At 61.3% G+C, this 57,671-nt stretch carries 52 protein-coding genes (1 of these 52 running past the window's edge); 24 read left to right on the top strand and 28 right to left on the bottom strand.

The window, feature by feature from the left end; all coding sequences use genetic code 11:
• On the bottom strand, positions 1-431 hold the 5' portion of the coding sequence (gene rloA / locus QRN48_RS18480) for a retropepsin-like aspartic peptidase RloA (protein ID WP_037011058.1). It extends 118 nt beyond the left edge of the window; only the first 431 of its 549 coding nucleotides appear in the window; it begins with the start codon at positions 429-431; its stop codon lies off the left edge, out of view.
• A gap of 290 nt (positions 432-721) precedes the next feature.
• On the opposite strand from rloA, the gene QRN48_RS18475 reads away from it, so the two are divergent.
• The 5 genes from QRN48_RS18475 (at position 722) to prpF (ending at position 7,519) form a co-directional block, all read left to right on the top strand.
• Entirely contained in the window at positions 722-1,429 is a 708-nt protein-coding gene (locus QRN48_RS18475; RefSeq protein WP_037011056.1) for a GntR family transcriptional regulator, read from the top strand.
• A complete protein-coding gene (gene prpB / locus QRN48_RS18470) occupies positions 1,426-2,316 on the top strand; it encodes a methylisocitrate lyase (protein ID WP_191943610.1) in 891 nt (296 codons plus the stop codon). Before QRN48_RS18475 ends, prpB begins: the two co-directional genes overlap by 4 nt.
• Positions 2,317-2,501: 185 nt before the next feature.
• Positions 2,502-3,629: a bifunctional 2-methylcitrate synthase/citrate synthase gene (gene prpC, locus QRN48_RS18465; protein WP_285352209.1), complete on the top strand. Its 1,128-nt coding sequence runs from the start codon at positions 2,502-2,504 to the stop codon at positions 3,627-3,629.
• A 62-nt stretch (positions 3,630-3,691) separates the two neighbouring features.
• Positions 3,692-6,286 (top strand): Fe/S-dependent 2-methylisocitrate dehydratase AcnD, encoded by a 2,595-nt coding sequence (acnD, locus tag QRN48_RS18460; protein ID WP_285352207.1) that lies wholly within the window; start codon positions 3,692-3,694, stop codon positions 6,284-6,286.
• Between the two features lie 51 nt (positions 6,287-6,337).
• Positions 6,338-7,519 carry a 2-methylaconitate cis-trans isomerase PrpF gene (gene prpF / locus QRN48_RS18455; RefSeq protein ID WP_285352205.1) on the top strand — a complete coding sequence of 394 codons (1,182 nt, stop codon included), beginning with the start codon at positions 6,338-6,340 and terminating at the stop codon, positions 7,517-7,519.
• A 183-nt stretch (positions 7,520-7,702) separates the two neighbouring features.
• Here the strand turns inward: prpF and ppsR are convergent, their stop codons facing one another.
• Entirely contained in the window at positions 7,703-8,521 is an 819-nt protein-coding gene (gene ppsR, locus QRN48_RS18450; RefSeq protein ID WP_037011048.1) for a posphoenolpyruvate synthetase regulatory kinase/phosphorylase PpsR, read from the bottom strand.
• 221 nt (positions 8,522-8,742) lie between these two features.
• On the opposite strand from ppsR, the gene ppsA reads away from it, so the two are divergent.
• The 8 genes from ppsA (at position 8,743) to QRN48_RS18410 (ending at position 17,145) form a co-directional block, all read left to right on the top strand.
• A complete protein-coding gene (gene ppsA / locus QRN48_RS18445) occupies positions 8,743-11,118 on the top strand; it encodes a phosphoenolpyruvate synthase (protein WP_285352202.1) in 2,376 nt (791 codons plus the stop codon).
• Between the two features lie 276 nt (positions 11,119-11,394).
• A complete protein-coding gene (locus QRN48_RS18440; RefSeq protein ID WP_285352201.1) occupies positions 11,395-12,393 on the top strand; it encodes an alpha/beta fold hydrolase in 999 nt (332 codons plus the stop codon).
• Between the two features lie 205 nt (positions 12,394-12,598).
• A complete protein-coding gene (gene rraA / locus QRN48_RS18435; protein WP_037011044.1) occupies positions 12,599-13,087 on the top strand; it encodes a ribonuclease E activity regulator RraA in 489 nt (162 codons plus the stop codon).
• Between the two features lie 61 nt (positions 13,088-13,148).
• Complete coding sequence (gene cmaX / locus QRN48_RS18430) at positions 13,149-14,144, top strand: divalent cation transporter CmaX (protein WP_037011043.1); 996 nt, start codon at positions 13,149-13,151, stop codon at positions 14,142-14,144.
• Positions 14,145-14,231: 87 nt separating this feature from the next.
• A complete protein-coding gene (locus QRN48_RS18425) occupies positions 14,232-14,495 on the top strand; it encodes a hypothetical protein (protein WP_037011042.1) in 264 nt (87 codons plus the stop codon).
• Positions 14,496-14,497: 2 nt separating this feature from the next.
• Positions 14,498-15,322 (top strand): mechanosensitive ion channel family protein, encoded by an 825-nt coding sequence (locus tag QRN48_RS18420; RefSeq protein ID WP_037011040.1) that lies wholly within the window; start codon positions 14,498-14,500, stop codon positions 15,320-15,322.
• A 90-nt stretch (positions 15,323-15,412) separates the two neighbouring features.
• Positions 15,413-16,003 (top strand): RNA polymerase sigma factor SigX, encoded by a 591-nt coding sequence (gene sigX / locus QRN48_RS18415; protein WP_037011038.1) that lies wholly within the window; start codon positions 15,413-15,415, stop codon positions 16,001-16,003.
• A 107-nt stretch (positions 16,004-16,110) separates the two neighbouring features.
• Positions 16,111-17,145: an OmpA family protein gene (locus tag QRN48_RS18410; RefSeq protein WP_037011036.1), complete on the top strand. Its 1,035-nt coding sequence runs from the start codon at positions 16,111-16,113 to the stop codon at positions 17,143-17,145.
• 97 nt (positions 17,146-17,242) lie between these two features.
• Here QRN48_RS18410 and QRN48_RS18405 read toward each other — a convergent pair whose 3' ends face one another.
• The 4 genes from QRN48_RS18405 to QRN48_RS18390 all read right to left on the bottom strand — a co-directional run bounded on the left by QRN48_RS18405 (position 17,243) and on the right by QRN48_RS18390 (position 22,420).
• On the bottom strand, positions 17,243-18,904 hold the full coding sequence (locus QRN48_RS18405) for a bifunctional protein-serine/threonine kinase/phosphatase (RefSeq protein ID WP_285352252.1): 1,662 nt from the start codon (positions 18,902-18,904) through the stop codon (positions 17,243-17,245).
• 42 nt (positions 18,905-18,946) lie between these two features.
• Complete coding sequence (locus tag QRN48_RS18400; RefSeq protein WP_191943603.1) at positions 18,947-20,158, bottom strand: nitrate/nitrite transporter; 1,212 nt, start codon at positions 20,156-20,158, stop codon at positions 18,947-18,949.
• A gap of 465 nt (positions 20,159-20,623) precedes the next feature.
• The gene (locus QRN48_RS18395; protein WP_191943602.1) at positions 20,624-21,199 is read right to left on the bottom strand and encodes an ANTAR domain-containing response regulator; all 576 of its coding nucleotides are present in this window, start codon (positions 21,197-21,199) and stop codon (positions 20,624-20,626) included.
• 12 nt (positions 21,200-21,211) lie between these two features.
• Complete coding sequence (locus QRN48_RS18390) at positions 21,212-22,420, bottom strand: CmpA/NrtA family ABC transporter substrate-binding protein (RefSeq protein ID WP_191943601.1); 1,209 nt, start codon at positions 22,418-22,420, stop codon at positions 21,212-21,214.
• A 276-nt stretch (positions 22,421-22,696) separates the two neighbouring features.
• On the opposite strand from QRN48_RS18390, the gene QRN48_RS18385 reads away from it, so the two are divergent.
• A complete protein-coding gene (locus QRN48_RS18385) occupies positions 22,697-23,728 on the top strand; it encodes a quinone-dependent dihydroorotate dehydrogenase (RefSeq protein WP_191943600.1) in 1,032 nt (343 codons plus the stop codon).
• A gap of 131 nt (positions 23,729-23,859) precedes the next feature.
• Here the strand turns inward: QRN48_RS18385 and rmf are convergent, their stop codons facing one another.
• Entirely contained in the window at positions 23,860-24,075 is a 216-nt protein-coding gene (gene rmf / locus QRN48_RS18380; RefSeq protein ID WP_081955331.1) for a ribosome modulation factor, read from the bottom strand.
• 568 nt (positions 24,076-24,643) lie between these two features.
• Here rmf and rlmKL point away from each other — a divergent pair.
• A complete protein-coding gene (gene rlmKL / locus QRN48_RS18375) occupies positions 24,644-26,908 on the top strand; it encodes a bifunctional 23S rRNA (guanine(2069)-N(7))-methyltransferase RlmK/23S rRNA (guanine(2445)-N(2))-methyltransferase RlmL (RefSeq protein WP_285352192.1) in 2,265 nt (754 codons plus the stop codon).
• 97 nt (positions 26,909-27,005) lie between these two features.
• Here rlmKL and QRN48_RS18370 read toward each other — a convergent pair whose 3' ends face one another.
• From QRN48_RS18370 to QRN48_RS18310, 13 genes are all read right to left on the bottom strand, one after another.
• Positions 27,006-27,398, bottom strand: coding sequence for a RidA family protein (locus QRN48_RS18370; protein WP_191943599.1), 393 nt, complete (start codon positions 27,396-27,398; stop codon positions 27,006-27,008).
• A 56-nt stretch (positions 27,399-27,454) separates the two neighbouring features.
• On the bottom strand, positions 27,455-27,865 hold the full coding sequence (locus tag QRN48_RS18365) for a RidA family protein (protein ID WP_191943598.1): 411 nt from the start codon (positions 27,863-27,865) through the stop codon (positions 27,455-27,457).
• Positions 27,866-27,964: 99 nt separating this feature from the next.
• Entirely contained in the window at positions 27,965-28,945 is a 981-nt protein-coding gene (locus QRN48_RS18360) for an agmatinase (RefSeq protein ID WP_285352189.1), read from the bottom strand.
• Positions 28,946-28,985: 40 nt separating this feature from the next.
• The gene (locus QRN48_RS18355; RefSeq protein WP_198425279.1) at positions 28,986-29,753 is read right to left on the bottom strand and encodes an amino acid ABC transporter ATP-binding protein; all 768 of its coding nucleotides are present in this window, start codon (positions 29,751-29,753) and stop codon (positions 28,986-28,988) included.
• A 12-nt stretch (positions 29,754-29,765) separates the two neighbouring features.
• A complete protein-coding gene (locus QRN48_RS18350) occupies positions 29,766-30,410 on the bottom strand; it encodes an amino acid ABC transporter permease (RefSeq protein WP_285352186.1) in 645 nt (214 codons plus the stop codon).
• Between the two features lie 9 nt (positions 30,411-30,419).
• Positions 30,420-31,076: an amino acid ABC transporter permease gene (locus QRN48_RS18345; RefSeq protein WP_191943595.1), complete on the bottom strand. Its 657-nt coding sequence runs from the start codon at positions 31,074-31,076 to the stop codon at positions 30,420-30,422.
• Entirely contained in the window at positions 31,073-32,458 is a 1,386-nt protein-coding gene (locus QRN48_RS18340; protein ID WP_191943594.1) for an MmgE/PrpD family protein, read from the bottom strand. Before QRN48_RS18340 ends, QRN48_RS18345 begins: the two co-directional genes overlap by 4 nt.
• A gap of 2 nt (positions 32,459-32,460) precedes the next feature.
• A complete protein-coding gene (locus QRN48_RS18335; protein ID WP_191943593.1) occupies positions 32,461-33,276 on the bottom strand; it encodes a transporter substrate-binding domain-containing protein in 816 nt (271 codons plus the stop codon).
• 56 nt (positions 33,277-33,332) lie between these two features.
• Positions 33,333-34,208 (bottom strand): MurR/RpiR family transcriptional regulator, encoded by an 876-nt coding sequence (locus tag QRN48_RS18330; RefSeq protein ID WP_285352182.1) that lies wholly within the window; start codon positions 34,206-34,208, stop codon positions 33,333-33,335.
• Between the two features lie 305 nt (positions 34,209-34,513).
• Entirely contained in the window at positions 34,514-34,780 is a 267-nt protein-coding gene (locus QRN48_RS18325; RefSeq protein WP_037011013.1) for a hypothetical protein, read from the bottom strand.
• Positions 34,781-34,896: 116 nt separating this feature from the next.
• Positions 34,897-35,319, bottom strand: a complete 423-nt coding sequence (locus tag QRN48_RS18320) for a cupin domain-containing protein (protein WP_285352178.1) — start codon at positions 35,317-35,319, stop codon at positions 34,897-34,899.
• 294 nt (positions 35,320-35,613) lie between these two features.
• Positions 35,614-35,928, bottom strand: coding sequence for a hypothetical protein (locus QRN48_RS18315; protein WP_285352176.1), 315 nt, complete (start codon positions 35,926-35,928; stop codon positions 35,614-35,616).
• 78 nt (positions 35,929-36,006) lie between these two features.
• The gene (locus QRN48_RS18310; protein ID WP_285352174.1) at positions 36,007-36,924 is read right to left on the bottom strand and encodes a LysR substrate-binding domain-containing protein; all 918 of its coding nucleotides are present in this window, start codon (positions 36,922-36,924) and stop codon (positions 36,007-36,009) included.
• Between the two features lie 115 nt (positions 36,925-37,039).
• Between QRN48_RS18310 and QRN48_RS18305 the strand changes: the two genes are divergently transcribed.
• The 5 genes from QRN48_RS18305 (at position 37,040) to aotJ (ending at position 41,261) form a co-directional block, all read left to right on the top strand.
• A complete protein-coding gene (locus QRN48_RS18305; RefSeq protein WP_285352172.1) occupies positions 37,040-38,182 on the top strand; it encodes an NAD(P)/FAD-dependent oxidoreductase in 1,143 nt (380 codons plus the stop codon).
• Positions 38,172-38,510 (top strand): (2Fe-2S)-binding protein, encoded by a 339-nt coding sequence (locus tag QRN48_RS18300; protein WP_285352169.1) that lies wholly within the window; start codon positions 38,172-38,174, stop codon positions 38,508-38,510. Before QRN48_RS18305 ends, QRN48_RS18300 begins: the two co-directional genes overlap by 11 nt.
• Positions 38,503-39,927, top strand: a complete 1,425-nt coding sequence (locus tag QRN48_RS18295) for an FAD-dependent oxidoreductase (RefSeq protein ID WP_285352167.1) — start codon at positions 38,503-38,505, stop codon at positions 39,925-39,927. Before QRN48_RS18300 ends, QRN48_RS18295 begins: the two co-directional genes overlap by 8 nt.
• On the top strand, positions 39,924-40,280 hold the full coding sequence (locus QRN48_RS18290; protein WP_191943585.1) for a RidA family protein: 357 nt from the start codon (positions 39,924-39,926) through the stop codon (positions 40,278-40,280). The genes QRN48_RS18295 and QRN48_RS18290 overlap by 4 nt, the downstream gene beginning before the upstream one ends.
• Before the next feature lie 198 nt (positions 40,281-40,478).
• Positions 40,479-41,261: an L-arginine-binding protein AotJ gene (gene aotJ / locus QRN48_RS18285; protein WP_285352163.1), complete on the top strand. Its 783-nt coding sequence runs from the start codon at positions 40,479-40,481 to the stop codon at positions 41,259-41,261.
• 368 nt (positions 41,262-41,629) lie between these two features.
• On the opposite strand, the gene QRN48_RS18280 is transcribed toward aotJ, so the two are convergent.
• Genes QRN48_RS18280 through QRN48_RS18260 form a run of 5 tightly spaced genes read right to left on the bottom strand, consistent with a single transcriptional unit; the run spans position 41,630 to position 47,593 of the window.
• A complete protein-coding gene (locus QRN48_RS18280; RefSeq protein ID WP_285352161.1) occupies positions 41,630-43,060 on the bottom strand; it encodes a DUF2723 domain-containing protein in 1,431 nt (476 codons plus the stop codon).
• 36 nt (positions 43,061-43,096) lie between these two features.
• Entirely contained in the window at positions 43,097-44,083 is a 987-nt protein-coding gene (locus tag QRN48_RS18275; RefSeq protein WP_285352159.1) for a lysylphosphatidylglycerol synthase transmembrane domain-containing protein, read from the bottom strand.
• The gene (locus tag QRN48_RS18270; RefSeq protein ID WP_037013068.1) at positions 44,080-44,820 is read right to left on the bottom strand and encodes an SDR family oxidoreductase; all 741 of its coding nucleotides are present in this window, start codon (positions 44,818-44,820) and stop codon (positions 44,080-44,082) included. Before QRN48_RS18270 ends, QRN48_RS18275 begins: the two co-directional genes overlap by 4 nt.
• An 8-nt stretch (positions 44,821-44,828) precedes the next feature.
• Positions 44,829-46,145, bottom strand: coding sequence for an FAD-binding oxidoreductase (locus QRN48_RS18265; RefSeq protein WP_191943581.1), 1,317 nt, complete (start codon positions 46,143-46,145; stop codon positions 44,829-44,831).
• Positions 46,142-47,593, bottom strand: coding sequence for a UbiA family prenyltransferase (locus tag QRN48_RS18260; RefSeq protein ID WP_285352157.1), 1,452 nt, complete (start codon positions 47,591-47,593; stop codon positions 46,142-46,144). Before QRN48_RS18260 ends, QRN48_RS18265 begins: the two co-directional genes overlap by 4 nt.
• 316 nt (positions 47,594-47,909) lie before the next feature.
• Between QRN48_RS18260 and norR the strand changes: the two genes are divergently transcribed.
• A complete protein-coding gene (gene norR, locus QRN48_RS18255; protein ID WP_285352156.1) occupies positions 47,910-49,475 on the top strand; it encodes a nitric oxide reductase transcriptional regulator NorR in 1,566 nt (521 codons plus the stop codon).
• A gap of 348 nt (positions 49,476-49,823) precedes the next feature.
• Here the strand turns inward: norR and QRN48_RS18250 are convergent, their stop codons facing one another.
• The gene (locus tag QRN48_RS18250; protein ID WP_285352154.1) at positions 49,824-50,003 is read right to left on the bottom strand and encodes a hypothetical protein; all 180 of its coding nucleotides are present in this window, start codon (positions 50,001-50,003) and stop codon (positions 49,824-49,826) included.
• Between the two features lie 139 nt (positions 50,004-50,142).
• Positions 50,143-51,579 carry an MFS transporter gene (locus QRN48_RS18245; protein WP_191943577.1) on the bottom strand — a complete coding sequence of 479 codons (1,437 nt, stop codon included), beginning with the start codon at positions 51,577-51,579 and terminating at the stop codon, positions 50,143-50,145.
• 115 nt (positions 51,580-51,694) lie between these two features.
• Here QRN48_RS18245 and QRN48_RS18240 point away from each other — a divergent pair, with 115 nt between their 5' ends.
• The gene (locus QRN48_RS18240) at positions 51,695-53,014 is read left to right on the top strand and encodes an Nramp family divalent metal transporter (RefSeq protein ID WP_191943576.1); all 1,320 of its coding nucleotides are present in this window, start codon (positions 51,695-51,697) and stop codon (positions 53,012-53,014) included.
• A gap of 231 nt (positions 53,015-53,245) precedes the next feature.
• Here the strand turns inward: QRN48_RS18240 and QRN48_RS18235 are convergent, their stop codons facing one another.
• Positions 53,246-54,364, bottom strand: coding sequence for a peptidase C39 family protein (locus tag QRN48_RS18235; RefSeq protein WP_285352151.1), 1,119 nt, complete (start codon positions 54,362-54,364; stop codon positions 53,246-53,248).
• 89 nt (positions 54,365-54,453) lie between these two features.
• Here QRN48_RS18235 and QRN48_RS18230 point away from each other — a divergent pair, with 89 nt between their 5' ends.
• Both QRN48_RS18230 and QRN48_RS18225 read left to right on the top strand, forming a co-directional pair.
• Positions 54,454-56,037 (top strand): RimK family ATP-grasp domain-containing protein, encoded by a 1,584-nt coding sequence (locus QRN48_RS18230; protein ID WP_285352148.1) that lies wholly within the window; start codon positions 54,454-54,456, stop codon positions 56,035-56,037.
• Positions 56,038-56,041: 4 nt separating this feature from the next.
• Complete coding sequence (locus tag QRN48_RS18225; protein WP_191943573.1) at positions 56,042-56,980, top strand: magnesium transporter CorA family protein; 939 nt, start codon at positions 56,042-56,044, stop codon at positions 56,978-56,980.
• The last annotated feature ends 691 nt before the right edge of the window (positions 56,981-57,671 follow it).

Raw genomic sequence — 57,671 nt, 5'->3', positions numbered from 1 at the left:
TGGAATGCGCTGCGATCGGTCAAGTTCACTTCTATGTTGCGCAGCGCACTGCCCATGCACACATCAAGGCTGATGACCGGGCGGGCGGTGTATTTCTTGTCGTCGTCGGCATCGATGTCCCCGGCGCGGCGCTTGATCTTGCTGACGCGCGCCAGAGGACGTTCGATGGGGTGTTCGTGGGCATCGTCGATCGCCAGATAAAAGCGCACCCACGATTCACCGTTGCGCTTGAAGCGTTTGATGTCACGGGCACTGAGGGAGGCGGTTTTGGCACCAGTGTCCAGCTTGGCCGCGACCTGCAGATCGATGTCCGCAAGCTCTGCGTACTCGTTCAAGCCATAGACGGTCTTTTCAGCGGCCTGACACAGTCCGGGCAGAAAAAGACCCGGCAAATAGAGGGAGAGCAGGAAGAGAAGAGGGTGGCGGCTCATAAGTCCAGGCGCGATGAAAGTGAGGGAGCTGCTTTGACGTCAGGGTGCGGTGCTGTGTTGCAGCGCGACCTTGCGGCAAAGCGCCTGCTGGACGGACGGGCAGTCTGAGGCGGGCCGCATTCTAGCATGAAGGTTTTATGGCGCCAGTGAAGGGGAACGCGGATACGTGTTGTCGGAGACTGCCCTGATCGGCTGAGGTATTAGACGATTGTCGACAATCAGCGGTTTAGCTTTGACGCGAGCCTCATCTTTGGCTAGATTCAGGGCTATTCACAGATGAGGTGTCAACAATGTTGGATGCAGCGGAAGTCCTGCCCGCTAATGCTGTCGATGCCGAAACACTGTCCGAGAACGTTTTTCGCCGCATCCAGGCTGCCATTGTCAAGGGCGATATTGCGCCCGGCAGCAAGATTTCCGAACCCGAGCTGGCGCGGACCTACGGCATCAGCCGGGGACCGTTGCGCGAGGCCATACACCGGCTGGAAGGCCAGCGTTTGCTGGTTCGCATCCCCCACGTTGGCGCACGCGTCGTCTCGTTGAGCCACGCCGAGCTGGTCGAGCTGTACGAAATCCGTGAGTCCCTTGAAGGCATGGCGTGCCGCCTGGCGGCCGAGCGCATGAGCGTTGAGGAAGTCGCCGAGCTGCGTCGGGTGCTGGAAACCCATGAGCGGGACACTGCTTTTCAGGCCGGGGTTGGCTACTACCAGCAGGAAGGCGACTTCGATTTTCATTACCGGATCATTCAGGGCGCGCGCAACAGCACGCTGACGCAGATGCTGTGCGATGACCTTTACCAACTGGTGCGCATGTACCGCATCCAGTTTTCCACTACGCCCAACCGTCCGCGCCAGGCGTTCAGCGAGCATCACCGAATTCTCGACGCCATTGCCGACCGCGACGGCGAGCTTGCCGAGCTGTTGATGCGCCGCCACATCGCCGCGTCCAAACGCAACATTGAGCAGCATTTTCAAGCTGCAACTGCCCGAGGTGAACAATGACAACACGCACCACTCCTGGCCAACGCTTCCGTGATGCCGTGGCCAGCGAACACCCGCTGCAGGTGGTCGGCACGATCAACGCCAACCACGCGCTGCTCGCGCAACGGGCCGGCTTCAAGGCTATTTACCTGTCCGGTGGCGGTGTCGCTGCGGGTTCTCTGGGCGTGCCGGACCTGGGCATTACCGGGCTGGATGACGTGCTCACCGACGTGCGCCGCATCACCGATGTCTGCGAGCTCCCGCTGCTGGTGGACGTCGACACCGGTTTCGGCGCTTCGGCATTCAATGTCGCGCGCACCGTCAAATCGATGATCAAGTTCGGCGCGGCCGCGATGCACATCGAAGACCAGGTTGGTGCCAAGCGCTGCGGTCATCGGCCGGGTAAAGAGATCGTCTCGCAGCAGGAGATGGTTGACCGGATCAAGGCGGCCGTCGACGCGCGCACCGATGACAGCTTCGTGATCATGGCGCGAACGGACGCGCTGGCGGTGGAAGGTCTGGAGTCGGCACTTGACCGGGCTGCGGCGTGCATCGAAGCAGGCGCCGACATGGTCTTCCCTGAAGCGATCACCGAACTGGAGATGTACAAGCTGTTCGCTTCGCGCGTGAAGGCGCCCATTCTCGCCAATATCACTGAATTTGGCTCGACCCCACTGTTCACCACCGAACAGCTGAAGTCGGCCGAAGTCGCGCTGGTGTTGTATCCGCTGTCTGCGTTCCGGGCGATGAACAAGGCAGCCGAGAACGTCTATAACGCCATCCGTCGCGACGGGACGCAGCAGAACGTCGTCGACACCATGCAGACCCGAATGGAGTTGTACGAGCGCATCGACTACCACGCGTTCGAGCAGAAGCTCGATGCGCTGTTTGCACAGAAGAAAGGCTGACCACGCCCAGGTGCAGGAGCGCGCTTGCCGGCGAATGCATTCTTCCAGCTGACGATGAAATTTGCTGACACGACGCTTTCGCGGGCAAGCGCGCTCCTACAAAGGGGGCGCGTATACCCAGCGATATTTGGCTGACTTACAAAACTGAATTGCCGATTCCCACAACTACAAGACTGGAGACAGCAATGGCTGAAGCAAAAGTACTGAGCGGTGCAGGCCTGCGGGGCCAGGTGGCCGGACAGACCGCGTTGTCCACCGTTGGCCAGGCCGGCGCCGGATTGACCTACCGTGGCTATGATGTGAAGGACCTGGCCGCCGACGCCCGGTTTGAAGAAGTCGCCTACCTGCTGCTGTACGGGGCACTGCCGAGTCAATCGCAACTCGACGGTTACCTGCAAAAGCTCCAGGGCCTGCGCGACCTGCCCCAGGCGCTGAAAGAGGTGCTTGAGCGCATTCCCGCTGACGCGCACCCGATGGACGTCATGCGCACCGGCTGCTCAATGCTCGGCAACCTGGAGCCTGAAGCCAGCTTCGCTCAACAACTCGATTCCACCGACCGGCTGCTCGCCGCCTTCCCGGCGATCATGTGCTACTGGTACCGCTTCAGCCATGAGGGCAAGCGCATCGATTGCGTCACCGACGAGGTGTCGATCGCCGGGCATTTCCTGAAACTGCTGCTGGACAAGGCGCCCAGCGAGTTGCATCGCAAGGTCATGGACGTCTCGTTGATCCTTTACGCCGAGCACGAGTTCAACGCATCGACCTTCACCGCGCGCGTCTGCGCTTCGACCTTGTCCGACCTGTTCTCCTGCATCACGGCGGCCATTGGCACCTTGCGCGGCCCGTTGCATGGCGGCGCCAACGAGGCGGCGATGGAGATGATCGAGAAGTTCTCGTCTGCTGAAGAGGCCGCCAAGGGCACGCTGGCGATGCTGGAGCGCAAGGACAAGATCATGGGCTTCGGTCATGCGATCTATAAAGACAGCGATCCGCGTAACGAGGTGATCAAGGGCTGGTCGAAAAAGCTCGCGGAGGAGGTGGGCGACACGGTGCTGTTCCCGGTGTCCGAAGCCATCGACAAGACCATGTGGGATCAGAAGAAGCTCTTTCCCAATGCCGACTTCTACCACGCCTCGGCGTACCACTTCATGGGTATCCCGACGAAGCTTTTTACGCCGATATTCGTCTGCTCGCGCCTGACCGGCTGGGCCGCTCACGTCTTCGAACAGCGTGCCAACAACCGCATCATCCGACCGAGCGCCGAATACATCGGCGTCGAGCAGCGCACATTCGTGCCAATCGAACAGCGCTGATGGGCAAAGGAGAGTTCCACGGGGCTCTCCACCCGTAACTTTTCCGTGATCGAGTCCTGACGATGAACACTGAATACCGCACACCACTGCCCGGCACTTCGCTGGATTACTACGACGCCCGCGCGGCGGTCGATGCCATTCGGCCTGGTGCTTACGACACGCTGCCGTACACCTCCCGCGTGCTCGCTGAAAACCTGGTCCGCCGTTGCCACCCGACAACCCTGACGGCCTCGCTCACGCAATTGATCGAGCGCAAGCGCGACCTCGACTTTCCGTGGTTTCCGGCGCGGGTGGTCTGCCATGACATCCTCGGTCAAACCGCGTTGGTGGACCTCGCCGGCTTGCGGGACGCCATCGCCGACATGGGCGGCGACCCGGCGCAGGTCAACCCGGTGGTGCCGGTGCAACTCATCGTCGACCACTCGCTGGCCGTCGAATGTGGCGGTTACGACCCGGATGCGTTTACCAAGAACCGCGCGATCGAAGACCGTCGCAACGAAGACCGCTTTCACTTCATCAACTGGACCAAGCAGGCGTTCAAGAACGTTGAAGTCATCCCGCCAGGGAACGGCATCATGCACCAGATCAATCTGGAGCGGATGTCGCCGGTCATCCAGACGCTCAACGGGGTGGCCTTCCCCGATACGCTGGTCGGCACCGACAGTCACACCCCGCATGTGGACGCCCTGGGCGTCATCGCTATAGGCGTAGGCGGCCTTGAGGCCGAGAACGTCATGCTCGGCCGCGCCTCGTGGATGCGCCTGCCGGACATCATTGGCGTGGAGCTTGCCGGCCGTCCGCAGCCAGGCATCACCGCCACCGATGTGGTGCTGGCGCTCACCGAATACCTGCGTCAGCAGAAGGTTGTCGGTGCCTACCTGGAGTTCTACGGAGAGGGCGCCCGCGCGCTGACCCTTGGCGACCGCGCGACCATTTCCAACATGGCCCCTGAATACGGGGCGACGGCGGCGATGTTCGCCATCGATCAACAGACCATCGACTACCTCAGGCTGACCGGCCGCGAAGACGCGCAAGTGCAGCTGGTGGAAACCTATGCCCGGCAGGCGGGGCTGTGGGCGGATAGCCTGGCGAGCGCGGAATACGAGCGGGTGCTGCATTTCGACCTGTCCAGCGTGGTGCGCAACATGGCCGGCCCGTCCAACCCCCATGCTCGGGTAGCAACCAGCGATCTCGCCGCCAAAGGCATCGCGGCGCCGTGGTTGGAGACACCGGGCGAAATGCCGGACGGCGCGGTGATCATCGCCGCGATCACGAGTTGCACCAACACCAGCAACCCGCGCAACGTCATCGCCGCCGGCCTGCTGGCACGCAACGCCAATCGCCTGGGGCTGGTGCGCAAGCCGTGGGTGAAGTCGTCTCTTGCGCCGGGCTCAAAGACCGTCGCGCTGTACCTGGACGAAGCGGGTTTGACCTCGGAACTGGAACAGTTGGGTTTCGGCGTCGTGGCCTTCGCCTGCACCACCTGCAACGGGATGTCCGGAGCCCTGGACCCCGCGATCCAGCAGGAAATCATCGACCGTGATCTGTATGCCACGGCGGTGTTGTCGGGCAACCGCAACTTCGACGGACGCATTCATCCTTACGCCAAGCAGGCCTTTCTCGCCTCGCCGCCGCTGGTGGTGGCCTACGCCATCGCTGGAACGATCCGTTTCGATATCGAGAAAGATGTGCTGGGCCTTGGGCCCAATGGCGAAGAAATCCGCCTGAAGGACCTCTGGCCGAGCGACGCCGAGATCGATGTGGTGGTTAAGGCCTCGGTCAAGCCCGAGCAGTTCCGTCAGGTGTACATCCCGATGTTCGCCATCCACGAAGATACCGGGCCGAAAGTAGCGCCGCTGTACGACTGGCGCCCCATGAGTACGTACATTCGCCGCCCGCCGTATTGGGAAGGCGCGCTGGCCGGCGAGCGAACCCTGCGCGGCATGCGCCCGCTGGCGGTGTTGCCGGACAACATCACTACCGATCACCTGTCGCCCTCCAACGCGATCATGCTCGACAGCGCGGCGGGGGAATACCTGGAAAAGATGGGCCTGCCGGAAGAAGACTTCAACTCGTACGCGACCCATCGCGGTGACCACCTGACCGCTCAGCGCGCCACGTTCGCCAACCCTAAACTGTTCAACGAGATGGTGCGCGAGAACGGCAAGGTCAAGCAGGGCTCGTACGCGCGGATCGAGCCGGAAGGCACAGTGGCGCGGATGTGGGAGGCCATCGAAACCTACATGGCGCGCAAGCAGCCGTTGATCATCATCGCGGGTGCCGACTACGGCCAGGGCTCTTCCCGTGACTGGGCGGCCAAAGGGGTGCGGCTGGCAGGCGTGGAGGTCATCGTCGCGGAAGGGTTCGAGCGTATCCACCGCACCAATCTGGTGGGCATGGGCGTGCTGCCACTGGAGTTCAAACCGGGGACCAACCGACTGACTCTGGGGATCGACGGCAGTGAAACCTATGACGTGGTGGGTGCGCGCACTCCGGGTGCCACGCTGACGCTGATTATCCAGCGCAAGACCGGCAAGCGTGTGGAGGTGCCGGTGACCTGCCGTCTGGACACTGGTGAAGAAGTGTTGATCTACGAGGCCGGTGGCGTGTTGCAACGCTTTGCCCAGGACTTCCTCGAATCGTCGGCCGTTGCCTGAGCCGTCGCACACTCGGCTCTCTGGATTAGAAAGAACAAGAAGGACCCATTCATGGCTAACGCAGCACAGATCAGAATCCCCGCCACGTATATGCGCGGGGGCACCAGCAAGGGCGTGTTTTTCCTGCTCGGCGACTTGCCTGAGGCGGCGCAAACTGCCGGGCCGGCACGTGATGCGTTGTTGCTGCGGGTGATCGGCAGCCCCGACCCTTACGCCAAGCAGATCGATGGCATGGGCGGCGCGACGTCGAGCACCAGCAAGACGGTGATCCTGTCAAAGAGCAGCCGCGCCGACCACGACGTCGATTACCTGTTTGGTCAGGTCTCTATCGACAAGCCTTTCGTCGACTGGAGCGGCAACTGCGGCAATCTTTCGGCGGCGGTCGGGCCGTTTGCGATCAGCAACGGCCTGGTTGATCCGGCGCGAATTCCCCGCAACGGTGTGGCGGTGGTGCGTATCTGGCAGGTCAATATCGGCAAAACCATCATTGCCCACGTGCCGATCACAGACGGCGTGGTGCAGGAAACCGGCGACTTCGAGCTCGATGGCGTGACCTTTCCTGCGGCCGAAGTGCAATTGGAGTTCATGGACCCTGCCGCAGAAGAGGAAGGTGCTGGCGGCTCGATGTTCCCGACCGGCAATCTGGTTGATGACCTTGAGGTGCCGGGGTTGGGTACGTTAAAGGTGACGATGATCAACGCCGGCATCCCGACCATCTTCGTGGACGCCGCGGCCATCGGCTACACCGGCAGCGAGCTGCAGGACGCGATCAACAGCGATCCGAACGCCTTGAGCATGTTCGAAACGATCCGGGCCTATGGCGCGGTGCGCATGGGCCTGATCGGCAATGTGGATGAGGCTGTCACCCGTCAGCACACGCCAAAAGTTGCGTTCGTGGCGCCGCCGGCAGAATACCTGTCTTCCAGCGGCAAAAGGGTCACAACCCAGGACACCGACTTGCTGGTGCGCGCCATGTCCATGGGCAAACTCCATCACGCGATGATGGGCACGGCGGCGGTGGCCATCGGCACCGCGGCGGCTATTCCGGGCACGCTGGTCAACCTGGCAGCGGGCGGCGGCGAGCGCAGTGCGGTGCGTTTCGGTCATCCCTCCGGAACGTTGCGTGTCGGCGCCGAAGCGGCGCAAGTCAACGGCGAATGGCAAGTCAAAAAAGCCATCATGAGCCGCAGCGCACGGGTATTGATGGAAGGGTGGGTGCGGGTGCCGGGCTGAAAAGCCGGTTTCATCGGCCACCTCGGTCTGTAGGAGCCGGCTTGCTGGCGAACCGGCTATTCATGCACATCCATGGTACTGACCCACCGCTTTCGTACGATCGCGGTGAGTCAGGCACTGAAAATGGGGTCTGAAGCCTCGGTTCGCCAGCAAGCCGGCTCCTACAGGTCTGGAGCCAAGCGCTTATTTAAACCGCCGTTCCACGCCTTTCTCCACCAGCACCTTCGCCGAGATTTCCTCGACGGAAAAGTGCGTCGAGTTGATGTTCGGAATGTTTTCGCGGCGGAACAGGCTTTCGACTTCGCGCACTTCAAACTCGCATTGCGCGTAGCTCGAGTAGCGGCTGTTGGGTTTGCGCTCGTGTCGGATGGCGGTAAGGCGGTCGGGGTCGATGGTCAGGCCGAACAGCTTGTCGCGATGCAGCTTGAGCGCCGGCGGCAGCTGCAAGCGTTCCATGTCGTCCTCGGTCAGCGGGTAGTTGGCCGCCCGAATCCCGAACTGCATGGCCATGTACAGGCAGGTCGGCGTTTTGCCGCAGCGCGACACACCCACCAGGATGATGTCGGCCTTGTCGTAGTAGTGCGTCCTGGCCCCGTCGTCGTTGTCCAGCGCGAAGTTCACCGCCTCGATTCGCTCCATGTAGTTGGAGTTGTGCCCGATGGAATGGGATTTGCCCACCGAATAGGAAGAGTGTGAACTAAGCTCCAGCTCCAGCGGGGCGAGGAAGGTCGAGAAGATGTCGATCATGAAGCCGTTGGAGGTGGCGAGGATTTCGCGGATGTCCTGATTCACGATGGTGTCGAAAATAATCGGACGGGCCTCATCCTTTTCGGCAGCGTTGTTGATTTGCTGGACCATCGCACGAGCCTTCTCGACGCTATCGATATAGGGCCTCGTGAACTTGTTGAAAGTAATGTTTTCAAATTGCGCTAACAGACTTTGCCCCAGGGTTTCGGCGGTTATGCCGGTGCCATCGGAGATGAAGAAAGCGGATCGTTTCATTTGCGCCCCGGGGCCTTAAGCTGATGGTCATTTATGGATATGATAGGCCGGCTTGCAGGCCCTGACTCGCTGCATTCTACCTGTATTCGGCAATCGGATTGCCCGGTCGACACAGCCAACACCCGGCTGTTCACGATCCAAAGCTGTGGGCTTGTCCTGATTACCTGCGATTCCAGCACCAAAGCGTTTCCCAACAATAATCGGTTAGTGGAGAGATCACCTTGGTAGAGTACGTAGTTTCCCTCGATAAGCTCGGCAAACATGATGTTGAGCATGTGGGGGGCAAGAACGCATCCCTCGGCGAGATGATCAGCAACCTGGCGGGCGCAGGCGTGTCCGTTCCCGGTGGCTTTGCCACTACAGCTCAGGCCTATCGTGATTTTCTTGAGCAAAGTGGTCTGAACGATCAGATCCATCAGGCCCTCGACGCTCTGGATGTCGACGACGTCAACGCGCTGGCCCGCACCGGCGCGCAGATTCGTCAGTGGATCATGGAGGCCGAATTCCCCGAGAAGCTCAACGCCGAAATTCGCACCGCCTTCGCCGAACTGTCGGCAGGCAACCCGGATGTCGCTGTTGCCGTGCGTTCTTCCGCCACCGCAGAAGACTTGCCGGACGCCTCGTTCGCCGGCCAGCAGGAAACCTTCCTTAACATTCGCGGCGTGGAAAACGTCATTCGTGCGGCCAAGGAAGTGTTCGCTTCGCTGTTCAACGACCGCGCCATTTCCTACCGTGTGCACCAGGGCTTCGACCACAAGCTGGTGGCGCTGTCTGCCGGTGTGCAACGCATGGTGCGTTCGGAGACCGGCACGGCAGGCGTCATGTTCACCCTCGACACCGAGTCGGGTTTTCGCGACGTCGTGTTCATCACCGGCGCTTATGGTCTGGGCGAAACCGTCGTGCAGGGCGCCGTCAACCCGGACGAATTCTACGTTCACAAGAACACCCTTGAGGCCGGTCGCCCGGCAATCCTGCGCCGCAACCTGGGCAGCAAGGCCATCAAGATGATCTACGGCGAAGAAGCCAAGGCCGGCAAGTCGGTCAAGACCATCGACGTTGAGCCGGCCGATCGCGCACGCTTTTGCCTCAGCGATGAAGAAGTCAGCAACCTGGCCCGCCAGGCGATGATCATCGAGAAGCACTACCAGTGCCCGATGGACATCGAGTGGGCAAAGGACGGCGACGACGGCAAGCTGTACATCGTCCAGGCGCGGCCCGAGACGGTGAAGAGCCGGACATCGGCCAATGTCATGGAGCGCTACCTGCTTAAAGAGAAGGGCACCGTCCTCGTCGAAGGCCGCGCCATTGGCCAGCGCATCGGAGCCGGCAAGGTACGGATCATCAAGGACGTCTCCGAGATGGACAAAGTCCAGGCCGGTGACGTGCTGGTCTCCGACATGACCGACCCGGACTGGGAACCGGTGATGAAGCGCGCCAGCGCCATCGTCACCAACCGCGGCGGGCGCACCTGCCACGCGGCGATCATCGCCCGTGAGCTGGGCATTCCGGCAGTGGTCGGTTGCGGCAACGCCACTGAGTTGTTGCAGGATGGCCAAGGCGTCACCGTGTCCTGCGCCGAGGGCGACACCGGTTACATCTTCGAAGGCGAGCTGGGTTTCGACATCAAGCAGAACTCCGTCGACGCCATGCCGGAGTTGCCGTTCAAGATCATGATGAACGTCGGCAACCCTGATCGCGCGTTCGATTTTGCCCAACTGCCTAACGCGGGCATCGGCCTGGCGCGTCTGGAATTCATCATCAACCGGATGATCGGCGTGCACCCCAAAGCACTGCTGAACTACGCGAACCTGCCGCTGGACATCAAGGAAAGCGTCGACAAGCGCATCGCCGGCTATGACGACCCGGTCGGTTTCTATGTCGAGAAGCTGGTCGAGGGCATCAGCACCCTGGCCGCCGCGTTTTCGCCGAAGAAGGTCATCGTGCGGCTCTCGGACTTCAAGTCCAACGAATACGCCAACCTCATCGGCGGCAAGCTCTACGAGCCGGAAGAAGAAAACCCCATGCTGGGCTTCCGTGGCGCCTCGCGTTACATCAGCGAAAACTTCCGTGACTGCTTCGAACTCGAGTGCCGCGCCCTCAAGCGTGTGCGCAACGACATGGGTCTGACCAACGTCGAGATCATGGTGCCGTTCGTGCGCACCCTGGGCGAAGCCAGCCAGGTGATCGATCTGCTGGCCGAAAACGGTCTGGCGCGGGGCGAGAACGGGCTGCGCATCATCATGATGTGCGAACTGCCCTCCAACGCGCTGATGGCCGATGAGTTCCTGGAGTACTTCGACGGCTTCTCCATCGGCTCCAATGACCTGACTCAGCTCACCTTGGGTCTGGATCGAGACTCCGGGATCATCGCGCACCTGTTTGACGAGCGTAATCCTGCGGTGAAAAAGCTGCTGTCCAATGCCATTCAGGCCTGTAACAAGGCCGGCAAATACATCGGCATCTGTGGCCAGGGCCCCTCCGATCACCCGGACCTGGCGCGCTGGTTGATGGAGCAGGGCATCGAAAGCGTGTCGCTGAACCCCGATTCGGTGCTGGAGACCTGGTTCTTCCTGTCCGAAGAGGACGCTCCAACCTGATGCAGATGGAGTAACATGCCGGCCCGTTTGTACGGGCCGGTTTCCTGAAAAAGGGCGGGTTTTAACGAATCCGCCCTTTTTCATGGGTGATTTTCAGCGCGCAGAGAGCGTCAACCTGCAGTAATGGCCTGCGGTACAAGCCTGCAGCCACGGCGGTCAGCCACCACTTGTCAGCTACTACTGTCGGCCACCACCAATGGCGGCTGCAGAAGCAGTTCCGACACGGGTCTGAACCGGACCGAACCCGACTCACTCAAGACTTCCAGCAAGAGCACCATGCAAAGCAGCAGTCATCTTTTCCCTGTAGCCCTGATCAGCGCCGAGCGTCGTGGCGACCTGACCGAGGACGTGTACCGCCTGAAGCCCGGCAACAGCCCGGATTTCACTGTCGAAATCGCTGTCACCCGACTGGGTCGTGTTGCGGCGCCGGACGCCCGGGGCGTGCCAGTTGTGCTGCTGCACGGCAGCTTTTCCAATCGCCGCTTCTGGTATTCGCCCAAGGGTATTGGCCTGGGTGCGTACCTGGCGCGTGAAGGTTTCGACGTCTGGATCGCGGAGATGCGCGGCCACGGGCTGTCAGCGCGCAACAGCGCTTACGCGGGCAACTGTGTCGCCGATTACGCCCGCTACGATCTGCCGGCCATCGCCGCGTTCGTCCGTGAGCAGACCGGTCAGGCGCCGCACTGGGTCGGTCATTCCCTGGGCGGCACCACGCTGGCGGCCGCGCTGGGCGGGCAGACGCTGACGGCGGACGACGCAGCCTCCGTGGCAATCTTCGGCAGCCAGGTCACCCGCAGCCACTGGCCGCTCAAAGTACCGCCGCTGCAGTGGCTCGCACGGCTGATACTCAAGCGCTTCGAGCATGTTTCGGGCCAGCGCTTCAAGCGCGGCCCTGAGGATGAGCCGATGGGCGTGATCCTGGAAAGCATGCGCTGGCACGGCCTGTTCGGGCGCTTCGGGGATAAAAAGGACAATTGGTGGTCGGGGCTGGCGCAGGTGACAGTGCCGTTGCTGGCTGTCGCCGCAGTCGGGGATCATCAAGACCCGGAATGGGCGTGCCGCGAACTGTTCGATCAGTTTGGCGCGCCCGACAAGTCATTTCTGGTCCTCGGTCGCGACCACGGCTTCAGCGAGGATTTCGACCATGTGCAGATGCTGGTCAGCAAAGCCGCGCAGACCCAGGTGTGGCCGCGCGTCGCGGACTGGCTGAACCGCCATGCTGCAGGCGCCAAGACTGAATCAACGCTGAACATGATGGCAACTCCGCAGCTATGAGGGTCGCAGCCATTCCTTGGGCGTCGACTTGGGGATAAGCTGCGCTCACGTCAGTCAGGGTCGGTAAATGTACGTCACGACTCGTCGGTCGGGTTTTTGTTCTATATAAGAAGACGGCGCGGGGCGTTTCGGTGTGTCACACCCGCCAGCTATGCTCTAGCCGTTGTATCCGACCCATAGAGCCTTTTCTGACAGGAGTTACCCCATGCACTACATCACCCCGGACTTGTGCGACGCTTACCCTGAACAGGTTCAGGTGGTCGAGCCAATGTTCAGCAACTTCGGTGGCCGTGATTCGTTTGGCGGCGAGATCGTGACGCTCAAATGCTTTGAGGACAATTCTCTGGTCCGTGAGCAGGCTGAGCAGGACGGCACGGGCAAGGTGCTGGTGGTTGACGGCGGAGGCTCGCTGCGTTGCGCGTTGCTGGGCGACATGATCGCCGAGAAAGCTGCGAAAAACGGCTGGGAAGGGATGGTCATCTACGGCTGTGTGCGCGACGTCGATGTCCTGGCGCAGACTGATCTGGGCGTGCAGGCGTTGGCCAGTCACCCGCTGAAGACCGAAAAGCGCGGCCTGGGTGAACTCAACAAGGTCGTCAACTTCGGTGGCGTGACCTTCAGGCCGGGCGAATTCGTGTACGCCGACAACAACGGCATCATTGTCTCGCCCATCGCACTGACGATGCCGGACTGATCAACTTTCATTCTTTATGGGTGCAGCCACCGAGTCTGCACCGCAGTCAGCAAGGATACGAATGTTCGACGAATCAAACGCGCAGTGGGGGCTGGTTCATGCCCTCGTGCTGGACGGTAAGGGCGGAGCGCGTTCGATTCCTCGAACCGAACTGGATGGTTTGCAACTGGAGCCCCACGAAAGCGTGTGGCTTCACTGGGATCGCAGTCATCCGCAGACCCAGACGTGGTTGCGCAGTGCGAGCGGGCTAAGCCAGTTCGTCTGTGACCTGATGCTGGAAGAGAACACCCGGCCGCGCTTGCTGGCGCTGCCCGAGAACGAGTTGTTGCTGTTCCTGCGTGGCGTCAACCTGAACCCGGGCGCCGAACCGGAGGACATGGTCTCGGTGCGGATTTTCGCGGCGGCTCAGCGAGTAATCTCATTGCGCCTGCGCTCCCTGCGGGCGACTGACGAGTTGATCGCCTCGCTCAACGAAGGCAAGGGGCCCAAAACCGCATCAGAGCTGCTGCTTTATCTGGCCCAGTTTCTCACCGACAAGGTGCAGGCCGTCGTCAGCGAGCTGACCGAATTGGTCGATGACATGGAAGAACGCATAGATGCCGACGAGCGGTATATGCCCGAGCACGGCAACATGGTGCACATCCGCAGGCGCGCGGCAGGGCTGCGGCGTTTTCTTGCACCGCAGCGTGAGATCTACGCGCAACTGACGCGCAGCAAGATGCCGTGGTTCGTGGAGGACGATGCGGACTACTGGAACGAATTGAACAACAGTCTCACCCGGTATCTGGAAGAGCTGGAATTGACCCGAGAGCGAGTGGGGCTGGTGCTTGAGGCCGAAGACCGCCGCCTCAGCGAGCGCATGAACAGGACCATGTACCGGTTTGGCATCATCACTGGAATTTTTCTGCCGATGAGCTTTCTGACAGGCTTGCTGGGCATCAACGTGGGAGGCATTCCCGGCTCGGAAAACCCATACGGTTTTCTCTTCGCGTGCCTTTTGATGCTGGTGGTTGCGATAGGCCAGATGTGGTTGTTCAAGCGCCTGCGTTGGGTATAACGGTAAAAAAGTCACAGCCGTCTGGATGTGTTGTGTGACTCCTGCACATCTGCCTGCGTCTTTCAGTGACATAGCGTGAGGTGCCCGATGCACGACCCGTTTGAAGAATCACTGCGAGACATGCTCAATTCGTCGTCCAGCAGCCGCGACGACGATGCCGTTCTGGGCCGGGTATTGAAGACCGCTAACCGTCAGGTGGGCGCCGGTGATCTGTTCAGTCTTCTGGGTCGTTGCACGCAAGCGTTGATGATTGCCGTAAACAACGGCTCCGCTCACGTTTCACCTGTTTCCCGTCGCAAGGCGACACGCGCCGGCACCACGTTTACCGGCGCACAAGACAAGGCTGATTGAATATGGAATTGGATCTCTGGACGCAGAGTCTGGTCACTGCAATGACTGCGTTGTGGACCAAAGTGGCAAACTTCATCCCGAATCTGTTCGGGGCTCTGGTGGTCGTGCTTTTGGGTTTCGTGGTGGCGAAGCTGCTCGACACCCTGCTTTCCAAGCTGTTGGCAAAACTCGGTCTTGATCGGCTGATGGGCGGTACGGGGCTGACCAAGCTTATCAGCCGCGCAGGCATTCAGGTCCCGATTTCCACCTTGATCGGCAAGATCGTTTATTGGTTCGTGCTCTTGATTTTTCTGGTGTCGGCGGCAGAATCGCTGGGGCTGGAGCGGGTATCCGCGACGCTGGACATGCTTGCGCTGTATCTGCCGAAAGTATTCGGCGCTGCGCTGGTGTTGCTGGTGGGCGTATTGCTCGCGCAACTGGTTAACGGCATCGTGCGTGGCGCGGCCGAAGGGGTAGGGCTGGATTACTCGGCCGGCCTCGGCAGGATCGCTCAGTGGCTGGTGATCATCATCAGTATTTCGGTGGCGATCAGTCAGCTTGAGGTCAAAACGGACCTGCTGAACCACGTCATCGTCATCGGATTGATTACCGTTGGTCTGGCCGTTGCGTTGGCCATGGGTCTGGGAAGCCGCGAAATCGCGAGCCAGATCCTGGCGGGAATTTATGTACGGGAGTTGTACCAGGTAGGGCAACAAGTGCGTGTTGGAGAGGTCGAAGGGCAGATCGAGGAAATTGGCACGGTGAAAACCACCCTGCTGACCGAGGAAGGCGAGTTGGTGTCTTTGTCCAACCGGATCCTCCTTGAGCAGCGAGTGAGCAGCCGTTGAGTCGGCGAACCTGCTAATGTATGCCGCCGCAAAAATCCGGGCGAGTTCCGGGTGCGGTGGACATCTCCCTGACCGTCGGCACGACTTGTTTTGAATAACGCTCAATCGCCCTCTCTGCGCTATGACCCACGCGAGCTCTCCGACGAGGAGCTGGTGGCGCGCTCGCACGACGAGCTGTTCCATGTCACGCGTGCGTATGAAGAGCTGATGCGTCGTTACCAGCGGACACTTTTTAACGTGTGCGCACGTTATCTGGGGAACGATCGCGATGCTGACGATGTCTGTCAGGAAGTGATGCTTAAGGTGTTGTATGGGTTGAAGAACTTCGAGGGTAAATCGAAGTTCAAAACCTGGCTCTACAGCATTACGTACAACGAATGCATCACGCAGTACAGGAAGGAGCGGCGAAAGCGTCGGTTGCTGGACGCTTTGAGTCTTGACCCCCTCGAGGAAGCGTCGGAAGAAAAGGCGCCGAAACCAGAAGAAAAGGGCGGGCTTGATCGCTGGCTTGTGTATGTGAACCCGATCGACAGAGAGATTCTGGTGCTACGATTTGTCGCAGAGCTGGAGTTTCAGGAGATCGCAGACATCATGCACATGGGCCTGAGTGCCACGAAAATGCGCTACAAACGGGCACTTGATAAATTACGTGAGAAATTTGCAGGCGTTACCGAAACTTAACTCGGCGCAAATATCTCTAACGAGCAGGCAAGTTCTGATAGACTTGCCGACGAGTTGTCTCTCGCTTAGGGGGACTGCTTTACAATCACCAGATGGGGATTTAACGGATGAAACTGAAAAACACCTTGGGCTTGGCCATTGGTACTATTGTTGCCGCAACTTCGTTCGGCGCTCTGGCACAAGGCCAAGGCGCAGTCGAAATCGAAGGCTTCGCCAAGAAAGAACAGTTCGACAGCGCTCGTAACTTCAAAAACGACGGCAACCTGTTCGGCGGTTCTGTTGGCTACTTCCTGACCGACGACGTTGAATTGCGTCTGGGCTATGACGAAGTGCACAACGTCCGTAGCGACAATGGCCAGAACATCAAGGGCGCGAACACCGCTCTGGACGCTCTGTACCACTTCAACAACCCGGGCGACATGCTGCGTCCATACGTTTCGGCTGGTTTCTCCGATCAGAGCATCGATCAGAACGGCAGCAACGGTCGTAACCGTTCCACCTTCGCCAACATCGGCGGCGGTGCCAAGCTGTACTTCACTGACAACTTCTATGCCCGTGCTGGCGTTGAAGCTCAGTACAACATCGACCAGGGCGACACCGAGTGGGCTCCTAGCGTCGGTATCGGTGTGAACTTCGGCGGCGGTTCGAAGAAAGTTGAAGCAGCACCAGCTCCAGTAGCTGAAGTGTGCTCCGACAGCGACAACGACGGCGTCTGCGACAACGTTGACAAGTGCCCGGACACCCCTGCAAACGTGACCGTTGACGCTAACGGCTGCCCAGCTGTTGCTGAAGTCGTTCGTGTAGAGCTGGACGTTAAATTCGACTTCAACAAGTCGGTTGTGAAGCCAAACAGCTACGGCGACATCAAGAACCTGGCTGACTTCATGAAGCAGTACCCACAGACCACCACCACTGTTGAAGGTCACACTGACTCCGTCGGTCCTGACGCTTACAACCAGAAGCTGTCCGAGCGTCGTGCAAACGCCGTTAAGCAAGTTCTGGTTAACCAGTACGGTGTTGGCGCTAACCGCGTGAACTCGGTTGGCTACGGCGAAACTCGCCCAGTTGCTGACAACGCAACTGACGCTGGCCGTGCTGTTAACCGCCGCGTAGAAGCACAAGTAGAAGCCCAAGCTAAGTAATTAGCCTCGCTTCACGAAAAACCCGGCCTAGGCCGGGTTTTTCTTTGCCTGCGATTTAGCATCCGCAGTGAACCGTCGGGTAGGGATCTGCTGTGGTTCAGGGCTTGAGCATCCAGGCCAGCATCAGCAGATTGATTACTAGCGAGAGCAAGGCCACTGTGCGCCAGACCTTCAACGGCTCCCGTTCAAGCAACGGCAGCGTGCGCCGGTCATGTGGCTGTAGTTCGCCTTGTCGAAACGCTATCAACCAATGCTCGGCCGTCTCGAAGCGCTTGAGTGGGTCAGCAAGCAATGCGCGCTCTAGATGATGTTCCAGCCACTCCGGGACATCCGGGCGGTAACGGCCGGCGGGTTGTGGGTGACCATAGCGGTGGTGCTGGAAGGGTTCGATTTCGCCGTAGGGGTAGTGGCCGGTCAGCAGAAAGTACAGCGTCACGCTGGCCGCATACAGATCGAACGCGGGGCAGGGCTCCGCGCCGTCGAAGGCTTCGGGCGGCATGAAGCTGGGTGTGCCAGGCACATCACCGTCCTCAACGACATACAGTCCGGGACAGTAGGCCAACCCGAAGTCCAGCACGCGGAGTGCGCCTGACGCATCGAGCAGCAGGTTCTCCGGTTTGATGTCGCGGTGAATGATATTGCGGCGGTGCAACAGCGCCACGGCGCCGATGAGGTTCTGCGCCAGTCCAAGCCATTGAGGCAGCGGCATCGGTCCGTCACTCACGAAGAGCTCGGCAAGGGTTCGGCCCGCATGCTCACGCATCACGTAATACAAGTGCTGGCGCTGGGTGCAGGCATGCACCTGCGGGAAGCTGACGCCTGCGACGCGCCTCAGAAACCACTCTTCGAGCAACAAGGCTTGCCCTGCGCCCGCTTCATCAACCCGCGCGGGCGCAATCGTCTTCAACAGCCATGGCTGCTGCTGACTGTCGCGGACGCGATAGAGCAGCGATTGCCGCGAGTCGCCAATACGTCCCTCAACGTGCCAGCCCTCAAATGTCTGGCCTGCCTTGAGCTTCGGCGGGACGGGCCACTGTTGCAGTTGCATCAATGTTTCGCCCAGGCTGTCGGAGCCCAACTGATCAACCTCAATCAGTACAGCGCTGGCATTGTCGGTGCTACCGCACAGATGTGCCGCGTTGACTAATGTGCGCACGGCCGTATCCAGGTCGGCTTGTTCGCCGAGAATCGCACCTATCTTCGCGTCACCCAATGTCGCCCACACGCCGTCGCTGACTAGCAGCAGGCGCTCGCCTGCGTGGAGTTCACCGTCCAGGTAGTCCATGACCACGTACTGGTCCAGGCCGAGTGCGCGTTTGAGCACGTGTTGCATGTCGGGCTGCTCCCAGACATGGTCTTGGCTGATTCGCTGAAGCTGGCCCGGCTGCCATCGGTACACGCGGCAGTCGCCGACGTGGGCGAGGGTGAAGCGACGCCCGCGCAGGACCAGCGCGCTCAGCGTGGTCAACAAGCCGTTGGCGAGCAGCCAGCGGTTCTGCGCAAGAAGAAGGCGATCCATCGCCACTGCGACGCTCCAGGTTTCCGGCGTCGCGTAGTAATCCATCGCCAGCGCCTGCAAGGTGGCGCGAGCGGCCAGGCCGCCGTCGGCGCATTGGCTGACACCGTCGGCAAGCGCGAACAAGTAGCCCTTGCTGGCGGCGAGGGCCGGGGCGGGTGTCACCACGCGCATGGCGTCCTGATTTTCGGCGCGCGGCCCGGTCGCGCTGTGTTCGGCGACGCGCAGTTGCAGGCCGCTCACGGTATTGGCGACCCGGACGTTGGGCTGATTGAGACTCACGCTCTAGACGCGGGCGGCGGTCACCGCCGCCGAGCCCCAGGTGGTTCTCCAGCGACGCTTGACGTTCATCAGCCCGAACCACGCCAGCACGCCCAGCAGCGCAAACAGCCAAAGGCCCAATTGGTATTCGCCGGTGTTCTGTTTGATGGCCCCCAGTCCTGCGGCAAGCAGGAAGCCGCCGATGCCGCCGGCCATGCCGATGAGCCCGGTCATCACGCCGATCTCTTTGCGAAAGCGTTGTGGCACCAGTTGGAACACCGCGCCATTGCCGGCCCCGAGACCCAACATGGCAGCGACGAACAATGCCAGGGCCGCCCACGAACTGGGCAGGTTGAAGCCGACTGCTGCAATGCAGATTGCCGCCACTGCGTACATCCCGGAGAGGGTTCTGATACCGCCGAAGCGATCGGCCAGCGCGCCGCCCAACGGGCGCATCATGCTGCCGCCAAACACGCAGGCGGCGGTGTAGTAGCCGGCGGTCACCGGGCTCAGGCCGTATTGGTCGTTGAAGTAGCCGGGCAGGGCGCTGGCCAGACCGATGAAGCCGCCAAAGGTCACGCTGTAGAAGAACATGAACCACCAGCTGTCGCGGTCGCCCAGTGCCTTGAAGTAGTCGGCCATGGACTTGGCTTTGGGACGTTCGGGCGCGTTTTTCGCCATCAACGAGAACGCAATCAGGGTCAGCAGCAACGGCGCCACAGCAAACCCGAACACGTTGTTCCAGCCAAAGCTGGCGGCCAGGACCGGCGCGATCAGGGCGGCGAACACGGTCCCGGAGTTGCCGGCGCCGGCGATGCCCAACGCCTTGCCCTGATGCTGCGGCGGGTACCACTGCGAGGCCAGCGGCAGTGCGACGGCGAACGAGGCGCCAGCCATGCCCAGAAACACGCCTAACAGCAGCGCCTGTTCGTAGCTGTGGATCCCCAGCTGCCAGGCACCCAGCAGGGCGGCGATAACGATCACCTGGCCGATGATGCCGGCGGTTTTCGGTGAAAGCTGATCGGCGAGCATGCCCATGATGAAGCGCAACACGGCGCCTGCCAGGATGGGCGTGGCGACCATCAGGCCGCGTTGCTGAGTGGTGAGGTGCAAATCGGCGGCGATCTGCACCGCCAGCGGGCCGAGCAGATACCAGACCATGAAGCTCAGGTCGAAGTACAGGAACGCGGCGAAGAGCGTCGGTTTGTGGCCGGCTTTCCAGAAACTTGTATTCATCTAACACCTCATCTGCAGGAAATTCGTGATCGGTGCCGGCATCGCTCGCACCGCTACGGGTCAGGTCATGCAGGCGAAGCACCAGAGCGGCACTCCACCCGCCCCGATGTGCTCGGGGCTAAAACGAAAAAACGCCGCAGCCCTGCGCGGATTCGCGAAGGGGTGCGACGTCTGTGTCGTGAGTGGGCAACCGCCGTTGGCTACCTGTGAGGTCTAACTAGCAAAACGCACGCCAGAATCACCCCGGCTGCACGGGGTTCATTTTGTAGGACCCGGCTTACCGCGGGCCGCGTTCGGACGAATGCGGTGGGTCAGCGGTGTAGATGTCGGCTGACAGGAAGGTTCGCCAGCAAGCCGGCTCCTACAGGGTGAGCTGCGTGTAGTCAGGTGATCACCGGCAGCCTTCGCTGGCTTGCTGAAGCTTCATTAAGCTTGCTCCCGGACATTGCGGCAGTCTCCAGGCCATCAACCCAACAACTCGCTCATGGCGATGATCTGTTCGGCCACCTGTATCAGCTTCTGCTGGCGGCTCATGGCCTGGCGTCGCATCAGCGTGTACGCCTCCTCCTCGTTGCACTGCTTCATCTTCATCAACAGGCCCTTGGCGGTCTCGATGCGTTTGCGTTCGGCCAGTTGCAGGTCACGGGCGTGCAGTTGCGCACGCAGGTCCTGGTCGCTTTCAAAGCGCGCCATCGCCACATCGAGAATCGGCTGCAGACGCTGGGCGTGGATGCCTTCAACGATGTAGGCACTGACCCCCGACTTGATCGCCTGGCGCATCACGCCGGGATCGTGCTCGTCAGTAAACATCACGATCGGACGTGGCAGGTCTCGGGTCACCAGCACCACTTGCTCCAGAACGTCCCGGCCAGGGGATTCGGTGTCGATGAGAATCACGTCGGGGCGCACGGCCTGTACGCGCGCCGGCAAATCGATGGTGAGGCCGGATTCGTCGATCACCTCGAAACCGGCTTCGGTCAGCGCAGCCTTGAGGCGACCGACTTTTTTCGGGGTGTCGTTGATCAGCAGGATTCGCAGCATGTCGGCGTCTCCTCAGTGATCAGCGCTAACGAGGGCGGCATCGGCGAGGGCATGCAGTTTGAAACTGCGCGCGTACCGGGCGGGGTCGCTGCCATCCCAGACCTTGCCGTCGATTAACTGACTGCTGCGCATTGGCGATGCGGGGACGGCGATGTCCAGCGCCTCGGCGGCCTGACGGTACAACCCCAACTGCTGGACGCTGCGAGCCACGCCGAGATAATCCGGGTCCTGGCGCAGCAAGCCCCAGCGGCGAAACTGGGTCATGAACCACATGCCGTCCGACAGCCACGGCATGTTGACCTCGCCGTTACGATGGAAGCGGATGGCATGGTGATCGGACCACTGGTTGCCGAGCCCGTCGTCGTACTCGCCGAGCAACCTGGATTCGATCGCGCCAACCGGCGCATTGACGTAGTCGGCGGCGCTGAGCAATTGCGCGGTGCTGCGCCGGTTATCCGGATTTGCCTCAATGAAGCGGCTGGCTTGCAGTACCGCCATCACCAGTGCCCGCGCGGTGTTTGGATACTGGCGGACAAATTCGAGACTGCACGCCAGGACCTTTTCCGGGTGGTCCGGCCAGATGGCCTGAGACGTCGCCAGTGTGAAGCCCAGCTTCTGTTGCACCGCGCTGGCGCCCCACGGCTCACCGACGCAAAAGCCATCGATGCGCCCGGCCTGCAGATGCTCGACCATTTGCGGCGGCGGCACGACCACGCTGTTGACGTCGCGCAGCGGGTGAATGCCTTGGCTCGCGAGCCAGTAATAAAGCCACAGCGCGTGATTGCCGGTGGGGAATGTTTGCGCGAACGTCAGTTTTGAGTCGCTTTGGTGCGTATGCCGATCAAGTGCCTCAGGAGTGGTCACGCCGGCGTCCTGCAGCGAGCGCGACAGGTTGATGCTCTGACCGTTCTGATTCAGGCCCATGAGGACGGCCATGTCTGTTGCGGGGCCGGCCAGACCCAATTGAACGGCGTAGACCAGGCCGTAGAGGCTGTGGGCAGCGTGCAGCTCGCCGCTGACCAACTTGTCGCGCAGATTTGCCCACGACGTCTGCCGGTGCAGGTTGATGTGCAGCCCGTACGGCTGGGCAAAGCCCTGGGTGGCGGCGACGACCAGCGAGGCGCTGTCGGTGAGGGCCATGAAGCCGAGGTCGACGCTGGCCAGTTCGGGGGCGTCGCTGCCGTTGATCCAGACCTGCGAAGGGTTAATCGTGTCATTCATTGTTTACGAGCCCGCCTGGAGGTCGGCATGTGCAAGAGAGCGCTGCCGAACGTCCAAAAAAAACGCCGCCCCGCCCCGGTTGATCCGGGGCGACAGCGACGTCGTTGTCCTGTGTCTCGCTCCGCCGTTGGATCGAGTCGATGAAGGGCAGCAAGCAAGCGATATGCCAGTGGCGGAGGTGGGCTTCAGCAAAGTTCTCGACATGCCTCGCGCTTGGCCCGTACCGGCGTTTATAATCCGCCGCTGATCCCAGCCGCAATCGAGCCGCGACCGCCCATGTATAACCTGGCCCGCCAGTTACTGTTCAAACTTTCCCCGGAAGCGTCCCACGATCTGTCCATCGATCTGATTGGAGCCGGTGGGCGCCTGGGCCTTAATGGCCTGTTCAACAAGGCACCGATGCAGCTGCCGGTGACCGTCATGGGCCTGCGCTTCCCCAACCCGGTCGGGCTGGCGGCGGGGCTGGACAAGAACGGCGCGGCCATCGACGGTTTTGCCCAGCTGGGCTTCGGTTTCGTCGAAATCGGCACCGTCACGCCACGCCCGCAACCGGGCAATCCGAAGCCGCGCATTTTCCGCCTGCCCCACGCCGAGGCCATCATCAACCGCATGGGCTTCAACAATCTGGGCGTCGACAATCTGGTCAGCCGTGTGCAGGCCGCGCAGTACAACGGCGTGCTGGGCATCAACATCGGCAAGAATGCCGACACGCCGGTCGAGCGGGCAGTCGATGATTACCTTATCTGTCTGGACAAGGTCTACGACCACGCCAGCTACATCACCGTCAACGTCAGTTCGCCGAACACGCCCGGGCTGCGCAGCCTGCAGTTCGGCGATTCACTCAAGCAGTTGCTCCAGGCCTTGCGTTCGCGCCAGGAAGCCCTGACCCACATTCACGGCAAGCGTGTGCCGCTGGCGATCAAGATCGCCCCGGACATGACCGATGAGGAAACCGTGCTGGTTGCCAGCGCGCTGCTGGAGTCGGGAATGGATGCCGTGATTGCAACCAACACCACCCTCAGCCGTCAGGGCGTCGAAGGGTTGCCCCACGGCGACGAAACTGGCGGGCTCTCGGGCGCTCCGGTGCGCGAGCAGAGCACGCACATCGTCAAAGTGCTGGCTGGTGAGTTGGGCGGGCGGATGCCGATCATCGCCGCCGGCGGCATCACCGAAGGCAGGCACGCCGCCGAGAAGATCGCGGCCGGAGCGAGTCTGGTGCAGATCTATTCGGGTTTTATTTACAAGGGGCCGGCGCTGATTCGCGAATCGGTGGACGCCATCGCATCGATGAGCCGTCAAGCAGTGTGACGAAAAGAGGGGTTCCCACTGGAACCCCTCTTGGGCCTTGGCCCGCCGCCCGGGTGGGACGTGCGTGTTATCGGTGTAGCGAGTCAAAAATGTCGAAGAAGCTTTAGGTCAGGCTGTAACGTGAGGTTGCGTCAGCCGACCGCGTGAAGTTCGTTGAGTCTGTGAATGCCCGCAGTGCCGGTCATACCGTCCCAGTTGTCGCCGCGTCCTTCTCGCCAGCCATTGATCCAGGCTTGACGCACTGACGGTAGAGTAAATGGGCAAAGCTCACGGGATTTACCAGATACGCCGTATTGATATCCGCGCGAAAATGCTCTTTCCAACGGATCACGCTTAAGTCTTCTCATAGGGTGTTGCCCTCGTTTGTTGACTGTAATGTCCCTGGAGACCTCGGGTTGAGGTCGGGCAGAAATGCTCTGCCATTAACGGCCCGCTGCCGGCGTCGCGGGCTTGATGCCATCGCCGTTGCGGTGATGGCCTGAATGATTTCTAACCAATGAAGGTTGCCCTGTGAATGACCGTTTAGTCATAAGAACGTCATATCTCAGGCATAAGCGCCATAAGGCGTGCAGCCTTTGAACCGCGCTTTTTTTTGAAAGCCCCTTGAACCGCGGTTCCTGGGGGAGAGTGCAAACGTTTCGCACTTACGACTGATGGCCGTTTGCGGCCAGCCGAAAAGCGACGAAGGGTCACTGATGTGACTTTTTATTGCCGCCACCGTCGTGCTGAATAGTCTTTTTTTTATACCAAACCGTCGCGTTCACACGTTGGCGGGCCGTCGTATCCGAAATGCATCGGTGCGAAGGACAGGCACAAACTGTGTGCCGCGCAGCCGTCCTCCTTGAAAGGCGTCTGTTTGAATCGGGTCGGACAATGCGTTGTCCGGCCGCTATAGCCCAAGGCTCTGGAATACTCATGTCGGACCGTTACGAACTCTTCCTCACCTGCCCGAAGGGCCTCGAAGGCTTGCTTGCCGAGGAGGCCACTGCCCTTGGCCTGGAGGAAACCCGCGAGCACACGTCGGCCATTCGCGGCACCGCCGACATGGAGACCGCCTACCGGCTGTGCCTGTGGTCGCGACTGGCCAACCGGGTACTGCTGGTCCTCAAGCGCTTCCCGATGAAGGACGCCGAAGACCTTTATCACGGCGTGCACGACATCGAGTGGGCTGACCATCTGGAGCCGGAAGGCACGCTGGCCGTGGAGTTCAGCGGGCACGGTTCGGGCATCGACAACACGCATTTCGGCGCCTTGAAGGTCAAAGACGGCATCGTCGACCGCTTGCGCACTGCCGACGGACTGCGCCCCTCGGTCGATAAAATCAACCCCGACCTGCGCGTGCACCTGCGCCTGGACCGGGGCGAAGCGATTTTGTCCCTGGACCTGTCCGGCCACAGCCTGCACCAGCGCGGTTACCGCCTGCAGCAAGGCGCTGCGCCGCTCAAGGAAAACCTCGCCGCCGCCATTCTGATTCGCTCCGGCTGGCCACGCATTGCTGCTGAAGGCGGCGCGCTGGCTGACCCGATGTGCGGCGTCGGCACATTCCTGGTGGAGGCGGCGATGATTGCCGCTGATATCGCGCCCAACCTCAAGCGCGAGCGTTGGGGTTTCTCCGCGTGGCTGGGTCACGTGCCGGCGATCTGGCGCAAGCTGCACGACGAAGCGCTGGAGAGGGCGCAAGCCGGCCTGGCCAAACCGCCGTTGTGGATTCGCGGTTACGAAGCCGACCCGCGGTTGATTCAGCCCGGCCGCAATAACGTCGAACGCGCCGGCCTGAGCGAATGGATCAAGATCTATCAGGGCGAAGTGGCGACCTTCGAACCGCGTCCCGATCAGAACCAGACCGGTCTGGTCATCTGCAACCCGCCGTACGGGGAACGTCTGGGCGATGAGGCGAGCCTGCTTTATCTCTATCAGAACCTCGGCGAGCGTCTGCGTCAGGCCTGCCTGAACTGGGAGGCCGCAGTGTTCACCGGCGCCCCGGACCTGGGCAAGCGCATGGGCATCCGCAGCCACAAGCAATACGCGTTCTGGAACGGCGCGCTGCCGTGCAAGCTGCTGTTGATCAAAGTCCTGCCGGACCAGTTTGTGACCGGCGAGCGCCGCACACCGGAGCAGCGTCAGGCCGAACGTGAGCAGGCCGCTTACGACCAGACCCCGGACGCGCCGCAGGAGCGTCAGTACAACAAGAACGGCAACCCGATCAAGCCGGCACCGGCGCCGGTCATCGAGCAACCGCGCCTGAGCGAAGGCGGGCAGATGTTTGCCAATCGCCTGCAGAAGAACGTGAAGGCACTGGGCAAATGGGTCAAGCGCGAAGGCATCGATTGCTACCGCGTCTACGATGCGGACATGCCTGAGTACGCCATGGCCATCGACCTGTACCACGACTGGGTGCACGTCCAGGAATACGTGGCGCCGAAATCCATCGACCCGGAGAAAGCGTCCATCCGCATGTTCGATGCACTGGCAGCCATTCCGCAGGCACTGGGCATCGACAAGAGCCGGGTGGTGGTCAAGCGCCGCGAGCGCCAGAGCGGCACCAAACAGTACGAGCGCCAGAGCGCCCAGGGCAAATTCAACGAGGTCAACGAAGGCGGCGTCAAGCTGCTGGTCAACCTTACGGATTACCTGGACACCGGGCTGTTCCTCGATCACCGGCCGATGCGTATGCGCATTCAGCGCGAAGCGGCAGGCAAGCGTTTTCTCAACCTGTATTGCTACACCGCGACCGCCAGCGTGCACGCGGCCAAGGGCGGCGCGCGCAGCACCACCAGCGTCGACCTGTCCAAGACTTACCTGGACTGGGCCCGTCGCAACCTCTCGCTCAATGGTTTCTCTGACAAGAACCGTCTGGAGCAAAGCGATGTGATGGTCTGGCTTGAGGCCAGTCGTGACGAATACGACCTGATCTTCATCGACCCGCCGACCTTCTCGAACTCCAAGCGCATGGAAGGGGTGTTTGACGTGCAGCGCGATCAGGTGCAGTTGATCGACCTGGCCATGGCGCGCCTGGCGCCCGGCGGCGTGCTGTATTTCTCCAACAACTTCCGCAAGTTCCAGCTCGAAGAGACGCTGGTGGAGCGGTACGCGGTGGAAGAAATCACTCAGCAGACGGTTGACCCTGACTTTGCCCGCAACGGCAAAATCCACCGGGCGTGGAAAATCACTGCGCGTTGATGTCAGCGGCCTTCCAGCCGTTTGCGCGCTGATAGGGCAAGAGATGCCCGATTCCGGAAGCCACGCTGTTCAGGCAGCGTGGCATGAGTGCCGACGATCAGCGATGCACCGCGATGCACTTGATCTCCACCAGCAGCCCCGGCCTGGCAAGTTCTGTGACGCCCAGGCACGTCCATGCGCACGTACCTCGGGGGAAGACGCTGTCTTTTACGGCTCTGAACAGGGGCATGTCCCGCTGAATATCGGTGTGGTAGGTCGTCAGGTCCACGACGTCTTCAAAGGTGCAGCCTCCGGCCGCCAAAACCAGCCGCAGGTTTTCCCATGCGGCAATGAACTGCTGTTCCGGGTCGTCAATTACGGCCAGTTCAGGAGTGCGACCGACCTGGCCTGCGCAGTAGAGGGTTTTGCCGACTTTCACGGCCGGCGCGTAGCCTGCGCGCTCGGTCAGCAAACGCATTTCGTCCGGGATGATGATGTGACGGTCGTTCATGGGGTGCCTGAAGAGGGTTAGAAAAACCGGCCATTAGCCTATCCGTTCCGGAAAGATTACGCCGGAATCACCGCAATTACGTCGATTTCCATCAACCACTGCGGCTGCCCAAGCGCTGAAACCACCAGTCCGGTCGAGATCGGGAACACCCCCTTCAGCCATCTGCCCACCACCCGATACACTTCCTCGCGGTAACGCGGGTCGATGAGGTAAATGGTGATTTTAACGATGTCCTGCAACTGGCTGCCGGCTTCTTCCAGCAGTTGCTTGATGTTTTTCATGGCCTGTTCGGCCTGGGCACCGGCGTCGCCCAAACCAATCAGATTGCCTTCGAAGTCAGTGCCCAGTTGACCGCGAACGTAAACTGTATTGCCGGCACGCACGGCTTGGCACAGGTCGTTATCGAGCTTCTGGTTGGGGTAAGTGTCCTTGGTGTTGAACATGCGGATGCGGGTATGCGTGGGCATAGTAGACCTGCTGTTTTGATTAAAAAAATTAGGGTGGTTAAGCCAGTCCATGGCCCTGATTTCCGCCCGCCTGGAAGGCCAGCCGGTTCAGGCAAAGTCTCAGATCGCAGCGGCGGGCAGCGCAGGCGCATCGAAATAATCGGCCCGCACTGCGGCGCCAATGAGGTTGACGATCAAGCGTCCGGCAGTGATGCAACTGATGTTGTTGACGTCGGTGCCGGGGGTGATTTCGACGATGTCCATGCCCACCACCTTGCCTTTGTTCACCAGCCCGTGAATCAGCTTACGCATCTGCACGTAAGTGATGCCGCCGAGCGCAGGCCCGGCGACGCCCGGCATGATCGATGGATCCAGACCATCGGCGTCGATGGTCAGGTAGTAATTGCCGTTGTCCGGAATCTGATCCAGCACGGTCTGCATGCCGCTGTCATGCACGTCGTAGGCGGTGATCAGGTGCGCGCCGTAATCCACCGCCGCCTGGAAGTCTGCCTGTCGACCGCTGCCTTGAGCGCGCAGGCCGATCTGAAAGATCTCGCCGATATGCGCCATTTCCGAAGCCCGACGTATCGGACTGGACAGGCCGTCGCGCACACCATTTATCTCGTCGCGCCAGTCCAGATGCGCGTCGATGTGGATCAAGGTAATTTCGCCGCGACCTTCGTAGGCACGCAGGATCGGGATCGGGATGCTGTGGTCGCCGCCGAGGATAATCGGCAGTGCGCCAGCGTCGAGGATCTTGCGGATCGCCTGTTCAGACCGCAGGCCGTGGCTGCCAAGGTCGGTGGGGTCCGCCGGGACGTTGCCGCAGTCCACGACTTTCAGCGCGCGGTTGTCGTAGATCGTGCCGCCAACATCAAAATCGTAGTGGTGCAGGGCACGACAGATGCGGTCGCTCATCGCGCGAATCGCATCGGGCGCTTTGCTCTGGTCATTGCTGATGTGCTCGGCGACGTACGCCTTGCCGTAGGGCATGCCGATGATCGCGACATGAGCATCAAGGGTGTCGAGGTCCGTACAGATAGGCGACCACAAAAAGCTCTGGTGTTTTTTCGACGGTGCAACGGTCAGTGGGAAATCCATGGGCGTCTCCTGAATGAAAAAATACAAAATGCGACGGCGTTTAGCCTTCAGTGGAAAGAAAGCGGCGCAACTCGGGCGTCCGTGGGTTGGAAAAGAGTGTTTCGGGGTCGCCCGATTCATGCACCAGACCTTGATGCATGAAGACCACACGGTCACTGACTCGCCGGGCGAAGGCCATTTCATGAGTGACCATGATCAGCGTCATGCCTTCACGGGCCAGGCCTTCGACCACCTGCAGCACCTCGCCGACCAGTTCCGGGTCGAGCGCTGAAGTGATCTCGTCGCAAAGCAGCACTTGCGGGTTCATTGCCAGCGAGCGGGCAATGGCCACGCGCTGTTGTTGACCGCCGGACAGCTGATCGGGAAAGGCATCGAAGCGTTCGCCCAGGCCGACCCGCGTGAGCAGTTTGCGAGCATGGCGCTCGGCGTCCGCGCTGGAAGCTCTCTGCACCAGGCGCGGCGCGAGCATCACGTTCTGTCCGGCGCTCAGATGCGGGAACAGGTTGAAGCCCTGAAAGATCATGCCGACGTTCTGCCGCAGTTCGCGCAATGCGTTGCGGTCATCCGGACAAACCCTTTGGCCGTCAACCGTGACGCTGCCTTGCTGATATGCCTCGAGCCCGTTCATGCAACGCAGCAGCGTGCTCTTGCCCGAGCCGCTTTTGCCGATGATGCAGACCACTTCCTTGCGCGCGATTTGCAGGTCAACGTCTTTGAGCACTTCGTTATCGCCGAAGCGCTTGCGCAGGCCTCGAATATCCACCAGTGCAAAGCCGGGCTTGTCATCGAGTACGGGTGATACGTTCATATTGCAGGTCCTCTATCGGCGCAGTTTTTGTTCAAGCACGCGGCTGTACCACGACAGCGGAAAGCACAGCGCGAAGTACATCAGCGCGACCGAGCCGTAGGTCAAAAATGGTTGAAAAGTGGCGTTGGTGATGATCTGTCCAGCGCGGGTCATCTCGACGAAACCAATCACCGAAGTCAGCGCGGTAGCCTTGACCACCTGCACCATGAATCCGACCGTGGGAGCGATGCCCACGCGAACGGCCTGTGGCAGGATCACGTAGCGCATCTGTTCGCCGAAGGTCAGCGCCAGGCTGCTCGACGCCTCCCACTGGCCGCGTTCGATGGACTCGATGCCGCCGCGCCAGATCTCGGTCAGATAGGCGCTGGCGTAAAGCGTCAGGCACACCGATGCGGCCACCAGTGGCGTGGTTTCGAGGCCGAACATGGAAAAGCCGAAGTACACCAGAAATAGCTGCAGGAGCAGCGGCGTGCCCTGAAACAGCTGCACGTAGAGCATGACCAGACCGCGGACAAACCGGTTGCCGGTCAGGCGCAGCACTACCAACAGCGCGCCCACCAGGCCGCCGCCGACGAAGGCGATCAACGACAGGGCGATGGTCCAGCGCATCGCCAGCAGCAGGTTTCGGGCAATGTCCCACAGCGTGAAATCGAACATGGTTATCCTTCAGCGACCAAAGATGAAGCGCGGACCGACCCAGTTGAGCAGGCGTCGCAGGGCAACCGCGAGCAGCAGGTATAAACCCGCTACCACGATGTAGGTCTCGAAATTGCGGAACGAGTTACTCGCGATCTGGTTGGCTGCGTAGGTCAGCTCTTCGGCGGAAATCTGACTGCAAACGGCCGACCCCAGCATGATGATGACCATCTGGCCGACTAGCGTCGGCCACACGCGTTTCAGCGCGGGCGGCAGCACCACCCGGGTGAAAATCTGCCAGCGGTCCAGCGCCAGACTCTGCGCCGCTTCGATCTGGCCGTCGGGCGTTGCCTCGATGCCGGAGCGAGCGATCTCACTCACGTAGGCCGCCAGGTTGATGACATTGGCAACGATAGCGGCGGTGAGCGCGGTCATTTTCAGGCCCAGCCCGGGCAAGCCGAAAAAGATGAAAAAAAGCTGGATGATGAACGGGGTATTACGGATCAGTTCGACGTATGCGCCCACGCACCAGCGCGCCCATGTGGGGCCTTTGCTGCGCACCAGCCCGCAACCGATGCCCAGCAATGTCCCGATGACCGCTGAAAACAGCGTCAGGAAAATCGTCAGCAGCATGCCGTCCAGCAACAGCGGCCACTGCTTGAGTACCACCGAAAAATCCAGGGTCATGACGCGTTGCCCTCCGCGCAGTCAAAATGAGGAATGAGGTCGCGAACGCAGGGCACAGCTTCCACGTGTTGCAGCCTTGCGAGCAGGGTGTGCGCCTGGTCTGCGCCGATGATCGGGGCTGTGCACAGCAGGAATTTGCTGTGCACGCGCGCGGGCGACAACGGATTGAGTGCCGACCCCGAGGGCGTGGCGCAGAAGCGCTCGACCCGCGTGCCGTCGTTACACATGACGCACACCCACGCACCCTCCGGCGCCGAGACCAGCAGGTCCGGCTGCCAGCGCTCGCTGCTGATCATTCGCGTGCGGCGCATCAACTGTTGCAGGTCAGGGCGATTGATCGTGGCCTCGGTCAATGAATCGAGGGTGATGTCTTCGAGCAAACAGGTGGCGGCCATGGCGAACGGCATGCTGAATTGCGCGTGCTGACGATGCGTCGGCGCGTCATGAATCAGGTTCTGCATGACGATGGGCGGCACGTCGCAGATGATTTGGCCAATGTCTTCAACGCTGAAGGACTCCACCCGCAGCATCTCTCGCAGGGCATCGACTGCTGCGTGTGATGAGAGGCAAATCGGCATGCGCTTGATGTCGACGCCGGGGTTGAGCAGGCTCCACTCGTGGCCCAGGGCGGGCATTGGCATGAGCACTCCATTGTTGAACATCACCGACAACCCCCGGCTGTGCTCGACGATATCCAGCGGCCCCTGGCTGCCGTGACTGGCCAGCAGCGCAGCAACCACGCCTGCCTCGCTGGTGCGTCCGGCCATGAGGGTTTTCGCATCGGTGCCGAAACCAGCCTTCATGCCGCCAGCGCCGGTCAGCGCCAGGCCCAGCGCAGACGCCGTCTGCGCAGCGTTCAACCCCAGGGCGTGACACGCTGCGGCGCAGGAACCGACGACGCCGAGTACGCCAGTGGTCCACCATCCCAGATCATATATTTGGCGCGTCAGCGCCTTGGCCAGGGCGTATTCGCATTCGGCGCCGACGACAAACGCCGTGAGCAGCGCGGCGCCGTCCAGCTCGCGCATCTGGGTTACGCCCAGTGCGGCGGGCATGATCACCACCGAGCCGTGGACGAAACCGGAGTAGCAGTTGTCGTCGAAATCCAGGGCATGTCCGGCGGTGGCATTCACGAACGCCGCCGCAGGGGCGCTAAGTGGCTGGCGATCGCCGAGGACCGTCGCATGCCCGGTTGCCGCCGCCATCCGAGCGACTGCCCGCGCTTGTATGGCGACGTCGCTGCTGCTGCCAGCGATCGCCACGCCCAGGGTGTCGATCAGGCAGCGCTTTGCGGCGTGTTGCACCGGCAAAGGGATGTCTGTTAACCGGACCGTTGCGCTCCAGCGCGCCAGTTCGACCAGGGTGGGTGAGAGCGCGCCCATAGTTATTCCGGGAGCTCGCCAGCCGGTGCGCCCAGCCACTTCTGGCTGATGGCGTCCAGCGTGCCGTCGGCCTTGGCCTGGCGGATGATCTCGTTGACCCGGGCGCGCAGTTCCGGCTGGTCTTTGTTCATGCCGATGTAGTTGGGCGCGTTGGACAGGACCACCTTCAGCTCGATGTCCATGTTCGGGTTCTTCTGTTTCAGAGCAGCGGCCACGGTGGTACCGATGGCGACCATTTGCGTCTGCCCGGACAGAAACGCGGAAATAGTGCTGTTGTTGTCTTCGAAACGTTTGGTGACCGCGTCCGGCGCGGCGTCGGTCAGCTCACGGTCTTGCATCGAACCGCGGGTCACCGACACCGTTTTGCCCGCCATGTCGGCCAGCGTTTTGACCGGCAGCGCAGCGGCACCGAACACGGCGTCAAAGAACGGCGAGTAGGCGATGCTGTAATCAATGACCTTCTCGCGCTCGGCGGTTTTGCCCAGGGATGAAATCGTGAAATCGGCCTTGCCCGACTGAATGTAAGCCACGCGGTTGGGCGCGGTGACCGGGACCAGTTGCAGCTTGACGCCGAGCTTTTTCGCCATCAGCGCTGCGACGTCAATGTCGAGGCCTTGGGGCGTCATGTCGGGCCCGACATAGCCGTAGGGCGGGTAATCCACCGGCACCGCTACACGCAGCTCCTTGCTTTTCAGGATGTGGTCCAGCGCATCGCCGGCATGGGCTGAGGTGCTTGAAAACAGCGCGCTGGCAAAAAGGGCACAAAGTCCCGCTGCGATCAGGGTTTTGCCAAGCGGCTTGCACGCGATGACGGTCATGGTGGTGCTCCAGGGTTTGATGGGTCGTGGGACGAAACGGGTGCCGGTGGCGGGACTCAGCCCAGGTCCCACCATTCGCCAAGGCTCAGCAGTTTTTCTTCGGTCTGCGTCACGGAGGCTTCGGCGTCTTGATTGGAATGGGCCGACATCAGCGCCACCAGCATCTCGCTCACCAACATGGCGGGCACGACGGTGTCGTAGAAAGACGGGGTCTGGTTCTTGACGATGAGGGTCTCTGCGGCCATTCGCGCGGTCGGTGAGGTCAGGCTGTCGGTAATGGTGATGATCCGCACGCCTTGCTGGTGCAGGTAATTGGTCAGGGTGATCAGCCGACGCGAATAACGCGGCAGGCTGCACACCAGCGCAACGTCTTTGGCGCTGGTCTGGTTGACGATCGACATCACCCCACTCTCGCCAGCGCCCTCGACCAGCCGCACGTTTTTCGCGAAGTAAGATGCGACGTGGGCAAACTGAAAGGCCACGCCGAAGGAGGACCGCATGCCCAGGCAGTAGACTCGCCTGGCGCCGGCCAGCAACGCAACGGCGCGGGACATTGCTTGAAGGTTCTCGTGACTGCACAGCGAGCGAATCTGGTCGATGGCATTGTTCGCCATGTCCTCGATGACCTGGTGCTCGCCCACGCGCTGCTTGAGCTCCACCAGGCCATGGGCTCGCGAACCGTAAGCGTTGCTGTTGCCCCGTAAAGACTCGATGAACAGCTCTCGCAGCGCGTCGTAGCCGGGCATGCCCATGCGTTTTGCCAGGCGGGTCATGGTCGATGGCGGCACATTGGCCAGCCGCGCGAGGTCGCGCATAGACATCACCGCAACTTCATGGGGATTGTCCAGGATGAAGCTGGCAGCGGCGCGTTCTTGCCTGGGAAAGGTCTCGAACTGTTGCTTGAGCCGGGTGCAAAGAAGGTCACGATTCATCGACATTGCCACGCGTAAAAGCGGTTTATGTCGTGAGTTTTGCAACAGTTGTGCCGGAAATTTCAGGGATGATCCAAGTGAATCACTTTGAGTCGAAGGTATCTGAGCGGAGCATTTGTAAATGCCCGGCCGCATCGCTCAATTTCGGTTGGGTTGGTTCAAAAATCGATTGGACTGATCTGAGGGTTGGCAAAGAATGCCAAGCGAAAGGTAACAAGGAAAGCAACGCGGCGGCATATAGCGCCGCGTGATGGTGCGGGGCACCGTCGTAGTGCACCCACAGCAGGAACGTCAATTGACAGCTATCAATGCACCGCCCACGAACGCGGCGCCGGGGTGTGGCTGAATTTGCTGATGCCTTTCACCCAAAAGCGTCGGTGCGCGGTCTGGTCCGGCGGCAACAGGGGCTGGCTCGACCATTGGTGATGACGCTTGGACTCGTCGCGATACGCTTTCCACTCCATGGCTTCGGCGGTGTCGTGTGCGGCGCGTTCGTCATCGAACCACCCCAGCACTGAAACTTCACCTTGATCGCGGCCATGTTCTACCAGCAGAAAAATGTTGTTGTACATACCTATGCCTTTCACTGATCCGGTCCGACCCGACATTCGGGCTCTACGAATAGCGTATCGACAGCGGCGGCGGAAAATTTAGCGCGAATACATCGCAGCGCCGCATCCCTCGGCCTTCACTGGGGAAGGGGTTCAAGGATGTCTGCATCGTCGTCGAGCAGAATGAACACCAGCAGCTTCGCCGGCTGTGTGGCGCTGGCGTTGCGGGATTCGTAATGCCGGGACCCGGCCGGTTCGTACCAGGTCTGGCCGGCTGTATAAGTCTGCGCCTTGCCATCGTTGACCCGCGATACGACTGCGCCCTCGAGCACGTAGGCGATTGCACTGCCGCTGTGGCTGTGAGCGATTGAGGCCTGCCCCGGGGCGTAGTCCACGGTCAATGTCATGGCTTTTTTCCCGGGGGCGTTGAGCATCGGGTGCGCCTCCAGCACCGTGACTTTCTCCTGGCCTGCATCGTGAGCGTGTACGTGGGCGGCGAACGCGAGCGCAGCAAAGGCGATCCCGGAGAGTGGTGCAGTGAGGCGTTTGTAGGTTTTCATGGTGGATTGTCCGATAGCGGTGGGTAACGACCACGCTAAAGGCCGGCGTCTTCGGCGGACACGTCCAATTGGAGGGAAGCTGTGGAGGCCATTTACCGTCCTCACCGTTATGAAAGCGGTGGCTTGTCCCTGGGCAGAGCAGGAGTTAAGGCAGGCTGTGGTAGGAAGGGAAGCGAATCACCCGAAAACACTACTTTTTCGCACGCACAAAAAAAGGCCGAAACATGTTCGGCCTTTCCTGTATTCATCGGTGAGCAGGCGTCATACCGCCAGCGCTCACCTGCAACGCAACAATTACTTGCTGCCGCTGGAGCCGCCTGCGCCACCAGTGCCGCCACCGCTGCCGCCCATGCCGTTGCCGTTGGTCATGCCGCCGCCTTCGCCATCGGTAGTGCGATTGGTGCCGTTGGTGCTGCCCATGCCCTTGGTGCCTGGGGTGGACGTGCCCGGGGAAGTGCCGTCGTTATTCTGGCCGCGTGTGGAGCTGCTAGACGCCGGGCCGTTCTTGTCAACCGGATCGGTTGGGCTGGTGGCGCCGGCAAATGCGGAACCGGTAGCGACAGCCATCAAGCCAGCGAGGGTCAGGGCAGTGAATTTGTTCTTGATCATGATGTGAATCCCTTTGTTGTCATGGATACCTATTGGTCAGTTGGCCAACCAAAAGGGTGCATGACAGCCGACGGACGGTCATTTCATATTTAAAACCGGTACGCACTCGGCACATGTTCGGCGATGTACGACTGGGTATGTTCCAGGAAAGAGGCTTGCAGCTTCGAGGCCGGGCCGCGCAGCGGCAGCAACATGCTGAAGTCCATCTCTATAGCCGGTTCGAACGGCTTGAACACCACGCCATTGCCCCGGTAGTTCATCGCGCTCAGCGCGTCGATCAAGGCGACCCCCACCGCCCAACTCAACGAACTCGCACATTGGCTGGGACAGCTGGGTTTCAACGCGCAAATCACGCTCGACCCCATACGCGGCAAAGATCGTATCGATCTGCTGCCGCGAACCGATGGAGCTCGGGTATGAAATGAACGCTTCGCCGCGCAGGTCTTGCGGGGTGATCACGGCGTGCCCGGCCAGCCGATGGTTTGCAGGCACCGCGCAGAGCATGCATGTCGCCAGCAATCTTTCCGCGCGGGGGCTGGGGTAGGTGTTGGGCAGAACGATGATGCCCAGATCGCAGCGCTGCCCCACGACCAGATCAATGACCTCGGAGGACGAATGCACCACCAGCGACACCTGCACGCCGTCGTGCTCGGCCAGAAACGCTGCGATGACCCGCGGCATGAAGACCAGGCCCATGGCCGGCGCGCAGGCGATGTGCAATGACCCGCGCTTGAGGCTGCGAATGTCATGGGCCGTGCGTGCGATCCGCTCGACCCCCACCAGCGAGCGCTGCACTTCCTGATACAGCGTCAAGGCTTCAGCGGTGGGCTGCAGACGCCCCCTGATGCGGTCGAACAGGGCAAAGCCGATGTCTTCCTCCAGGCTGGCGATCAGACGCGTGGCGGCTGGTTGAGAGATGTGGAGCATCTCGGCGGCACGGGTTACGGTCTGGCCGAGAATCACCGCGCGGAACGCTTCGAGTTGACGCAGATTCATCGGAGCCATCCATAACAAAAAGACATGACCGGCCGAAAATAAAGCATTTTTCAGCGCGAAGACAGCCCACTAGGATCAGGCAAGCCACCTTCCATACCTGACGGACCTCTACCTTATGAAACAAAGCCAACCCTCGAATAAGACTGATGCGCTGGTCATCGGCGGCGGGCTGGTGGGTATGTCAATCGCTTATGGCCTGGCGCTTCTGGGTCGCAAGGTGACTGTCCTGGATGAGGGGGATGACGCCTTTCGTGCAGCGCGGGGCAATTTCGGGCTGCTCTGGGTGCAGGGCAAGGGCTATGGCAATGCGGCGTATGCGAGCTGGACACGCGAGGCTGTCGCGCTGTGGCCTCGACTGGATGCGTTGTTGCGCGAGGACACCGGCATTGAGGTCCACTTGCGTCAGCCCGGCGGCCTGCAGTTGTGCCTGAGTGAGGCCGAGATGGCCGACGAGTCCGGCCGCCTGGCCTGGCTGCGCGAGGCACTGGACGGCGACTATCCCTACGAACTGTGGGACCCGGCTGAACTCAAGGCACGCGTGCCCGGCATCGGCCCGCAGGTGGTCGGCGCCTGTTTTTCGCCCATGGATGGCCACGTCAACCCGCTGAAGCTGCTGCGCGCCCTGCACGCCGCTTGCCAGAAACGCGGCGTCACCCTTGACGGTGGCGTGCGGGTCGAGGGCATCGACGAGCATGCAGGCGGATTCGACGTGAGGGCCGGGGACCGCCGCTGGAGCGCCGACCAATTGGTGCTCGCGGCAGGCCTGGGCAATCGGCCGCTCGGCGCCATGCTTGGCATGACGGTCCCGGTTCGGCCCAACCGCGGGCAGATTCTGGTCACCGAGCGCTTGCGGCCGTTCCTTGATTACCCGACCACCTACGTTCGGCAGACCGATGAAGGCACTGTGCAGCTCGGCGATTCGCTTGAGGATGCAGGTTTTGACGACCGCACCAGCAGCGAGGTCCTGGCCGCCATTGCCGCGCGGGGCGTGCAGTGCTTTCCGCATCTGGCCGATGTGCAGATGGTCCGCGCGTGGGGGGCATTGCGCGTGCTGAGCGCGGACGGTTTTCCGATCTACGAGGCGGCCCATCATAGCCCCGGCGCTTTTGTTGTCAGTTGCCACAGCGGGGTGACACTGGCCGCCGCCCACGCTTTGCGCCTGGCGCCCTGGATAGCCGGCGTGGTCGAGGAACCAGCAATCGAGCCCTTTAATCTCGCGCGTTTCAACGGCGCAGTGGAGGTGCCTTATGCCCACTGAGCCTTTGTTTCAAAGGTTGCAGCAGGATCCGCACACTGTGCGGATTATCTTTGAAGGCCGCCCGCTGACCGTTTCGGCAGACGTCTCGGTGGCTGCGGCGCTGCTCGCCCATGACGTCGGCCACACCCGCGAAAGCGCGGTGAACGGCAGGCCGGGTGCGGCTTATTGCATGATGGGCGTGTGCTTCGAATGCCTGGTGGAAATCGACGGCCGCCCCAATTGCCAGGGCTGCCTGATTGGCATTCAGGACGGTATGCGCGTGCGTCGTCAGCGTGGCGCGCGCGAAGCGTTCACGGGCGCAATCAGCGAGGGCCGTGGCGATGAGTAACGCCCTCGTGGATCTGATCATCATTGGTGCGGGACCTGCCGGCATGAGTGCTGCGCTGGAAGCCGCATCCTACGGTCTGGACGTGGTGGTGCTCGATGAGCAAGGCCAGCCTGGCGGGCAGATTTATCGCAACATTGACCGCGCCGACGCCCAAACGAGGCAGGTTCTGGGGCCTGATTACCTTCACGGTCTGCAGCTGGTGGAGGCCTTTCGCGCCAGCGGCGTGCGTTACCTGGCTCAGGTCGCGGTCTGGCAGGTGACCGAAGAGCGTCGGGTTCACTTCATCCTCGACGGTCAGGCGCGCGTGCTGCAAGGCCGTCAATTGCTGATTGCCACCGGCGCCCTGGAACGTCCCATGCCGATTCCGGGCTGGACCCTGCCCGGTGTCATGACCGCAGGCGCCGGACAGATTCTGCTCAAGAGCGCGGCGCTGCTGCCGCGCCATCCGGTGGTGCTGGCTGGCTGCGGGCCCCTGTTATATCTGCTCGCCGTGCAATACCTGCGCGCGGGTGTCGCCATCGCTGCGCTGGTGGATACCAGTGAGCCTGGCGCCGTGTTCAAACATCTGCGTGAGTTGAAGGCCGCGTTGCCGGGCTGGCGCGATCTGCTCAAAGGCGTGTCATTGCTGCTGGCCCTCAAGCGAGCAGGTGTGCTCCATTTCCATGCTGCCCGGCACCTGCGAGTGACGGGCGAGGAATGCGCCGACGGCTTGAGTTTCGAGGCCGACGGCAAGCCTGGGCACATTCCTGCACCCTTGATTTTGCTGCATCAGGGCGTAGTGCCGAATACCCACATCACCCGGTCGTTGCGCGTCGAACATGTGTGGAACGAGCAGCAGCTGTGCTGGGCGGTACGTCGTGACGAATTCGGTGAAAGCTCGTTGCCGGGCATTTTCATCGCCGGGGACGTCGGCGCCATTGGCGGCGCTGCGGTTGCGCAGACCCAGGGTCGTATCGCAGCCCTGGCCATCGCCCAGCGCCTGGAGAAACTCGATCGGTCCCGGTTTTTAAGGGTCGTCAAACCGTGGATCGACGCCCTGCGGACTCAGCAGGCTGCACGGCCGCTGATCGATGCGATGTACCGGCCCGATGTGCTGAACCGCGTCCCCGCGAACGAGACCATTGTCTGCCGTTGCGAAGAGGTGAGTGCCGGGGCGATTCGCGGGTACGTCGATGCCGGCTGCCTGGGGCCCAACCAGACCAAGGCGTTCGGCCGCTGCGGCATGGGCCCGTGCCAGGGACGCCTGTGCGGTCTGAGCGTGACCGAAATCATCGCCGAACATCGCCGGATCTCTCCGACACAGGTCGGTTCGTATCGCATCCGTCCACCGCTCAAGCCCATCACGCTGGCGCAACTGGCCGCCGAGCGCGAGCTGGATTTATCCCTTTCACCCACTCCGTCAAGGACACCTTCATGAGCACGCCTATCCATCGCATTGAATCCAATCCGCGCCTGAGCCGCAGCGTCGTTCACAACGGCGTGGCCTGGCTGGCGGGCGTCGTTGCCGCCGATTGCAGCCAGGACATCCGCGGCCAGACCCAGCAGGTGCTGCAACGCATCGAAGAACTGCTGGCTGCATCCGGCAGCGAAAAGACCCGTCTGCTCAGCGTGCAGATCTGGATGAAAGACATGAATGCCGATTTTGCAGCGATGAATGAAACCTGGAGCGCCTGGGTCGATGCCGCGCAGACCCCGGCGCGAGCCACCTGCCAGGTGATGTTCGATGACCCGCAGATTCTGCTTGAAATCATCGTGACGGCGGCCGTTTGAGGCAATCGCCTGCGTCGCTCGATTGAGTCGATCAAGTGAAGCCATCGCCTGATCGTTTGCTGCAAGGGCAGGGCGCCACCGGTTCCTACAGGAGCAGGGTCAAGAGCGCCCACCCGCTGTTCTCATTGCTGCTGCCATAACGGGCACGATCCTTTTACGAGGACGGCCCGACTCGAACAACATCGTCCGGAGCCATGCATGAACATTAAAACCCTCGTCAGCCAGCTCGCTCTAGCCTCGTTGCTGGCCGCCAGTGTCCACGCGGTCGCTGCCGATGCACCGTTGAAACTGGGCATCGAGGCGGCGTATCCACCGTTTGCCTCCAAGACCGCAGACGGCCAGATCGTCGGCTTCGATTACGACATCGGTAATGCGCTGTGTGCCGACATGAAGGTGCAGTGCGTATGGAAGGAAAACGAATTCGACGGGCTGATCCCTGCGCTCAAGGTGAAGAAGGTCGATGCAATCGTGTCGTCGATGTCGATCACCCCGGAGCGCATGAAGTCAGTCGATTTTGGTGACCGGTATTACCGCATTCCGGCGGGCCTGGTGGTGCGCAAGAACAGCGGCATCACGGACATTCCGGCGCAGCTCAAAGGCCTGCGCATCGGCGTGCAGCGAGCGACCAATTTCGAGCGCTACGTGACTGACAAATTTGTCCCGGCCGGCGCCCAGATCGTCAGCTACGGCTCCCAGAACGAGGTGTTTCTTGACCTGCTGGGCGGGCGCATCGACGCGACCATGGCAAGTTCGGTGGCCATTGATGAAGGGCTGCTGAAGAAGCCGGAAGGCAAGGATTACCAGTTCGTCGGCCCGACCTTCACCGAGGAGCAATACTTCGGCACCGGCATCGGCGTGGCCGTACGCAAAGGTGATCCGTTGCGCGAGCGGTTCAATACGGCGCTGGCGAACATTCGTGCCAACGGCGTGTATGAGCAAATCCGCAAGAAGTATTTCGATTTCGACATCTACGGCGATTGATGCGGGCTGTAAGCGATAGCCGGTAGGGCAAGCGCGCTCCTACACCATGATTTGCGTTGTGTCAGTGAGAGACATCTGCTGATTTTAGGTGCGGCATTGAGCGGCATGTGTCCGCGATCAGGAGGGATAAACAGGATGCCGAGCCCACCCGACCCTGTAGGAGCGCGCTTGCCCGCGAACCGGGGTGGGTCTTCTGTTGAGAGGTGACTGATCAAACACATCCCGTTTCAGCCGATAAATACCCGGCGTCTGTACCGCCCTATTCCCGGCTAAAGCCGGTCCCACAAGGACAGCGCGCATCCAGGGGGCCGGCTTCAGCCGGGAAGCTTTTGCGCTTCCGGCGGTTGACGTATTGCTCGCAAGCCAGGCTATTTCGCCCGCAATTCATAGCCCACTGCCAACGCCTGCAAGGTAAAGCGGTCGGAGATGCTTGAGCAGTAGCTGGTGCGTGCCAGGAAGGCGCCGGGGCCGTCGAGGTACGACTCGATGTTCTGCGCGCCTTCGCACAGCGCGATGGTCCGGCCCTTGAGCAACCCACCAGCTTGTGCCGAACGCAGTGCGCCGTTGGGCGTCCAGTCGGCGACGATCAGCGCGCCTTGCGGGGCCGACTGCTCGTAACTGCGGGCGAACGATTCGGCCGAGCGGTCGCGCAGGTAGGGCACCATGAAATAGTGAATGTCTTCACGGAAAGGCAACGCCTCTTTGTGGGTGGGCAGTGCGACCACGCCGCTGGCGTACACCGCGTACACCGCCAGAATCGCTGCAGGGCCGCTGAGGGGCAGGGCGTAAGCGACAGGGGCGGCGTTATGACGCGCCAGCCAGGCTTGCACATGAATCACCCCGATGATGCTCAACAGCACAGCGCCCGGCAGAAAAAAGGTGAAGCGATCGGTGACGTTGTACGTCACCGCAAAAATGAAATTCATCATGGCCGCGCACCACAACAACCGCAGGCGCCGACTCTTGGGGAACAGCACCAGCGCCACCAGCTGCGGGCCGATCAACGAGAGCATCAGCAGCACCACCGAATTCTTCTCGTGCCACAGCTCGTCGAAACGAAACAGCGAACCCTGCCAGCTCTGCTCGGTGGTCCTGTCGGGAATGCCGATCAGATAACGATGCCCGATATCCATCAGGCTGAGACCGTTTTGCAGCTCTTGCAGAATGCCGGGAACGGCCACCGCGAAGCCCACGATAAAGCCCGGAATCGTCAACAGCACACGGGCTCGGTGCTGCCACACCAGCTGCACATAAAGCGGAAACAGCACGATGAACGTCAGTTGATGGATGGCCGCCGCCAGGCCGGTCAGCACGCCGATGACGAACAATGCCTTTAGCAGGCCCAGCCGCGATTTGTCCCGAAAATGCACCATGTACGCCAGGGTCACGAGCACGGTATGCAGCAGGTACACCTCAGCCTTGGTCGAGACCCAGAAAACGCAGTGGCACAGCACTGCGGCAGCGATCGCCAGCAAGGCCTGCTGCGACGTCGCGCCGACGCCTTTGGCGAGACGGAAAATCGCCCATGCCAGCGGAATCAGCAGCATCGAGTTCAGGAAGCTCAAGACCAGCGGCCCGAGCTGCGCGAACATCGCGGTGGTGACAAACAGGTACAACGGATGGTCCAGCGGCCCCAGGGTTTCACTGAAATAGCGACCCTCCGAGGCGTCGGCGATGAAGATACCGTTGTCCATCCACTGAATCGGTCCGCTGGACGCCAGGAAACTCCAGATGATGGCGGCCACCACCAGCAACAAGGGAATTCCGAACAACGCTCGATAACGTACTGCTGCCACCATGTCTTGCACTCCTGCCCTTTATTGCGTCAAAAAGCGTTATTGAATCGGTTGCAGGGGAGGCGTCGCGGCCTCGCCCTTGAGTTTGATCAGCATCACCGCGCCAATGGCCACGGCGAACCATAGGGTGGCCAGACGAATCAGCACGGTGGCGGCGACGGCGTCGGCGCTGTTCATGCCTTTCCAGACCAGCAGGCCGACCATCACCGCCTCCGCGCCGCCCAGCCCGCCGGGCATGAAGCTCACCGCGCCGGCGAGCATGGCCAGGGCGTAGACAAACACCGCGAAGGTCAGCGGGATGTCGGCGCCCATCCACTTCAGAATCCAGTCGAAGGCCAGGGCCTCGGCGCTCCAGGCGACCACGCTCAGGGCGGTCAGGCCAAGCATCAGGCGCAGGCGATGGCACTGTTGCGCATGCACCAGCACCTGCAGCAAGTGGCGCATCAGGCCCAGCACTTTGCCGCCGTCGCTCGGCACCTTGCGCATCAGGTGCTCAAGCAATCGCCGTTGCGACAGCACCACCAGGCCGACCGCGACCAATGCCACGCCGACCACGATCATCGGCCACGCTTGTGGATACAGCGACAGGCCAAACAGGGTCAGCAGCACCACCGCAAAAAGGTCCGATAGCCGCTCGCTGAAAAACGCCGCGAAGCTTTGGGGGTAAGGCACGCCCCAGCGTTTGAGCAGCACTCCGCGCAGCGCTTCGCCGGCTTTGCCTGGCGTGGTGGTCAGGGCGAATCCGGCCAGATAAATGTTCAGGCTCGGTCGCCACGGCATCGGATGGCCGAGCACCTTCAGGTAGCTCTGCCAGCGCAGGAAGCGCAGCCCGTAATTGACCGACGACATGAACAGCGCAATGACGATGCCCAACAACCCGACTTCGCCCACCGCAGCGCCCACCGCGTGCCAGCCGCCCCACAGCGAAAAACCCAGATAGCTCAACGCCGAGCCGACCACTGACAGCACCACGGCACGGTAACGCCAGCCGGACAGATGCGAGTGATCAGCCTGGGCGGTGTTCACAGGTTCAGCCTCTTGAACACCGGCTGCGGAATCGAGCGGATGATCAACATGATCAAGGCCCAGAACCCCGGCGCATAAAGCGTTGGCACTTTGTTGGCGATGCCTTTGACGATGCGTTGCGCGACCTGCGCCGGTTGCGCGAGCAGGGCGGCCGGCAGCGACAGGCCTTGGGTCATCGGCGTGTCGACGAAGCCCGGCTTGATCGTCGTGACGTGGACGCCCACCTTGAACAGGCGCGCTTGCAGCCCTTCGCAGTAAGTCGACACCGCCGCTTTGGCGCTGCCGTACAGGTAATTCGAGGGGCGGCCACGGTCGGCGGCCACCGAAGAGATGATCGCCAGACTGCCGCAGCGCTGGGTCTCGAATTGCATCGCCAGCACGGTCAGCAGCGCGATCACCGACGTGCAGTTGTTGGCGAATTCCTTCAGCGCAAGGTGCACGTCCCGCTCGCAGGCCTTCTGGTCGGGCAGCGTGCCGTGGGCGATCAGGGCGATGTCGATCTGGCCCAGCGCGGTCAGGCAGCGGCCCATCATCAGCGGGTGCGCCTCGATGTCGTTGGCATCCATCTCGTGCAGCGTGACATGGCTGGCGCCACGCGCTTTAAGGTCGGCTGCGGTCTGTTCCAGCTTCTCGACGTTGCGCGCCACCAGGAAAAAATCGCTGCCTTCCGTGGCCCACAGACGCGCGCAAGCGCTGGCGATGGCGGAGGTGGCGCCGATGATCAGGACTTTCTTCACTGCAGTTTTCATAAGATCACACGGCTCCAGAAACGGGACATCAAAGAGGGGTCGCGCAGCGCTTCCAGCTGCTCCCAGGCGGGGTACGCGCGACGGAAGTCGGCGCCGCTCATGTGTGCGTCCTTGGCCGGGTACAAGCGCCCGCCCGCCGCGCGAACGATGTCGTCGAGTCGCGGGAACAGCACGTTTTCCAGGTGCTCGCTCTGGGCAAAGTCCAGGGCCAGCGAGGTGCCTTCCAGCGGGAACGAAAGCAGCCCCGGCGACGCAATGTCGCCACAACGCTTGAGCACGGCCAGGAACGAACCCTGGCCGGCGTCGGCGATGGTGCGCAGCAAGTCGCCCATGGCCGCTTCGGCATTGGCGGTTGGCACCACGCATTGGTATTGCTGAAACCCCCGACGGCCGTAGATGCGGTTCCAGTGCAGAATCCGGTCGAGGGGGTAAAAAAACGGCTCGTAGTCGCTGCGGCCCGGTTTGCGCTGGCTGGGGTGCAGGCGCCAGTACAGATTGTTGAACGCGCTGAGGGAGACCTTGTTGATCAGCGACACAGGCGGCGTGAGCGGCACGCTGAGTTTCTTGCGCTGGCCGACCTCAAGCGAGCCGTACTGCGCGTGGTCTCCGACGATGAACACCCCGCGGCCGGTTTCTGCGCCCTTTGCCAGGCAGTCCACCCAGGCCACGCTGTATTCATGTTGCTCGTCGAGCTCGGCCGACAGCGCGAAGAATTCCGCCAGATTGGCGAAACGCACAGTGGTGGTACTGACCTGGCTGGCGCGGATCGGCATCAGTTGAATCTGCGCCCAATGGATGACGCCGGTGAGGCCAAGGCCGCCAATGCTGGCGCTGAAAAGCGCTGGCTCGACGTCGGGTGAACAGAACAGCTCCGGCTCGCCACGGCGCAACAGGCCGAAGCCGAGGACATGGCGGCCAAACGTGCCGCGAACGTGGTGGTTCTTGCCGTGGACGTCGTTGGCGATCGCCCCGCCCAGGGTCGCGAACTGGGTGCCCGGGGTGACCGGCAAAAACCAGCCCTGCGGGATGGCCACCGCGAGCAATTCGGCCAGGGTGATGCCGGCTTCGGCCTTGATCACGCCGGTGCCCCAGTCGGCCTCGATCAGCCGGTCCAGAGAGCGCATGTGCAGCACCTGATCGCTGGCCGCCAGGCAGCTGTCGCCGTAGCTGCGGCCATTGCCGTAAGGCAGAGCGCTGTGGTGCGCCTCAACCACGCGGTCGATGTGCGCGGGGAGCTCGTCCAGCCAGACGCAGCCATGGCCACGCTGCGGGGTATGCGGGAAACGGCCCCAGGAATACAGCGGCGTGCTCATGCGGCGATCCAGAACATGAACAGAAACGCGGCACCGATGAGCTGGCTGGTGCGGTCACGAATGGCGAACACCACCGGGTCTTCGTTCATCTGGCCGCGGTGGGTCAACATCCACACCCGCGTCACCCAGAACAGCAGCAACGGGCAGGCGAGCCAGATGACGTGGGGGGTCGCGTACAGATCAGTGGTTTTCGAATCCTGGATGTACAGCGCCAGAACCATCACCGAGAGATAGCCCGACGACGCGCCAAGCGAGGCAATCATGTCCAGATCGCCGGGGTGATAGCCGCGACCGCGGGCCAACGTGTTGACCTCCCGCGCACGCGCATCCCGCAGCTCGGCGTAGCGCTTGACCATCGCCAGACTCAGAAAGATGAACATCGAAAAGGCCAGAATCCAGAACGTCAGCGTCAGGCTGAACGCGGCGACACCGGCGATGATCCGCGCGGTGTAGAGCATCGCCAGGGCAATGACGTCCCAGGCCATCAGACGTTTGAGCTTCAACGAGTAGGTGAGCGTCAGCCCGTAGTACGCCGCCATCACTGCCGAGAACTGCCAGGGCAAAAGCAACAGCGCGGCACCGAAGGCCAACACCAGCAGGGTCGGCACCATCACCAGTCCGGCTTTGATCGACAAGCGGCCGCTGGCGAACGGCCGGTTGCATTTGCTTTTGTGATGACGGTCATCACACAGGTCGAGCAGGTCGTTGAGGATGTAGACGCTGGAAGCACACAGGCCGAAGCACAGAAAGGCGATGACGCCGTCGCGCATCAATTCAAACTGAGCGAGGCGGTGCGATGCCAGCAACGGCACGAACACCAGTGCGTTTTTCAGCCACTGGTGCATGCGCAGCGCCTTGCGCCAGTCGCGCAGGCTCGGGGTGTTGCTGCGTATCGTGGGTTCGACCCGGACTCTGGCCTGAACCTTCGCCTCGACGCCTCGATCGGGATTGACCACGTAGGCCTGACGGGACACGTCCCAGATGGGCAAGTCATCTGCGGAGTTGCCAATGTAATCGAACCCGCCCTCGCCAAAGTGCGCAACTAAAAGATTACGTTTGTTGTGCCCGGACAAGTTGCGGTTGGCATTGGAGGCCAGGACCAGATCAAACAACTGCAAGTGTTCGGCGATGCGTTCGGCCAGGCTCACGTGGCTTGCCGTGGCCAGCACTATCATGCGACCCGCGTCGCGTTCACGCTGGATCATTTCAATGATCTGGGGATCGTAAGGCAATACGGAGACATCTATTTCTGTGTTCAGCGCCAGGCCTTCCTTGAGCGCAGCCTTACCCTTGAACAGCCAGCCAAGCATCTTCAACGCCTTCAGCGGCTGGCTGCGCACGAACGCCATGGCCGTTTCCATCAGCAGATCGGACCGCAGTAAGGTGCCATCCAGATCAACTACCAAAGGGGGGGAAGTTTCAAGAACTCTTCCCTGAATTCTGGCCATAGTGAGTGCTCCTGTAAGGTCACTGGACTATAAACAAAATAAAATTTTCACAACTTCATTTAAATTAAAGAGTCTCGTCGACGCCGTCGTTGAAGTGGCGTCAGAATTAATCAGGGCTTATTCATTCGCGTTAACTTCAACGGCTGTCTCAATCACGACACAGGCCTTGGTGGTTAATTGGCGACCGGTTAATGACGCTGAGGGAGTGGCGGTTAACCGTCGTGACCAAACCTGACACTGCTCTCTCTTAAAAGTCATAATGACTCGCTCAGTGCGCCATCCGGCGCCGTGCAGAAAACGCCGTCCAGGAGACTTCATGACTTACCCGTTGCTGCTGGCACTGATTCCGCTGGTTGCCGATCTGTCCCGCGACTTGCCGGACGAGGAGCGCTACCGTCGCCTGCTGCGTTCGCTGCGCCAGTTGTTCCCCTGCGACGCCGTGGCCTTGCTGAAGCTGGAAGATGAGGTGCTGGTGCCGCTCTCGGTCGAGGGCTTGAGCCCGGACACGCTGGGACGCCGGTTTCGGTTGGGTGAGCATCCGCGGCTGGACATCATCGTGCAAAACCGCGAGCCCACACGTTTCTCCACCGACTGCGACCTGCCCGATCCTTATGACGGCCTGGTCGAGGGTGTGCATGGCGATCTGGAAGTACACGATTGCCTGGGTTGCCCGCTGTATGTCCAGAGCACGCTCTGGGGCGTGATCACCCTGGATTCGCTGGACCCGGCGCGCTTTGGCCGGGTGGACCTCGGCGACTTGCACGCGTTTTCCAGCCTGGCAGCGGCAACCGTCATGGCCAGCGAACGGATCAGCCAGTTGGCGCGCGGCTTCGAGGACCAACGGCAGCTGGCCGAAGTGTACAAACGCGCCGCAGGCGGCCGCGGACCCCGGGAGCTGATCGGACAAAGCCCGGTACACAAGCGTTTGCAGCAGGAAATCCAGCTGGTGGGCAACAGCCCGCTCACGGTGTTGATCACCGGCGAGACCGGGGTGGGCAAGGAGCTGGTTGCCGAGGCCATTCACCTGCAGTCCCCCCGCGCGCAGAAACCGCTGATCAGCCTGAACTGCGCGGCGCTGCCCGTGCTGTTGGTCGAGAGCGAGCTGTTCGGCCACGTCAAAGGTGCATTTTCCGGCGCGGTCAGCGGCCGAAGCGGCAAATTCGAGCTGGCTCACGGCGGCTCGTTGTTTCTCGATGAAGTGGGCGAGTTGCCGCTGCCGGTGCAGTCCAAGTTGCTGCGAGTGTTGCAGAGCGGGCAGCTGCAACGGGTCGGCTCCGATCAGGAGCATCACGTGGACGTGCGCATCATCGCGGCGACCAATCGTGATCTCGCGGCGGAGGTGCGCGCCGGGCGTTTCCGGGCCGATCTTTATCACCGCCTGAGTGTGTACCCCTTGGTGGTGCCACCGCTGCGCGAGCGCGGTCGCGATGTACTGCTGCTGGCGGGCTTTTTTCTGGAGGAGAACCGGGCGCGCATGGGGCCGCGCAATTTGCGGCTCAGCGCCGAGGCGCAGTCGGTGCTGCTGGCACATACATGGCCCGGGAACGTGCGCGAGCTGGAACATTTGATCAGCCGGGCGGTACTCAAGGCGCTGTCGATGCACCGCGACCGTCCGCGCATTCTGACCATTGAGGCGCAGGTGCTGGGGCTTGAGGAGGCGGGGTCTCCAGCGAAGGTGGCCCCGGCGCAGGCCGGCGGTGTGCCGGTGATGGAGTCAGGGGGAGGGCTCAAGGAGGCGCTGGATGGCTATCAGCGAAGACTCATCACTGAAGCACTCGAACGCCATCACGGCAAATGGGCGGACGTGGCGCGGGAATTGAAGGTGGACCGCGCGAACCTGACGCGCCTGGCACGGCGGTTGGGAATCGCGCGCTCTCAGTAGGACCGACATACTTCCCGTGGGACGGGCTTTAGCAGGGAAGGCGTCGGCTGCCAGGCCGCGGAATTTTGGATGTTCACGCTGGCCTCTTCCCGGCTGAAGCCGGTCCTACAAAGTCAACAGCTTCCCGGCTGAAGCCGGTCCCACAGGATGCGCGCGGTCCGTTAGTGGGACCGGCTTCAGCCGGGAAAGCGTCGGCTGTCACGCCGCAGGATTTTGGATGTTCACGCTGGCCTCTTCCCGGCTGAAGCCGGTCCTACAAAGTAAACAGCTTCCCGGCCAAAGCCGGTCCTACAGGATACGCGCGGTCCGTTAGTGGGACCGGCTTTAGCCGGGAAGAGGGCGGCGGGCCTATTTGTGCGTATGAAAATCCCCCTTTTCCGGCACCATCTCCGTACCGGGTTCAAAGCCGTCGGGGTCGTTGCCTTCGTCAATCGGGTCAAGTTCCTCCTCGACAGGGTCGGGAACCGTCTCTGGGAACGACACGGTGCGTGGGTCGGTGTCAGGGTCTTCAGGGCGCGTGCCACTCATGCTGTTTCTCCCTTCAACGTTCACAAGTTGGGTGCTGAGCGTTTGAAAATCCCCCTAAAACCCCGTTCACCCCGTCAGGATGAACGGTCGCGCTGGGCGGCAAGCGCTTCATGCAAAGACGCACGGCAACAACGCGCTTCTATCGGGCCGCAATGTCTTCCAGCGCCAGATTGCGAGTTCGCGGGCCGAAGCCGCCGATGGTGATGATCACGATCAACATGCTCATCACGATGAACGTCAGTACCCCCGGCGTCCCGAAGTGATCGAGAAACAGGCCGATCAACAGGCTGCTGAACACGGTCGACAGCCGACTGAACGAATAACAGAAACCCACCGCGCGGGCGCGGATGTTGGTGGGGAACAGCTCGCTCTGGTACGAGTGATAGCTGAAGCTCAGCCACGCGTTGCAGAAGGTGATCATCACGCCACAGAAGATCAACCCGGCGGCGGTGGTCTGCTGCGCGAACAGCGTGCCGAAAATCATCGACCCCAACGCAGAGCCGACGATCTGCCACTTGTTCTCGAAACGATTGGCGAACTTCACAAACAACAGTGGCCCCAGCGGGTAGGCGAGGGTGATCACAAACGCATACGCCAGGCTGTGAGTGACGCTCACCCCTTGGCCGGAAAGCAGGGCGGGCAGCCAGTTGCCGAAACCGAAGAAGCCGATTGCCTGAAACACGTGAAAGACAATCAGCATCAGCGCCCGACGGCGGTAGGGCGGCTGCCAGATGTCGGCGAAACGGCCTTTGCCTTCCACCGCCACGTTGTGGGTTTCCGGCTCGTCCAGCGCCGTGCCATGGTCCTTCACGCAGCGCGCTTCAAGGTCGTCCATGATCTTCTCGGCCTCGCTGAAGCGACCGTGTTGCGCCAGCCAGCGTGGGGATTCCGGCAGCCGCGAGCGCAGCCACCAGATGAACAGCGCGAATACGGCGCTGGCCAGCACCACCCAGCGCCAGCCGGACACGCCGAACGGGTCCTGCGGCACCAGCCACCAGGACATCAGTGCCACCGACGGCACGGACAGAAACTGCACGAAAAAGGCGAACGCGAACGCCGAGCTGCGCATGCGCTTGGGCACCAGCTCCGACAGGTAGGCATCAATGGTCACCAGCTCGATGCCCAGGCCGATCCCCACCAGAAAGCGCATGCAGATGATGCCCAGCGCTGACGTCTGGATGCCCATCAGCACCGTCGCGACGGTGTACCAGATCAAAGCGAAGGTGAAGATCGCGCGGCGGCCGTAGCGGTCGGCAATCGGGCTCAGCAGGCTGGCGCCGAGGAACAGCCCCAGAAAGGTCGCCGAGGCGAACGCTGCCTGATCTGAAAACCCGAAGACGCCCTGCGCTCCGGTGGCGAATAGCCCGGCGCGAATCAGCCCGGGACTGATATAGGCCGTCTGAAACAAGTCATAGAGTTCAAAGAAGCCGCCGATGGACAGCAGGGCGACCAGCTTCCAGATCGTGGCGACGGCGGGCAGTCGGTCGATGCGCGCGGAAATACGTGCAGCCCGTATAGGGTCGATTCCGTCTTGCGTCGAACGGGCGTTTTCGGGGGTGTCAGGCACGGCATGCATTATTGTTTTTTCCGAATCGGTGAGACGCTGCATGTTAGAGGCATAGAGATTCAAGACAAAACATTTCTGCGCGTTTAAGCTCCCGGGCTCACCGCCAACGCATTTTCGGATTCCCGTGAAGTACAAACTCCCCACCACCGCCACCGCGCCTTTCTGCCCGTCGGCCACCACCGACAGCGTCAAGATTCCGGCCAACGCCTCTTTTCTGCGCAAGCTGATGCTGTTCGTAGGTCCCGGGCTGCTGATTTCCATCGGCTACATGGACCCCGGCAACTGGGCGACCGCCATCGAAGCCGGTTCGCGCTTCGGCTATGCGCTGTTGTTCGTGGTGGTACTGGCCAGTCTTTCCGGGATGGTGCTGCAGAATCTATGTTCGCGCCTGGGCATCGCCACCGGGCGCGATCTGGCGCAATTGTCCGCCGAGCGCTACAGCCACCGGGTCGGCATGGGCCAGTGGATCCTGGCTGAGCTGTCGATCCTGGCCACCGATCTGGCGGAAGTGCTGGGCGCAGCATTGGCCTTCCATCTGCTGCTCGGCGTGTCGATTACCACCGGCGTGGCATTGACCGCGTTCGACACGATCATCGTGCTGGCCTTGCAGGGCGCCAATTTTCGACGCCTTGAAGCCATCGTGCTGGGGCTGATCGCGACCATTGCCACGTGCTTCTTCATCGAACTGGTGCTGATCAAGCCATTCTGGCCAGACGTCGTCGCCGGCCTGAAACCGTCCTGGGACGTACTGAGCAACCAAGAACCGCTGTACATCGCCATCGGTATTCTCGGCGCGACGGTGATGCCGCATAACCTGTACCTGCACTCATCGGTGGTACAGACCCGGGTCAACGGCACATCCGTCGAGAGCAAGGCCAGCGCCATTCGCTACGCCCGGGTCGACACCATTGCCTCGCTGAGCCTGGCGCTGGTGATCAACGCCGCCATCCTGATTCTGGCCGCCGCCGCGTTCCACGGCAGCGGCCATTCGGATGTGGTGGAAATTCAGGACGCCTACCACCTGCTCGATCCGCTGGTGGGCGGGGCGGTGGCCAGCGTGCTTTTCGGTATCGCTTTGCTGGCGGCAGGGCAGAGTTCGACCTTCACCGGCACCATCGCCGGGCAAGTGGTGCTGGAAGGCTTTCTCAAAGCGAAGATCCCGTGCTGGCAGCGACGCCTGGCTACCCGTGGCCTGGCGCTGATCCCGGCGTTCATTGGGGTGATCTGGTTCGGCGACGGCGCGGTCGGCAAGATGCTGGTCCTCAGCCAGGTGGTGCTCAGCCTGCAACTGCCGTTCGCGCTGTGGCCGCTGATTCGCTTTACCAGTGACAAAAGCCTGATGGGCCCGTTTGCCAACAGCGCCGTGACCAAGACGCTGGCCTGGGGGCTGTTCGGGCTGATCTCGGCGGCCAATCTGACGCTGATGTTTTTCTGGGTAAGTTAAGCGCTCCAGATACGTTACGAGCGCGTGCGGCGAGGTTTGACAAAGTCGATGTAAAACGCGGCCAGACCAAACAGCGTGATCACCGAAACAATCATTAAACCGATCACTGAGTTGTCCATTGCGTTATCCAGCACGTTGCCCGGAGGCGGGTGCTCATTCAGAGCTTTAGCGCAATGGACTTCAATCAATACGACGCTTTCTTTACGCCAACGCTGCGCTGCATAACGGAATTTATATAAGCGTGTCGGCGCCGCGATACAAAACCACCGACGCGCGCAGTTTATCGGTGCCAAAGCAACTCATGCCGGCAAACTCTTTATGGCTGACGGGCATGTATTGGCAGTCCATGGCCTGGCGCTGTTGGCTGTGATCAACGTCCGGGTCGTGCAAGTAAACGAAATCCTCATCACAGCCGGTGACCAATACCCAGTGCGGGGCCTTGGAACGGGTCAGCCGGTAGCTGCTGATCAGCACCAATGCCAAGGCATTTTGCTGGTGCAGGTGCCGCAGATCGAGGGGCGTACTGCCCAGCTGATGGACCGTGCTGGCGCTCAGTTCGCGGCTGAACTCCTCATGAACCAGGCGCATGACCTGGCGTTTTTCCTCGCTGCGCACGCCAGCAAGAAACAGCGGTCCGCGGACGGACACCTGCAGGCCCACCTCGAAACCGCGACGCAGGGCGGCCAGTGCCAGGCCTTGCGGACTGCAACCGCCGTGACCGGAGGTCATGAACACGGTGGTCGCTTCGCGCCAGACTTGCAGCTCCTCACGGCGCTGCATGGAGCGTGATGGCTGCAGGGCTTTCATCGCCATCAGCAGGCACGCCGGACCGCAGCTGAAGTCCAGTGTTTGCGGGTAGTACGGCACTTGCCTGACCGCACCGGTGGCATGTTCGCGGATGCGTTTCTCGAAACGCAGTGCCGCGGCGTGGTCTTCGTAGTAGTCGTCGATACGGTCGAACAGGCGATAACCGTTGCGCTCGTACAGTCGAATCGCCGCCCCATTGTCAGGCCGTACCTCGAGTCGCAGATAGGCACACTCGTGCTCCAGTGCATGCCGTTCCGCCTGGGCAAGCAGGCTCTGGCCCAACCCCTGGCCGCGTGCGTCATCACTGATCGCCAGGGAATAAAGCCGACCCAGTGAAGTGCCGCGATGGAACAGCACCAATGCATACCCGGCCAGGCGTACGTCGGCGTCCTTGTGCAATGCCACGATCAACCGGGCGTTGGCGCGCGTGACCATCCACAGAAAACTGCGCGCATTCAATCGGTCAGATTCGAAACACTGGTTTTCAAGCGCCAGCAGATTATCCACATCGGCAGGCTGAGCGAGGCGATATATAAAGTTCATGTCGGTCACCGTAAAGAGTGAGTAACGAAACGGGACATTTCTAAAAACTCATGTTTTATAGAAAGGACTGTTTCCCGAAGGATCCACTCATGAATGCGGTGCCGGTGAAGACCGACGAAGTATCAGCACACCCTCAGCGTTCGGCAACTTTTAATATGAATTCGCCGAAAATACTAACCACCCGAAGCCGGGTATTGATTGTCGTGGAGCGCCTGGAAGACTGGTCGTCTTACTTGCCCAGCGAACAGTTGATCAGCGCTCAGGATTATCTTGAAAACCCGCCGCAAGACAGCGCAGGCCAGCGGGTGCAAGTCATCAACCTGTGTCGCAGCTATCGCTACCTGGGCCATGGTTATTACTGTTCACTGCTGGCCGAAGCGCGTGGGCACCATGTCATCCCGTCGGTGAAAACCATCAGCGAGCTGACCCGCAAATCCCTGTACGGTCTGGTGTTGGATGACCTCGACAAGCGACTCGAACATGCGCTGCGCGATCACCCGTACGACGAAACCGAAGGGTTCACGCTGACCCTGTATTTCGGCCAGACCGATCTGGCGCCTTTGCAGGACCTGGCCCGCCAGTTGTTCGAGGCGTTTGCGGCGCCGATTCTGTTGGTCGAGTTTCGCAAGCGCGACAACTGGCACATCGCAGGGGTCAAGACCGGCGCGTTGACACGCTTGCGCGATCATCAGCAGGACCAGTTCGCCCAGTCACTGGACAGCTTCAGTCGCAAAATATGGCGCCAGCCGGCTTCACGTCGTGCCTACCGTTACGACATGGCGATCCTGCACGACCCACAAGAAGCGCTGCCGCCGTCAAATCGCAAGGCACTGGAGAATTTCATTCGGGTCGGCCAACAACTGGGTGTGGATGTCGAGCTGATCGAGAAGAAGGACTACGCGCGGCTCGCCGAATACGACGCCCTGCTGATCCGCGAGACCACCAGCGTCGATAATCACACCTACCGGTTCGCTAAAAAGGCCGAGAGCGAAGGGCTGGTGGTGATGGATGACCCGACGTCGATCCTGCGTTGCACCAACAAGGTTTACCTGACCGACCTGCTCAAGAGCCACAAACTGGGCATGCCGGCCACGGAAATTCTCTACAAGGAGCGCCCGGATGATCTGGAGTGGGTGGCGGCACGGTTGGGTTTTCCACTGGTATTGAAGATCCCGGACGGATGTTTTTCCAAAGGCGTGATCAAGGTCAAAGACGCCCGGCAACTGCAGGAAGCGGCACGCGAGCTGTTCGAACACTCGGTGCTGTTACTGGCGCAGGAATACCTGTACACCGAGTACGACTGGCGCATTGGTGTGCTCAACCGCAAGCCGGTCTTTGCGTGTCAGTACTTCATGTCGAAGGGGCACTGGCAGATTTACAACCACAAAGCGTTGGGTGCCGACATCAACGGTGAGTGCCGCACGCTGGCCGTTCACGATGCGCCGCGCGCAGTGGTCGACCTGGCGGTGAAGACCGCCAACCTCATCGGCGACGGCTTGTATGGCGTCGACCTCAAGCAGTCCGGCGAGCGTGTGGTGGTGATCGAAGTCAACGACAACCCCAACCTGGATGCGGGCACCGAAGACGCCTGGCTGCAGGACGACTTGTACGCGCTCGTGCTGGAGGAGTTCATTCGCCGGCTCGACATCAAACGCCGCGGTCTGGCGGGTTAGGACGGTGATCCGCAGCCACCGCCTGGAGGCGGGCAGGTTAACGCCGTGCGCGGAGGCTGAGGCCAGCGTGCTCTGCTTCAGCGACCCGAATCCAGCGGAAAAGGCCCTGCTGCTGGAGCGTTTTCACCTGGATGACCGTGCTCTGGCGTCGGCGCTGGACCCGGATGAGGTGTCGCGCATCGAGTTTCATCCCGATGCGTTGTTCATGATCTGGAAGCGTCCGGAGAACTACTCCGGCAAGCAGACGTTTGCCTTCGATGTGTCATCGTTCGGGTTGCTGCTCAGCCAGCAACACATGGTGCTGATCTGCGCAGACGACAAGCAGCTGGACGACCTGAACTTGGGGCCGCATCGACCGATGCACACGCCGCTGGACGTTTTGCTGGAGCTGCTGTTCGACAATATTCATCACTATCTGGGCCACCTCAAGGTCATCAAAATGATCGCACGGGAGTTGCAACAGCAGTTCAATGCGTCGATGGACAGCCGCCATCTGGTGCAGATGTTCAACCTCAGCGAAAGCCTGGTGTATTACATCAATGCCATCGACAGCAACGGCTCGGTGCTGACGCGTCTGCGTAATCACGCGCACAAACACCAGTTTGCCAGCGACAACGTAGCGCTGATTGAGGACATGATCATCGAGAACGAGCAGTGCCATAAACAGGCGAACATCTACTCCACGGTGTTTGCCAGCCTGATGGACGCGCGGGGGAATCTGGTCAATAACAACACCAACAACCTGCTGCGCAAACTGACGCTGATCAATGTGGTGTTTTTGCCGCTGAACCTGCTGGCGGGCATTGGCGGGATGTCGGAATTCAGCATGATGACCGCACCCCTCGCGTGGTGGATCAGCTACCCGGCGTTGCTGATCGGGATGGCCGGGCTGGGCGTGGGGATGGTGGTGATGCTAAAGCGCCTGGCGCGGGCCAGTCATTGAGGTAGCTCTGTTGCAATTTACCGGAGCGTGGCCCAACGCAGCCCAGCAGGAGCCGGCTTGCTGGCGAACGCGGTGGGTCAGCAACGGAAATGTTGAATGACACAACGCATTCGCCAGCAAGCCGGCTCCTACAGATTTGCGGCGTTAACGGATCAGGGGCGGAACGTGATGCTTTCGCGGCGGCCGCCGACCCGATACGCGAAGGCGCCTGACTCTTCCCGGTAGCCGGCGCGACACCACCCTGTTGGAATTCACACGAATCAGAGTGCGCCGTGTTGGAGTTCGCGGAAGCTACGGCACGACCTCCTTCGGTAGGAGCCGGCTTGCTGGCGAACGCGGTGGGTCAGCGCCGGACATGTTGAATGACACGACGCATTCGCCAGCAAGCCGGCTCCTACAGATTTGCGGCGTTAACGGATCAGGGGCGGAACGTGATGCTTTCGCGGCGGCCGCCGACCCGATACGCGAAGGCGCCTGACTCTTCCCGGTAGCCGGCGCGACACCACCCTGTTGGAATTCACACGAATCAGAGTGCGCCGTGTTGGAGTTCGCGGAAGCTACAGCACGACCTCCTTCGGTAGGAGCCGGCTTGCTGGCGAACGCGGTGGGTCAGCGCCGGACATGTTGAATGACACGACGCATTCGCCAACAAGCCTGCTCCTACAGATTTGCGGCGTTAACGGATCAGGGG

Origin of the sequence: Pseudomonas sp. ME-P-057 (assembly GCF_030208975.1) — a bacterium.
Classification (GTDB): Bacteria; Pseudomonadota; Gammaproteobacteria; order Pseudomonadales; family Pseudomonadaceae; genus Aquipseudomonas; species Aquipseudomonas lutea.
Note: the sequence above shows the minus strand (reverse complement) of the source record. Positions and strands in the feature narration are given on the sequence as shown.

Coding starts and splice junctions, on each gene's coding strand:
- QRN48_RS18340 (WP_191943594.1), bottom strand. CDS start 32,458: ATGGGCGCGCTCTCACCCACCCTGGTCGAACTGGCGCGCTGGAGCGCA.
- QRN48_RS18235 (WP_285352151.1), bottom strand. CDS start 54,364: ATGAACTTTATATATCGCCTCGCTCAGCCTGCCGATGTGGATAATCTG.
- QRN48_RS18260 (WP_285352157.1), bottom strand. CDS start 47,593: ATGGCCAGAATTCAGGGAAGAGTTCTTGAAACTTCCCCCCCTTTGGTA.
- QRN48_RS18390 (WP_191943601.1), bottom strand. CDS start 22,420: ATGAATGACACGATTAACCCTTCGCAGGTCTGGATCAACGGCAGCGAC.
- cmaX (WP_037011043.1), top strand. CDS start 13,149: ATGTTCGACGAATCAAACGCGCAGTGGGGGCTGGTTCATGCCCTCGTG.
- QRN48_RS18230 (WP_285352148.1), top strand. CDS start 54,454: ATGAATGCGGTGCCGGTGAAGACCGACGAAGTATCAGCACACCCTCAG.
- QRN48_RS18400 (WP_191943603.1), bottom strand. CDS start 20,158: ATGAATACAAGTTTCTGGAAAGCCGGCCACAAACCGACGCTCTTCGCC.
- QRN48_RS18265 (WP_191943581.1), bottom strand. CDS start 46,145: ATGAGCACGCCGCTGTATTCCTGGGGCCGTTTCCCGCATACCCCGCAG.
- QRN48_RS18330 (WP_285352182.1), bottom strand. CDS start 34,208: ATGAATCGTGACCTTCTTTGCACCCGGCTCAAGCAACAGTTCGAGACC.
- QRN48_RS18300 (WP_285352169.1), top strand. CDS start 38,172: ATGCCCACTGAGCCTTTGTTTCAAAGGTTGCAGCAGGATCCGCACACT.
- QRN48_RS18360 (WP_285352189.1), bottom strand. CDS start 28,945: ATGGATTTCCCACTGACCGTTGCACCGTCGAAAAAACACCAGAGCTTT.
- QRN48_RS18325 (WP_037011013.1), bottom strand. CDS start 34,780: ATGTACAACAACATTTTTCTGCTGGTAGAACATGGCCGCGATCAAGGT.
- norR (WP_285352156.1), top strand. CDS start 47,910: ATGACTTACCCGTTGCTGCTGGCACTGATTCCGCTGGTTGCCGATCTG.
- QRN48_RS18310 (WP_285352174.1), bottom strand. CDS start 36,924: ATGAATCTGCGTCAACTCGAAGCGTTCCGCGCGGTGATTCTCGGCCAG.
- rmf (WP_081955331.1), bottom strand. CDS start 24,075: ATGAGAAGACTTAAGCGTGATCCGTTGGAAAGAGCATTTTCGCGCGGA.
- QRN48_RS18315 (WP_285352176.1), bottom strand. CDS start 35,928: ATGATCAAGAACAAATTCACTGCCCTGACCCTCGCTGGCTTGATGGCT.
- QRN48_RS18320 (WP_285352178.1), bottom strand. CDS start 35,319: ATGAAAACCTACAAACGCCTCACTGCACCACTCTCCGGGATCGCCTTT.
- QRN48_RS18345 (WP_191943595.1), bottom strand. CDS start 31,076: ATGACCCTGGATTTTTCGGTGGTACTCAAGCAGTGGCCGCTGTTGCTG.
- QRN48_RS18305 (WP_285352172.1), top strand. CDS start 37,040: ATGAAACAAAGCCAACCCTCGAATAAGACTGATGCGCTGGTCATCGGC.
- QRN48_RS18335 (WP_191943593.1), bottom strand. CDS start 33,276: ATGACCGTCATCGCGTGCAAGCCGCTTGGCAAAACCCTGATCGCAGCG.
- QRN48_RS18420 (WP_037011040.1), top strand. CDS start 14,498: ATGGAATTGGATCTCTGGACGCAGAGTCTGGTCACTGCAATGACTGCG.
- QRN48_RS18355 (WP_198425279.1), bottom strand. CDS start 29,753: ATGAACGTATCACCCGTACTCGATGACAAGCCCGGCTTTGCACTGGTG.
- prpF (WP_285352205.1), top strand. CDS start 6,338: ATGGCTAACGCAGCACAGATCAGAATCCCCGCCACGTATATGCGCGGG.
- rraA (WP_037011044.1), top strand. CDS start 12,599: ATGCACTACATCACCCCGGACTTGTGCGACGCTTACCCTGAACAGGTT.
- QRN48_RS18365 (WP_191943598.1), bottom strand. CDS start 27,865: ATGCCCACGCATACCCGCATCCGCATGTTCAACACCAAGGACACTTAC.
- QRN48_RS18295 (WP_285352167.1), top strand. CDS start 38,503: ATGAGTAACGCCCTCGTGGATCTGATCATCATTGGTGCGGGACCTGCC.
- QRN48_RS18440 (WP_285352201.1), top strand. CDS start 11,395: ATGCAAAGCAGCAGTCATCTTTTCCCTGTAGCCCTGATCAGCGCCGAG.
- rlmKL (WP_285352192.1), top strand. CDS start 24,644: ATGTCGGACCGTTACGAACTCTTCCTCACCTGCCCGAAGGGCCTCGAA.
- QRN48_RS18350 (WP_285352186.1), bottom strand. CDS start 30,410: ATGTTCGATTTCACGCTGTGGGACATTGCCCGAAACCTGCTGCTGGCG.
- prpC (WP_285352209.1), top strand. CDS start 2,502: ATGGCTGAAGCAAAAGTACTGAGCGGTGCAGGCCTGCGGGGCCAGGTG.
- QRN48_RS18290 (WP_191943585.1), top strand. CDS start 39,924: ATGAGCACGCCTATCCATCGCATTGAATCCAATCCGCGCCTGAGCCGC.
- prpB (WP_191943610.1), top strand. CDS start 1,426: ATGACAACACGCACCACTCCTGGCCAACGCTTCCGTGATGCCGTGGCC.
- QRN48_RS18410 (WP_037011036.1), top strand. CDS start 16,111: ATGAAACTGAAAAACACCTTGGGCTTGGCCATTGGTACTATTGTTGCC.
- aotJ (WP_285352163.1), top strand. CDS start 40,479: ATGAACATTAAAACCCTCGTCAGCCAGCTCGCTCTAGCCTCGTTGCTG.
- QRN48_RS18245 (WP_191943577.1), bottom strand. CDS start 51,579: ATGCATGCCGTGCCTGACACCCCCGAAAACGCCCGTTCGACGCAAGAC.
- QRN48_RS18475 (WP_037011056.1), top strand. CDS start 722: ATGTTGGATGCAGCGGAAGTCCTGCCCGCTAATGCTGTCGATGCCGAA.
- QRN48_RS18425 (WP_037011042.1), top strand. CDS start 14,232: ATGCACGACCCGTTTGAAGAATCACTGCGAGACATGCTCAATTCGTCG.
- ppsR (WP_037011048.1), bottom strand. CDS start 8,521: ATGAAACGATCCGCTTTCTTCATCTCCGATGGCACCGGCATAACCGCC.
- QRN48_RS18370 (WP_191943599.1), bottom strand. CDS start 27,398: ATGAACGACCGTCACATCATCATCCCGGACGAAATGCGTTTGCTGACC.
- QRN48_RS18280 (WP_285352161.1), bottom strand. CDS start 43,060: ATGGTGGCAGCAGTACGTTATCGAGCGTTGTTCGGAATTCCCTTGTTG.
- QRN48_RS18250 (WP_285352154.1), bottom strand. CDS start 50,003: ATGAGTGGCACGCGCCCTGAAGACCCTGACACCGACCCACGCACCGTG.
- QRN48_RS18395 (WP_191943602.1), bottom strand. CDS start 21,199: ATGCTGCGAATCCTGCTGATCAACGACACCCCGAAAAAAGTCGGTCGC.
- acnD (WP_285352207.1), top strand. CDS start 3,692: ATGAACACTGAATACCGCACACCACTGCCCGGCACTTCGCTGGATTAC.
- QRN48_RS18385 (WP_191943600.1), top strand. CDS start 22,697: ATGTATAACCTGGCCCGCCAGTTACTGTTCAAACTTTCCCCGGAAGCG.